The organism is Vibrio artabrorum (assembly GCF_024347295.1).
GTDB classification, from domain to species: Bacteria; Pseudomonadota; Gammaproteobacteria; order Enterobacterales; family Vibrionaceae; genus Vibrio; species Vibrio artabrorum.
On the sequence record NZ_AP025458.1, the window covers coordinates 57,672 to 115,342 of the forward strand.

Sequence of the window (57,671 nt, forward strand, 5' to 3'; positions counted from 1 at the left end):
ATTCCATACGCAGCAATTGTAGTGCCTATTATCGGTCTATTCTTCATCGCTAAAGCAAACCGCAATAGCGAAGCAGGAAATGAAAAACCTGCGACAGTCGTCAACTAATCCAATTAAGGCCCATTGATTGGGCCGTTAATTTAAGGCGAATTAAATGAATACTTTTGATAAGTTATTACGGCTGCTAACGATTATTACAGCTGTTGTTACTGTCTTCTTGTCAGTCCAAGCGCTACTCGATAACGGGCTAAGTGCCTGGGTGTTTATCTCTACAGCGGTATTTATCGCTGTTCTGATTATTTCACTTGTTGCTACGTACAAAAAAGGTAATGTTGAATTTTTTGGTCTAATTGGTTCAATGCTTGGTGGGTTGACGATTGGAAGATTGTTCTCAACCATGCACCTTGAAAAAATAGACCTTTCAACGTTGTCATCACTTGACCCACTTATGGTCGCGGAAACTGGGCCTGGCATACAAAGTATCGAGATTGCTAGCACATTACTTTTCGTTTTATTGGCTATTCAGATTGTAAAACAACCTTGGCTAAAAAGAACGTCAGAGCAAAGTCGAGTTGTCGGAAGTACGAATAGTTACGAATGGGGAATGACGCTAATAAGAATTTATGTTGGCATGATGTTCATTGCTCACTTCACTGGACACCTATTAGCGGGTGGAGCTCCATTCGCAGTCTTCAGCGATTACTTCGGGAGTATTGGTCTTCCATTCCCTCAAGCTTTCGTTGTGTTAGCTGGAGTTATCGAGGTAGCTCTTGCTGTTATGCTTTCATTTGGATTTATGACTCGATTAGCTGGTTTTGGATCGGCAGCCTATCTTTTCGTGTCGGTCGGTCTTGGTGGTCACTATGCTGTTGGGTATGTATGGGTACTCCCTACTGGCGGTTGGGAATTCCCAGCAATGTGGATATTTGTCTCTGGCATCTTTATGCTAGCGGGAGGCGGAAAATCATCCGTCGATAGTTGGTTAAAAGATAAATATAGATACAACCCAAGTAAGCTCAAAGCATTAATCTATTAATTAGAAAAAATGATACAGCGATGAACTCCGAAAAAAACACTGGTTATATAGATATGGCCAGTGTTTTTTTATTTTTCTATACTTTACAAATCTAAAGAGTAGATCTTCCAAATCATGAAGATCTACAGTTTAGTTTTCTAGACTTAGGTCTACATAGTAACAAACTCTTCTGAGCCTGTTGGGTGGATCGCCACAATAGAGTCGAAGTCTGCTTTGGTTGCGCCCATTTTCATCGCAACGCCGAAGCCTTGAATCATCTCATCAACCGTGAAACCAATACCGTGTAGGCCAACAACGGTCTCTTCATCTCCCGCACAGACTAGCTTCATCTTACAAGGTTGACGATGCTGAGTGACGGCGGTGTACATTGCAGTAAAACTAGATGTGTAAACTTTAATGTTGTCTTTGCCGTATCGCTCTTCAGCTTCTTGAGTCGTTAGACCAATTGTGCCGATAGGTGGGTGGCTGAATACAACAGTAGGCACTAGCTTGTAGTCCATTTTCGCGTTGGTTTTACCATTGAATAGGCGCTCAGAAAGTTGACGACCAGCTTTAACGGCAACAGGCGTTAGCTCGATACCGCCTTCCATGATGTCGCCAACACAGTAGATGCCAGGAACGTTGGTTGCTTGGAATTCGTCTACTTTGATGTAGCCACGGTCATTCGTTGCAACGCCAGTTGATGCTAGGTTAATCGCGTCCGTTGCTGGGTGGCGACCGATAGCCCAGATTAGGTGGTCAACGTTTTGAGTGTTGCCGTTCTCTAGGTGTAGAGTCAGTGTGCCGTCTGCTTCTTTCACTACTTCTTTCGGAACAGAGTGCGTGTGCAGTGTTGGACCTTCTGCTTCCATTACTTCAACCAATGTCTCGATGATCATTGGGTCGAAGCTACGTAGTGGAGACTCTTTACGACAGAACAGGTGCGTTTCTGTGCCAAGTGCGCTTAGTACGCCTGCGATTTCTACTGCGATGTAGCCTGCGCCGATAACAGCAACACGTTTAGGTTGTTCCATCAGGTCGAAGAAACCGTTTGAGTCGATACCGTGCTCTGCGCCTGGGATGTTTGGAATGGTTGGACGACCACCCACAGCGATCAGGATGTGATCCGCAGTGTAGTGCTCACCGTTAACTTCAACAGTCTTCTCATCGACAAACTTAGCAAAGCCTTTGATTACGTTTACTTTGTTGTTACCCAAAACGCGATCGTAAGATTGGTGGATACGGCCAATGTACGCTTGGCGGTTTTCTACCAGTTTGCTCCAGTTGAAGCCTTTTACGTCAACGTCGAAGCCGTAATCCTCAGAGTATAGGTTGATCGCTTCAGCAACTTGAGCGCCGTGCCACATTACCTTTTTAGGAACACAACCAACGTTTACACAAGTACCACCAAGGTCTTGAGCTTCGATAAGTGCAACCTTTGCACCGTGCATTGCTGCGCGGTTTGCTGATGCGATGCCGCCGCTGCCGCCGCCGATACAGATGTAATCAAAATGAGTCGCCATTACTTTCTCCATTTATTAAAGGCTGTGGGTACAGTGAGCGCACTGAACACCTACGTCCTATAGATTCTTAAATTGTCTAATTATTATATTGAGGGCAGATCGGTTGAACTCAATCTCCCTGTTTAAAATTTATTCGTGTAGGTCACAATCTGCTGAATATTCGTCAGAGCATGACGTTAAGCTCGAGATTACTCGGGTACGATCCACTCTACTTTGAAGTGACCGGTCGCCGGCGCAATTGCTTCCTTCAAGAATGGAAGAATCTCTTTCATTTGGCTTTCTAGCTTCCAGGGCGGGTTAATCACGATCATGCCTGATGCTGTCATACCACGCTCGTTGGTGTCTGGTGATACGCCAAGTTCGATTTGTAGAATCTTGTTGATGCCTAAGCCTTCGAGACCTTCGATCATATCTTCGATATCACAGCGATTGACTACCGGGTACCAAATTGCGTAGATACCGGTTGCCCAGCGCTTGTGGCTTTGAGCGATTGCAGTCACCACATCACGATACTCTTTTGCCAACTCGTAAGGTGGGTCGATCAGTACTAAACCACGGCGTTCTTTTGGTGGCAGGCTGCCCTTTAAGCGCTTAAAACCATCTTCTTTGTAGATAGATACCTGACGATCACGGTGGAACTCTTGTTCAAGCAGCGGGTGATCGGCTGGGTGAAGCTCAGTCAGTACCATGCGGTCTTGGTCACGTAGGTGTGCACGTGCAACACGTGGAGAACCCGGGTAGTAACGCAGTTTCTCGCCATTATTTAGAATGGAAATAGACTCAAGGTAGCTTTGAATGTCTTCAGGAAGTTCTGTTTGTGCCCAGACGCGTGCAATACCTTGTTTGTATTCGCCAGTTTTTTCAGACCATTCATGCGTTAAGTCGTAACGACCTACACCAGAGTGAGTGTCATGATAAACAAAAGGCTTATCTTTCTGTTTCAAAGAATTAAGAATAAGGCTCTGTACGATATGCTTTACTACGTCGGCATGGTTACCTGCGTGGAAGCTGTGGCGATAACTTAACAAATTAAACTCTCGTAACACTCTCGAATTAGAGTGTGGTTAGTGTAGGTGGGGTTAATCTAACTATTATAACCCTCAATGGACCATAAATTCTCGAACAATTCAGGAACAGTCGCTAGCAATATGCAGTTAGTTATTGGTTCTACTATTGAAATTTGCCTTGTTGGGCACTATTTAATAACTATTCGCAGGTGATTTTTTAGGGCGAACTTTAGCCTGATGACTGTAAGACGACCTCATTACAAAAAAGACGAAAGTCTCTAAAGCCAAAGGAATGTTTATATGTCTAATCCGCTATTAACCTTCACGGACTTACCTCCGTTTTCACAGATCAAGCCAGAGCACGTAAAGCCAGCCGTTGAGCAAGTGATTGAAGCGTGTCGCAACAAGATAGAACAAGTACTTGAAGGTAATACTTCACCAAGTTGGGACAACCTGGTGGCTCCAATTGAAGAAGTGGATGATCGTTTAAGTCGTATTTGGTCACCGGTAAGCCATATGAACTCTGTCGTGAACAGTGACGAACTGCGTGAAGCGTATGAAAGCTGTTTGCCTCTGTTGTCTGAGTACGGCACTTGGGTGGGTCAACACAAAGGTCTGTTTGAAGCGTACAAAGAGATCAAGGCGAGCGAGGCGTTCTCTGGATTAAATCGAGCTCAACAAAAAACCATTACAGATGCACTGCGTGATTTCGAATTGTCGGGGATTGGCTTACCTGCAGACGAACAGCACCGCTACGGCGAGATCAGCAAGCGTCAGTCGGAGCTAGGTTCTCAATTCTCAAATAACGTGCTTGATGCAACCATGGGTTGGAGCAAGCAGATCACAGATGTCGCTGAACTGGCAGGTATGCCTGAATCCGCATTGGCGGCAGCTCAAGCGGCGGCTGAGTCTAAAGAGCAACAAGGTTACCTATTGACTCTGGATATCCCATCATACCTACCTGTGATGACTTACTGTGATAACCAAGAGCTGCGTAAAGAGCTGTACGAAGCGTACGTAACGCGCGCTTCAGATCGCGGTCCAAACGCAGGTAAGTGGGACAACACTGAGATCATCACCGAGCAACTTAAGCTGCGCCACGAGATCGCACGCATGCTTGGCTTTAGCACTTACAGCGAAAAATCTTTGTCGACTAAGATGGCAGAAACGCCAGACCAAGTACTTGGTTTTCTTAACGACCTAGCAGTAAAAGCCAAACCGCAAGGTGAGCGCGAAGTAGAAGAGCTACGTCAGTTTGCTGAGAAAGAGTTTGGTGTTTCTGAATTGAATCTTTGGGACATCGCTTACTACAGCGAGAAACAAAAACAGAAGCTGTTCGAGATCTCTGATGAAGAGCTTCGCCCTTACTTCCCTGAATCTAATGTGGTTTCAGGTCTGTTTGAGGTGCTGAACCGCGTGTTTGGTATGTCGGTAACTGAGCGTGAAGGTGTAGACACTTGGCATGAGTCAGTGCGCTTCTTTGATATCTTTGATGCGACTGGAACACTGCGAGGTAGCTTCTACCTCGATCTATACGCACGTGAACACAAACGTGGTGGCGCTTGGATGGATGACTGTCGTGGTCGTCGCATTACACAATCTGGCGAGCTACAAACGCCAGTTGCTTATCTAACGTGTAACTTCAATAAGCCTATTGGTGATAAGCCTGCACTGTTTACTCACGATGAAGTGGTGACCTTATTCCACGAATTCGGCCACGGTATCCACCACATGCTGACGCAAGTAGAAGCGGGCGCAGTTGCGGGTATTAATGGCGTGCCTTGGGATGCGGTTGAATTGCCAAGTCAGTTCCTAGAGAACTGGTGTTGGGAAGAAAAAGCGCTGTCGTTCATCTCTGGTCACTTCGAAACGGGTGAAGCGTTACCCAAAGAGATGCTAGAGAAGATGCTGGCGGCGAAGAACTTCCAATCTGCGATGTTTATCCTGCGTCAGCTAGAGCTTGGTTTGTTCGATTTCACACTACACACAGAGTACGATCCAGAAGTCGGTGCTCGCGTATTAGAAACGCTAGCGGATGTTAAGTCTAAGGTATCGGTATTGCCAAGCCTAGATTGGAACCGTTTCTCACACAGCTTTGGTCACATCTTTGCTGGTGGCTACAGCGCCGGTTACTACAGCTACCTTTGGGCAGAAGTGCTATCGGCAGATGCGTTCTCGGCATTTGAAGAAGAGGGTATCTTCAACACTGAAACCGGTAATCGTTTCTTGAATAACATCCTTGAAATGGGTGGCAGTGAAGAGCCAATGGAGCTGTTCAAACGCTTCCGTGGTCGTGAGCCACAAATCGACGCAATGCTGCGCCACGCGGGAATCAACGTATAATCACGGTAACTATCTCGTTTATTGCGAGATAATTGTGAAAAGAGCCTCTGGTTAGAGGCTCTTTTTTTGTCTGTGCGTTATGTTATGCCAAGCAAGGCGAATCAATGTTATGGATTCACATTGCGGTTGATCGGGTTCTGCAGTGAAATCAGGGTTTCTGTCGACTGAACTTCATCGATCGCTTGCAGTTTATCGATCAATACAAATTGCAGCTCTTCTATCGACTTACACATCAGCTTTACAAAGATATTGTAAGCACCAGTGGTGTAATACGCCTCTACTACTTCATCTAACGCATTCAGTTTAGCGATCGCTGAGTGGTAATCTTTGGCTGCATTGAGGTTGATGCCAATAAAGCAGCATACGTCATAACCTAATTTCTTGGTGTTTACGACGACTTCAGTGCGCTCAATAATGTCTGCCGATCTCATTTTCTCAATTCGAACATGAATCGTCGCGGGGCTCACGTCGAATTGCTTAGCCATTTCAGCATAGGGCGTACGTGCGTCTGCCATTAAGGTTTTTAAAATAGCGCGGTCTAGGTCATCGAGGCGAGCTGGGGGTGTGGACATGCAGGATCCTTTAGATAGAACGAAATTATACCGGTTAGAGTACACATGATAGCCAAGGGTGATAATATTAGCAGCAACTATAGTGTTAGGGTGATTTTCGTGCGATTTTCGTTGTTATTAATTTTGATGTGCTGGAGCCTTTTTGCTTCCGCACAGACAAAAGATGTGTTGGTTGTTCACTCTTACCATCAAAGTTTTTTTTGGACGCATGATTTCCATAAAGGATTATCAGCAGAACTCGATGGTGCTGGTTTGTCTTATCGGGTTGTTTACCTTGATAGTAAACGCTTTCAAAGTGCAGAGTACCTAGAACGTCTTTATCAACTTTACCGCACTAAGCTGGCCCATGAATCGTTTTCTGCCATAGTGGTCAGTGATAACAACGCGCTGAATCTAATGAAGCGCCTCGCGCCAGAACTGAAAGGCACGCCAGTTATTTTTGGTGGTATAAACAATTATTCATCAGAGATGATAGAAGGCCTAAACGCGACCGGTATTACTGAAGACATTGATTTGGCGGGTAATGTCGATCTTATTAAGCGCCTTCAATCGACGGTGAAAAAAGTGTATGTGGTGACCGACCATTCGCTAACGGGACAGACGATTCGCGCCCAAATTGATCGATTTATTCAAACCCATCCGAGCTTTTCCGGTCTTGTCGAGCATTACGTTCCTGATTCCTATCAAGAGTTAATCGCATTTTCTCAGCATGCAGAGCCTGGGGAAAGCTTATTGTTTTGTGCGTATTACCGCGATGCTCATGGTCGCGCGAGTACTGATGAAGACTGGCGTCAATTGAACATCAAAGCGCAAATGCCATTGTATATCGTTCATGATTTGGGGCTTGGGTTTGGTGCGATTGGTGGTGTGATTCAAAGTGGTGAAAGCCAAGGTCGAGATGCTGGGCGAATGTTGCTAAAGGTGCTGGATAATCCGACAGGAGTACTTCCCTCTATCACCTCGGGAACCTCAAGGGTTACGCTTGATTACCAACAAATTTTGCGCTGGGATCTGGGGGAAGATAATGAAGCCTCCGTCACTTTCCTCAATAAGCCACAGCCATTCATGATGCGTTATCATGATGAAATACGAACCATAGGCTTGCTGTTTGTCACAATGTTATGTGTTATCGCTGCCTTGGTTTACTATTTGAATCGTCTTCAGAAAAGTGAAAAAGCCAGTCGTCAGAGTCAACGGCTTCTTGAATCGATATTCGATCAGAGTTTGCAATTTATCGGCATCCTCGACAAGGAGGGGGTGTTGTTGTTGAGTAACCGGAAATTGCATGAACTGCTTTATAATCAGGGCTACAAATTAGGTACACCTCTCCAACAACATCAACACTGGGAAGATTCTGCGCGCGACATACTCACCGAATATTTCATCGTAAAAAGTGCTCACTCAGCTTTACGATTTGAAGCTGAGGTGTGGTCTCGTGATTGTGGTGCAATGGTGCTAGATATTTCATTGAAGCCGATGCCGGGCAGTGAAGAAGACATTCAGTTTCTATTTGAAGCACGTGATGTGACCTCGCGTAAGCTCGCCGAGAATAAGTTGTTCCAACGCGAAGCAAACCTCAAACTGTATTACGAAAAACAGCCAGTAATGATGATTACACTCGATGGCAATAGTCGCATTCAGCAAGTGAATCAGTTTGCTGAAGAGCTTTTGGGTTACCGGTTAGAGAAGCTGTTGGGTCATCGCCCTAGAGAATTCTATGCTGATGAAAATGCGATGCTTCCACGTTATCTCTTGTTGCAACCACAGCATAAGATTCGTGGCGTATGGCGTCGTGATATCGAGTATCGTCATGCTGATGGCAGTACCATTTGGATTCGTGAAAACATTCGTCCATTGATTGAGTCTGACCAGTTGTTGATTGTGGGGGAAGATATCACTGAGGCCTATGAGCTTTCTGAACAATTAGAGCACCAAGCACGTCACGACTCATTGACCGATACCTTTAACCGCAACCACTTTGAACAAGAGCTGAAAAAGGCATTGAAAGAAGTCGAAAGCCATATGCGCACGCACGCGATGTTGTTTTTGGATTTAGACAAATTTAAGGTGTTGAACGATAGTGCCGGCCATGAAGCGGGTGATGCAGCGATTTTGTTTAGTGCAAAACTGTTAGAGGATGTGCTGCCGAGCAATACCGTATTGGCGCGTATGGGGGGCGATGAGTTTGCGGTGTTAATTAGGGATTGTTCCGAGCAAGATGCGATCAATGTTTGCTGCAATATTCTCTCTAGTATGAGTGAACATTCATTTTTGTGGGGGGACCTTTGCCTCAACCTGACCTGTTCTATTGGTATTCGATTGATTGATCATACAGCCGCTTCACCTCAGATGGTTCATGCTCAGGCCGATACTGCTTGCCATACTGCCAAAAAGGAGGGGCGCAATCGTTATTACCTCCATCATCAAGATGACGAAGACTTACAGTATCGCTTGTTTGCTCAAAGAAACGCCCAACTGACCTCGTGAAGAGAGAAGCTCGGTTTATTATGGTCAATAATTTGGCCCATGTGATGGTTCGCTCTATCAATGGTTGAGCGTTTTGCTTTCTTGTGAATACTTTTCTCCGTTAATATGTATTGTTGAGGCAATCAGGTAAACTGATTGCCTCCTTTGTTTTGAATATTACTGTCTGTTGGAGACGACCTTGCAACTACAACTGATTTGCGAAGATGCTACCCAAATCGATCATTTAAATGACTTAGCGACCCGTTGGAATTTATCCCATGATGAAAGCAGCGAGTTTGCCTTAGTACTGACAAACGAGCGACTTGAGTTGCGTAAAGTTGATGAACCTAAGCTTGGCGCTATCTTTGTTGATTTAGTAGGAGGCGCGGTTGGTCATCGGCGTAAGTTTGGTGGGGGCAAAGGTCAAGCGATTGCCAAAGCGGCAGGCTTAAACAAAGGCGCAATACCAACTATTCTTGATGGCACCGCCGGCTTAGGTCGTGACGCGTTTGTGTTGGCTTCTTTAGGGTGTAAGGTGCAAATGGTCGAGCGTCATCCAGTTGTGGCTGCACTGCTAGATGATGGCTTACAGCGAGCGCAACAAGACCCTGATATCGGTGGTTGGGTAAGTGAACGTATGACGTTGATTCACGCTTCCAGCCATGATGCATTAGACAAGCTCAGTAACGACCCGAACTTCGAACAGCCAGACGTTGTGTACTTAGATCCAATGTACCCACACCCTGAGAACAAAAAAAAATCGGCTTTGGTTAAAAAAGAGATGCGCGTATTTCAATCTTTGGTTGGTGCTGACCTGGATGCCGATGCGCTGTTACAGCCCGCTCTTACGCTCGCATCAAAACGAGTTGTAGTGAAAAGACCCGACTACGCGGCGTGGTTAAATGAGCGACAACCGAGCATGGCGATTGAAACTAAAAAGAACCGTTTTGATGTTTATGTCAAAGCATCGATGACTTAACAATATCAAAAAATATCCCGTCATGAGTACGATAAATTGTCATTTATACTTGCGATAGTTACGTTACGGATGTATGTCTAACTAAGAATTATTACTATTCTTATCTGGAGTTGTAGCATGGCTAAACGCTTGTGTAAGTTAAATCGTCGAGATATCACCGAACACCTAGGAGAGATCCACCGTTTGGTTACCCAACCTAAGTTTGTGTGCCAATCTTGTGCTCGTTCATCGGCAAATGAAGTCAATCTATGCAAGCCCATCGCAATTCCTCCTCTTGATGGTCAGGTGAAACCCGACGAAGAACAACTCGCGTGCGGACCATTTTCTGAAACCTTGTCCGTTTCTGAAAAGACTCTTAGCGAAGCGCTAAAGATCAATAAGCTATCGCTGAAAAATACTCCGTTAGATACGCCTGTGATTGATGTGAATAGCGATGAGAAAGCGGAACTTAAACGAGCGAAGAAAGCCGTTAAGAAACAAGAGAAGTACAATAAAAAGCTCGCGAAGATGATTAAGAAACAGCAAAAGCTGTTTAAGAAAAGCCAGGAATTGGAAAGTGAGCTTGAACACCTCAACGTACAGGTCGAGAGCGCTCTATATATCGAACCCCAATTCCAAGTCGCGAACCATCTTCATTAATCATGATGAGTGGCGTTCAGTGTAAAACAAAGAGCGACCTACGGTCGCTCTTTTGCTTTTTTAGACTTTAAGATCATCGACATCTTAATCAATTAGGCTCGGTTAGCGGCCTTTGTAACACGCTTTTTCACCCACGTCTCATTGACGAATAAGGACAGCAAAATAACACTCCCCCCAATGGCGAGACGAACCAAGTCGACATCTCTATTCCAAATCAGGATATTCACCACAAGGCCTGCGGGAACTAAGGCGTTGTTCATTACGGCCAGTGCGCCGGCATTCACCATGCATGCGCCTTTATTCCACATAAAGTAACCCAGCCCCGAGGCTATCAAGCCAAGGTAGATCAGGATTCCCCATTGAAGCGTGGTGGTGGGGAGTTTCTCTGGATTACCGAGCAGCATAAAAGCAACCGAAGCGACACAGAGCGCCCCTAAGTAGAAGTAACCAAATACCGTTCGTTGCGGCAACTCTGTCGACTCTTTTTCCATCACCACTTTATAGCCCACCTGACCGATAGCAAAGCACAGGTTTGCCCCCTGTACAACGAGGAAGCCGACTAAAAAGTTATCGTTGATGCCGGCAAACTTAATGAATACCGCGCCCAAAACCGCAATAGCCGCAGTGACTAAGTACCACGGAGAGAATTGCCCTTTGAGAAAGTCATAAATCAGCGTGACATAAATCGGCGTGAAAACGGTAAAGAGTAGAACTTCAGGAACGGATAGCAGCAAGAAAGATTGATAGTAGAAGCAGTACATCAGGCCAAGCTGGATACCACCAATTGCCATCAGTTTAGCGATCAGCTTACGAGATATGCCTCGGAATTTTAGGAAAGGAAGAAATACGACGCCAGCAAGGGCAACACGCATTAAAACAGAGAACCAAGAATCAACCTGACCCGCAAGGTAAACGCCGATCAGGCTAAAGGAGAAGGCCCAAAGGAGGGTAACACCAGCTAAATAGCTCATAGTAAAACTTCGTTAATAAGATATGAGCGGTATGTTACCTAACCTTAAATCATTAGTCTTCTGAATCTCTTAGAGGTACGACCAACATATCAACCGGAGACGCGTTGATCAGTTGTCGTGTTGAAGAGAGCAGTTTGCTCCAAAAATCTTGATGGTGACCGCAGACGACCAAATCCACATTGAACTCATTGATGGTGTCACACAGTTCATTACTTAAATCACCACTGCCCACGAGAGTATGAGCGATCGGGTATTGAGCGTGCTCCGCAAAATTTTGCAGCTGAATACGAGAGGCTTCCATTGCGTTGTGCTGGGTTTCGGCCATGTTGATATCAATCAGGCCAGTGTAGAGCTCTGCGTAGTTAATATCGATATGGATAAAAGAGACTTGGGCTTCCAATGGCTTAGCCAAGGCTACTGCTTTATCCACAAGTAATTTGCTGTCATCTGATAAATCGACCGCGACCAAAATATGTTTGTAACTCATATTGCTATCTCCTTAATCATTGCCTGATTAAAGATTAGCACCATGTGAGGTCTTTTTTTGCTGAAGTGATCTCATATCCACGGTCTTGCGTACTGCCTGTCCGACATATTGGTTAACTAATGGCCTGCGAGATATCCATTAAATAGTGGTATAGTAAAGAAAATTAGGGATGTAATTAGGAGTCTTAAATGCTGTCAAAAACTATGGTAGAGCAACTGAATGATCAAATTAATCTAGAATTTTTCTCATCCAATCTATACTTACAAATGAGTGCTTGGTGTGAAGATAAAGGATTTGAAGGTGCAGCACAGTTTCTGCGTGTTCATGCAGTAGAAGAAATGGAACACATGCAACGTCTTTTTACTTATGTAAGTGAAACCGGAGCAATGCCAATTCTGGGTGCGATTGAAGCACCAAAACATGAATTTGAAAGCCTTGGCGCAGTGTTTCGTGAAACCTATGAACATGAGCAGATGATCACTGAAAAGATCAACAAACTGGCTCACGTTGCTTTCAGCACACAAGATTACTCAACCTTTAATTTTCTTCAGTGGTATGTTGCGGAGCAGCATGAAGAAGAGAAGCTGTTTAAAGGCGTATTGGATAAGCTAGAGCTTGTTGGTGAAGACGGTAAAGCACTGTTCTTTATTGATAAAGACTTAGCGCAATTGGCAAAAGATGGTTCATCTTCAGTTATGGAAGCTCCTGCCGTTTAGGTAGTTTGAAAAAGACACTGATAATCTTTTTCTTTTGAGTTTTCCTATGAAGATGTAGGGAGGAAAGGATGATCAGCGGCGACACTATTCTATTTGCATTAATGGTTGTGACTTGTGTGAACTGGGCGCGTTATCTCACTGCGCTAAGAACACTTATTTACATCATGCGTGAAGCACATCCTCTACTTTATCAACAAGTAGATGGCGGTGGTTTCTTCACCACTCATGGCAATATGACCAAACAGGTTCGCTTGTTTAGTTACATCAAAAGTAAAGAGTACCATCATCATCACGACGAAATATTCACTTCGAAGTGTGATCGAGTGAGACAGTTGTTCATACTTTCTGTCGCTTTGTTAGGTGTAACGCTTCTGTCTTCTTTCATCGTGTAACCGATTGGTAAGTGATAGAAAGTAACCGTTGTGGGTTTGTAAGCCGTAAGGTGTGACTGCTGTTGTCTTCAATTTGGACAATTGAGCATCAATTGCAAAGTTGAAAATTGCCGTTAGAATAGCGAGCGATTAGTAAGGGTGTGCTGTTTATGCGCATCCTTTTTTATTGATGGTATTTCGAGAACAGGGTGTACTCGAGATGCAAAAGTGAAGAAAGCAGAGTCACAATGAGTGAAAAGTTTGATGTAATCGTAATTGGTGCGGGCGCCGCGGGCTTAATGTGTGCTGCGGAAGCGGGAAAACGTGGCCGACGAGTACTGGTGGTCGATCATGCGAAAAAGCCAGGCAGAAAAATTTTAATCTCAGGAGGTGGTCGCTGTAACTTTACCAACTATGATGTTTCAGCCAATAACTTTCTGTGTAGCAACCCTCACTTTGTTAAGTCAGCCTTATCTCAATACACCAACTGGGACTTCATCTCGATGGTGAGCAAGTACGGCATTGAGTTTGAAGAGCGCGATCATGGCCAGTTATTCTGTGTCAATGACCACACTGCAAAAGACATCGTGAGCATGTTGCTTGAAGAGTGTAAGCAAGCAAAAGTGGATCAACGTTACCGCTGTGACGTTCACGCCATCGAAAAGACGGACACTGGCTTCAAGATGCTCCTCAATACCGACGAAGTTGAGTGTGATTCATTGGTTGTCGCGACCGGCGGCCTATCGATGCCTAAGCTCGGTGCAACGCCGTTTGGCTACAAGATTGCTGAGCAGTTTGGTTTGTCTGTGATACCGACTACGGCGGGTTTGGTGCCATTCACCTTACATAAAGAAGACAAAGAAGATTTCGCTGAGCTTTCTGGTATCGCGATCCCTGCCGAAATCACCGCGCAAGACGGCACCTTGTTTAAAGAGGCACTGTTGTTTACTCACCGCGGTTTATCTGGCCCTTCGGTACTGCAAATATCGTCGTTTTGGAAAGCGGGACAGTCTGTGTCGATCAATCTTGTACCAGAGGTGGATGTGGCTGAACTGTTGACTAACTCTCGTGAGAAACACCCAAATCAGAGCCTGAAAAATACTTTGGCGAAAGCGCTACCAAAGCGTTTTGTTGAGGTGCTGATTGACCGTAAAGAGTTGGAAGATAAGCCACTCAAGCAGTTTAATGAAAAACAATTGAATGGCATCGTAGATCACCTAGAAAATTGGAAAATCGCCCCCAACGGCACCGAAGGTTACCGTACTGCCGAAGTAACGCTTGGCGGTGTGGATACAAACCATCTCTCTTCAAAAACCATGGAATGTAAGAGCGTTTCTGGCCTCTATTTCGTTGGTGAAGTGATGGACGTAACGGGCTGGCTTGGTGGCTATAACTTCCAATGGTGTTGGAGCTCTGGCTTCGCAGCAGGTCAGTGGGTTTAAGCTTTTAGCTTATCCATTAGATTTTAAATGACATAAAAATGGCGAGTCATACGACTCGCCATTTTTGTATCTAACATTGTGTTCTGGCTCTAGGTTCGACTTTATCGATAGCTTTTCGTGCTCAATCGAATCTTTTAGCGCTTATTTACGCAGCTTTGTTTTTTGAAAACTTGAGCTGTTGAATCACTAAGCCAGCGATGATCAGCATCAAGCCAAACAATGTCGTAGGGTGAATCTCTTCACCAATGATGGTTGAAAGTAGCATCAACGAGATAAACGGTGATGCGAAAATCAGGTTACTAATACGTGCCGTGTTGTTGGTGAGCTTCAATGCCGATAGCCACAAGACAAAGGTAATCCCCATCTCAAACAGGCCTACGTAAGTCACGGCCATCCAACCTTTCGCTGTGATCTGGCTAAAGCTCTCGCCTTCATAAAGGGTTAAACCAATCGCGAAGGGCAATGCCACCAAGAAACCAAGCAATACCCCCACCACAGGGTCGGCTTTATTTTTGGTATTAAGGATCCAGTACCCCGCCCAAAGTAGCGTTGAAAGCAGAGCTAAAGTCACACCGAGTGGGCTATCAAATTGCATCCCGAATACATTACCTTTAGTGGCAATGACGACCACACCGATATAGCTGAAGGTACAAGCTACCCAATCTTGTTTACGAATTTTTTGCCCCAGAAAAACCGCCGCCATTAAGGTTAGCGTGATCGCCCAGCTGTAGTTGATGGCTTGAGCTTGAGAAGCGGGCAGCAGGTCGTAGGCTTTGAATAGAATCAGGTAATAGGCCAATGGGTTAACCAAGCCGAGCAGTAGGTAATACCAAGGATTTGAAAGAAACGTAGTACTCAGTTGAGAGAGCTTGCCTTGAAACGCGCAAACGGCGATTAGTGCAATCGACGACACAATGCTGGCGATGGTCAGCATTTGAATGGGTGAAAACTCAGCAAGGGTCAGCTTAAAAGCAGTAGCGACCGTTGACCACAGCAGTACAGCGGAAAGGCCAAAGCCTAAGGCGCGACGTTCGTTCATGACAACTCATTTCTAATTTGATGGGACAGAATTCGGAGCGCCTAGTCTATCTGTCGAATTTCAACACGGCAAACTGGACATTTATCCAGTATCAAAATACCATTTAATGAGTTATTTCCAATTAGGCAAATCATGACCATGCAATGGATTATCGAACATCAGGCAACGCTTATTGCCGCAATGGCTGGCGCGCTCTTCAGCGGCGGTGTGGTGGGTTGGTGGGTCAAACAGAAGTGCTCTTTTCAGCAGCAACTTCTTGAACAGCAGATCGAGTCTGACCGTTTGCTGCATGAATCACAACAGTCACAACTCAAATCATCACTCGCAGAGGCGCAACAAGAACTCAATGAACTGGATGATGAGCGAGACAAAGCGGCATTTGAACTTAAGCAAGCGCATGGCAAGGTGATGGCTGCGATGGAAAAGCTTCGCTATTTTGAGGCGGTCAAGCAAGAGCGACAGCAGTACTCTGATGAGATCAATGTGCTTAAAGATCATAAGTCTGAGTTAGAGGCGGAGCTTCGAGAGCAAGAGGCGAGGCATGACCAAGAAAACCTCGCCAACAGTGAAAAATTACAATTGTTAGAGCAAGCGGAGTCTCGACTTAAGCAGCAGTTTGAGCTGTTAGCGAACCAATTGTTTGAAACCAAAACTGCTAAGGTCGATCAGCAGAATAAGCAGAGCCTAGAAGGCTTGTTGTCACCACTAAGAGAGCAGTTGGAAGGTTTCAAGAAGCAAGTGAATGACAGCTTCAGTCAAGAGGCCAAAGAGCGTCACACCTTGGTACATGAGCTGAAAAATCTGCAACGTCTCAATGAAAGCATGACGCGTGAGGCCGTTAACTTAACTCAAGCGTTAAAGGGCGATAATAAACAACAAGGTAACTGGGGCGAAGTGGTACTGGCCCGCGTGCTTGCGGAATCAGGGCTGCGCGAAGGCCATGAATACCAAACACAAGTGAACCTGCAAAACGATGCGGGCAAGCGTTATCAACCGGATGTGATTGTGCATTTGCCACAAGATAAGCAAGTGGTGGTCGATTCTAAAATGGCTTTGGTCGCGTTTGAGCGTTACTTCAATGCTGAAACGGATCAACAACGTGATACTGCACTGCGTGATCACTTGGTGTCACTGCGCGCACATATTAAGGGTTTAAGCCAAAAGGATTATCACCAACTCAAAGGCATTCAAAGTCTGGATTATGTGTTGATGTTTATTCCTGTTGAACCTGCGTTTCAAGTGGCGATTCAAGCGGATCCTAGCTTAGTCAAAGACGCGATGGAGCAAAATATTATCTTGGTTAGCCCAACCACCTTGCTGGTGGCACTGCGTACTATTGATAACCTATGGCGCAATGAAAGGCAGAACCAGAACGCTCAGGTCATCGCAGAACGCGCAAGTAAGCTTTATGACAAGCTGCGTCTATTTATTGATGATATGGAAGGCCTTGGCAGCTCACTCGATAGAGCCAACCAAAGCTACCAAGGCGCGATGAATAAACTAGTGACGGGACGAGGCAATGTGATTCGTCAGGCCGAAAGCTTCAAACAGCTTGGTGTTGAAGTTAAAAAATCGATCTCTCTTGGAGTTACCGAGATGGCTCAAAATGAGGCTTTTTCAGAAAATGCCTCCTTAGTAGAAAGACAACCCGCTGAGGATAAAGTAAACTGATCGGCCGCAGCACACTCTAATAAACAGTGGACTGTCGATAAGAACTTACCATGGTAGATAACAGCATTATGGACACAAGCGTGCAGACAAATTCAGCAGTAGAGTCAGAAACCACACACTTTGGTTTCGAAACCGTCGCAAAAGACGAAAAAGTCGCGAAAGTAGCAGAGGTATTTCACTCTGTAGCCGCTAAATACGACATCATGAATGACTTAATGTCGGGTGGTGTTCACCGTTTGTGGAAGCGATTCACGATTGATTGCAGTGGCGTTCGCCCGGGTCAACGTATCTTAGACTTAGGTGGTGGTACCGGTGATCTGACAGCGAAGTTCTCGCGTATCGTCGGCGAAAAAGGCCATGTGGTTCTCGCTGATATCAATAATTCAATGCTGAACGTTGGCCGCGATAAACTGCGTGATAGTGGTATTGTTGGCAATGTGCATTACGTGCAAGCGAACGCTGAAGAGCTGCCATTTCCAGATAACTACTTTGATTGCATTACGATCAGTTTTTGTCTGCGTAACGTAACCGATAAAGATCAAGCGCTGCGTTCAATGTACCGTGTGCTTAAGCCGGGTGGTCGTCTGCTGGTACTTGAATTTTCTAAGCCGGTGCTTGAGCCACTATCAAAGGTTTACGATGCCTACTCTTTCCATCTATTGCCAAAAATGGGTGAGTTGATTGCTAACGATGCAGACAGCTATCGTTACCTTGCTGAATCTATTCGTATGCACCCAGACCAAGATACCTTGGAAGGCATGATGCAAGAAGCGGGTTTTGAGAGTACGAAATATTTCAACCTAACGGGCGGTATTGTTGCGCTGCACCGAGGTTACAAGTTCTAGTTGAACTTGGCAGCAGGCTCGTTGAGTGTGCTAAACGTTAAAAATAAAGACAGAACGGATAGGTTAAGGCTTATCCGTTTTCAAAGGTAAGGACAGTCATGCCATTTGATCCATTGGTCACCGCGGTTATTGAAATCTCTTTAAATACTTTCGTGAACGATGATCCAGCCTTGGTTCGTCGTTTGTCTCGTTTAAAGGGGCAGATCATTCAAGTTCATTTGAAAGAGTTGAACAAAACCCTCACTTTCGTTTTCAGTCAACAAATTGATGTGTTGTCGGAATACGAAGGGCAACCGGATTGTTACCTATCTTTGAATCTATCAGTACTGCCGGAACTGCGTGAACAATCGAACATCACTAAACTGATCAAGCAAGATAAACTGATTTTAGACGGTGATATTCAGTTGGCTCAGAAATTTGCACAATTGATGACAGACTGCAAGCCTGACTTGGAAGAGTGGCTATCGCGTGTGACGGGTGATGTAATTGCTCATACTTTGGTACAAGGCGTTAAAAACGTCGGTGGTTTTGTGTCTCAGCAAGTAACTAAGCATCAACACCACCTTGCTCAGGTATTAACCGAAGAGTGGAAAATGGCACCAGCACCATTGGAAGTAGCACATTTTTGCGATCAAGTTGATGACGTAAAAAGCTCTGCTGCTCGCCTTGAAGCCAAATTGAACACGTTGTTGGAGAAAGCATGACCCCAACAGAACTGAAACGTCTTTATCATATTATCAAAGTGCAGTTGGAATACGGCCTTGATGAATTGATGCCGGAACACCAGTTGACTAAAGCCCCTTTGTTGGCGAGAAAGTCTCTGTTTTGGCTGAAGAATAAGCATCAAGATAAGGCGTTAGGTCAGCGTTTGCGTCTTGCTTTACAAGAGTTAGGGCCTGTGTGGGTCAAGTTTGGTCAGATGATGTCAACGCGTCGGGATCTGTTTCCTCCTCACATCGCCGATCAACTGGCGTTATTGCAAGACCAAGTGGCACAATTTGATGGTCAATTGGCTAAGCGAGATATGGAAAAAGCCCTCGGTGGTAGCCTCGATAATTGGTTTACCGACTTTGCTATTGAACCCCTGGCTTCGGCTTCTATTGCTCAGGTGCATACTGCGAAACTGAAAGAGAGCGGTCGTGAAATTGTCCTTAAGGTCATTCGCCCTGATATTCGTCCTGTGATTGATGCAGATCTAAAACTGATGCACCGAATGGCGCGTATAGTCGCTAAATCTCTTCCTGAAGCACGTCGTTTGAAACCCGTTGAAGTCGTTCATGAGTACGAAAAAACGTTACTTGATGAATTAGACCTACGCCGAGAGGCAGCAAACGCGATTCAATTGCGACGTAATTTTGAAGGCAGTGAAGAGTTGTATGTTCCAGAGGTTATCCCTGATTTAAGCTGTGAAACCCTGATGGTGTCGGAACGAATCTACGGTATTCAAGTCTCTGATATTGAAACGCTAAATGCCAACGGCACCAACATGAAATTACTGGCTGAGCGCGGTGTGACGGTATTTTTCACTCAGGTGTTTCGCGACAGCTTTTTTCACGCAGACATGCATCCAGGTAACGTATTCGTTAACCCAGAAACCCCAGAAAACCCTCAGTGGATTGGTTTGGATTGTGGCATTGTTGGCACGCTCAACAGCGAAGATAAGCGTTACTTAGCTGAGAACCTGTTGGCGTTCTTTAATCGAGATTATCGCAAAGTGGCTGAGCTTCACGTCGATTCGGGTTGGGTGCCACACGACACTAATGTCAACGATTTCGAATTCGCGATTCGTATGGTGTGTGAGCCGATTTTTGCAAAACCACTTGGTGAGATCTCATTTGGCCATGTGTTGCTAAACTTATTTAATACAGCAAGACGTTTTAACATGGAAGTTCAACCTCAGTTGGTGCTTCTGCAGAAAACGTTGTTGTATGTGGAAGGCCTTGGTCGTCAGTTGTATCCACAGCTGGATTTGTGGGCAACGGCTAAGCCTTTCCTTGAAACTTGGATGATGAATCAGGTGGGGCCGCAAGCTGTGATCAACGCAGTTAAAGAGCGTGCACCATTTTGGGCAGAAAAATTGCCCGAGCTGCCAGAGTTACTTTATGACAGTTTGCGCCAGGGTAAAGCGATGAACCAAAGAATGGATCAGCTATATCAAGGTTACCAAGATAACAAACGCCAACAAGCGACTGGAAAGTTTTTATTTGGTGTTGGAGCTACTTTAGTCGTATGCTCCGCAATATTAATTTCAAGCCCTTATGAGCAGCTATCTATGGGCGGTGGCATCGCAGGTGTCGCATTTTGGCTGCTAAGTTGGCGAGCTTACCGTCGATAGACCGTAGACTCTCCTAATATTTTTTATGTGTAGACAGACCCGAGGACAATGACAATGGGTGGTATCAGTATTTGGCAACTTCTAATCATTGCTGTAATTGTAATTTTGCTATTCGGTACTAAGAAACTACGTGGTATGGGTGGTGACTTAGGCTCAGCAGTGAAAGGCTTCAAAAAAGCGATGAGCGAAGACGATAAGCCTGCAGATAAGAAAGATGCAGACTTTGAACCTAAGAACATTGAACAGCAGAAAACAGCCGCGAACGCTGAGACAGCTGCTGAAACAAAGAAAGACAAAGAGCAGGCATAAGTCGTGTTTGATATCGGTTTTTGGGAACTGGTATTAATATCTGTCGTTGGGTTAGTGGTTTTAGGGCCTGAGCGTTTGCCGGTTGCGATTCGTAGTGTCTCCAAATTTATTGGGCAAGCGAAAAGCATGGCAAACAGTGTGAAAGATGAACTTTCTCACGAGCTTAAGGTACAAGAGCTGCAAGAAAACCTACGTAAGGCGGAAAAAATGGGAATGGAAGATTTATCTCCAGACCTAAAGGCATCGGTGGATGAACTCAAGCAGGCAGCTGCTGAGGTTCAACGTCCGTATGCTAAGCCTGAGTCTGATAAGCTAAGTGAAACTGAATCTAGTATCACCGAAACTGCGGAGCCTGAAGTTATTCAGGTCAACAGCGAAGCCTCAGCACCGTCAGATAAGAAAGCCGAATAGTTTCGCTATCAAGAGTCACCAGATACTTGTGTTGATGAGTATACCGGTGGCTCCTTTTCGATCTTCCTGTTTAAGAGGTTTGACATGTCTTCGACTGAGCAGACACAGCCTTTAATTAGCCATCTTTTGGAACTGCGTAATCGCTTATTGCGATCGATTGTCGCGGTTCTGGTTGTCTTTGTTGGGCTAATTTATTTTGCTAATGATATTTATGAGTTCGTCTCAGCCCCTTTGGTCGATCGCTTACCTGAAGGTGCGACGATGATCGCAACCGATGTTGCGTCACCATTTTTTACACCTTTAAAATTGACCTTGATCGCGGCTATTTTTCTCACGGTTCCGTTTATTTTGTATCAGGTGTGGGCCTTTGTTGCGCCGGGTTTATACAAACATGAAAAGCGCTTGATCATGCCATTATTGGCTTCAAGTTCATTGCTGTTTTACTGTGGTGTCGCGTTCGCTTACTTCATTGTATTCCCGTTAATATTTAGCTTTTTTACTGCCATATCATTGGGTGGCGTCGAGTTCGCAACAGATATATCAAGTTATCTTGATTTTGTACTCGCGTTATTCTTTGCCTTTGGTATCGCTTTTGAAGTGCCTGTCGCGATTATCTTGTTGTGTTGGACTGGGGCGACGACACCAAAAGCATTGGCTGAGAAGCGTCCATACATTGTGGTCGGGGCGTTTATTGTTGGTATGATGCTCACGCCACCTGACATGATCTCGCAAACACTGTTGGCTGTTCCAATGTGTATTCTGTTCGAGATTGGTCTGTTCTTCGCGCGTTTTTATGTACGCAAATCAGATGCTGATGAAGAAGAAGCGGAATCGTAATTCTACAGTGAGAGCATCGTCGTTAGTGCTCTTTAGCAACAATCACCCAATAAAAAAGCGACCTAGGATTCGGGTCGCTTTTTTACTTTTCTTCATTATCGACGTTGTCAGTGTTGTGAATGGTGACACATCCACATCACTTAGCTTTCTCAAATGAATTCAAAACACTTACAGATTAGTGAATGTTCACAATTTAAATAATCGCTTAGCGTTTGCGGTAGTTATGTTTTCGACTTCTTCAAGAGACATTCCACGTAATTCGGCGATGCGTTTTGCCACCAATTCTGTGTAGGCTGGCTCATTGCGTTTGCCGCGATTGGGTGTTGGTGCTAAGTAAGGGCAATCTGTCTCTAGGATGACGTAATTCATATCTAGGTGTGGGATTACCTTATCCATCCCCGAGTTCTTAAAAGTCGATACGCCGCCTAAACCTAAATGAAAGCCTAGCTCGTTGATCGCTTGAGCGTCCTCTAAGCGGCTGCCAAAACAATGGAACACGCCGCGTAAACTGCCATCTTGTTGTTTACGAAGTAGGGCCAGTGTCTCTTCAATGGAATCACGAGTGTGGATCACCACGGGTAGATCGAGCTCTTTTGCCCACTGCAGTTGAGTCACAAACGCCATCTCTTGTTCAGCCTTGTAGGTTTTATCCCAGTACAAGTCGATACCAATCTCACCCACCGCGATAAAGTCATGTTTATCGAACCAAGCGCGAATGGTTTTCAGAGTTTGCTCGATATTCGCATCCACATAACAAGGGTGTAAGCCCATCATTGAACGGCACACGTCAGGAAATTGAGCTTCCGTCGCTAACATGGGTTCGATAGATTCTAAATCGATGTTCGGCAATAGAATGGTATCAATCCCTTGAGCCAGTGCGCGCTGCACCACTTGTTCGCGGTCTTCATCAAATTCACTCGCGTAAATATGAGCGTGGGTGTCGATCATTGTTTTATCCTGAAAGCGGTCTTTACTGAGTTGCCATGAGTATACGGCAGTGTGAGGATAAGGTCATTTTTTGCTATTTATCGCTGTTTTTGAGTGGGTTTCATATTTTACTGCTAGCGTCCTGAGCCATCAGTGATATGCTTTTGCCTGTATTTAGCACTTTTCATATCTAAGTATTTCGGTACTTAGACTAGGCAAGGAGAATCTAGTGTCTGTTTCAATTCAAGGTCAATTTCCAGGTCGCCGTATGCGCCGCATGCGTAAGCACGACTTTAGCCGTCGCCTAATGGCAGAAAATCAATTGTCTGTGGATGATCTGATCTACCCAATGTTTATCCTAATGGGTAAAGACCGTCGCGAGTCTGTAGAGTCCATGCCGGGGGTTGAACGCCTGTCGATCGACCTTATGCTTGAGGAGGCAGATTACCTTTCTAAGCTGGGTGTTCCTGCGATCGCTCTATTTCCCGTTGTGAATCAAGATGCTAAAAGCTTGTGTGCGGCTGAAGCCCATAACTCTGAAGGTTTGGTACAACGTGCCGTACGGTCATTAAAAGAGCATGTGCCAAACATGGGTGTGATTACAGACGTCGCGCTAGACCCGTTTACGACACATGGCCAAGACGGCATCATTGATGAAAATGGCTACGTGATGAATGATGAGACGACGGAAGTCTTGATCAAGCAAGCATTATCACACGCTGAAGCCGGTGCGGATGTGGTTGCTCCGTCAGATATGATGGACGGTCGTATTGGTAAGATCCGTGAAGCGTTAGAAGAAGCGGGTCATATTCATACTCAGATTATGGCGTACTCTGCGAAATACGCATCGTGCTACTACGGCCCATTCCGCGACGCAGTCGGCAGTAGTTCGAACCTGAAAGGGGGTAACAAGAAGAACTACCAAATGGATCCTGCGAACAGCGATGAAGCGATTCACGAAGTTGCGATGGATCTTAATGAGGGTGCGGACATGGTGATGGTTAAGCCTGGCATGCCTTACCTAGATATCGTGCGCCGTGTGAAGCATGAACTGCAAGCGCCGACATTTGCATACCAAGTGTCTGGTGAGTATGCGATGCACAAAGCGGCGATTCAAAACGGTTGGCTTAAAGAGCGTGAAACCGTCATGGAGTCACTGCTGTGCTTTAAGCGCGCTGGTGCGGATGGCATTCTCACTTACTTTGCTAAAGATGTGGCTGAGTGGCTTGCAGAAGACCATGCACAAGCCGCAGAGCACTTAAAAGAAAAGTAACCGTGTAGATCTCACTTAAGTGATCAGTAAAAGGGTTGGCCATTGTGCCAGCCCTTTCGTTTATGAGGATGGATAAGATGTCAGTTGTCGTACGTGAAGGCTCATTAGAAGAGGTTGTTTCTGTTGTTGAACAGATCCCCGAGTTTGCCAAAAAAGAGAGTGTAACGTCTTTATCTGAGCGCTTAGCGGGTAAAAAAAGTTTGATCCTCGTTGCTGAAGAAGCTGGCGTGCTGCTTGGTTTTAAGATCGGCTATGAATTGGATCAAGATGCTTTTTACAGCTGGTTGGGTGGTGTGTCACCGCTCGCGAGGAAAAAAGGCGTTGCACAGGCACAATTAGATGCTCAGGAACAGTGGGCACAACAACAGGGTTACCAGCAGTTAAAAGTTAAATCTCGTAACCAGTTCCCCGCGATGTTGCGTCTGTTATTGAGAAACGGTTACCGAATCGAAAAACTTGAAGAAAAAGAAGATATTAATGACCATAGAATCCATTTTTTGAAGCAAATTTGAGCGCTGTCATTAACGGCGCATTAATTAAATGATATTTATTATCATTTAATTGTTGATTGTTAAGTGATAATCATTATTATTAACCTTGTCTTAGGGAGTGAAGGGATGTTCACAAGGATGTTAAGTAGTTAGGTCTCGACTTGGTGACTCAACAGAATTCTCGCGAACTTGCACTCAGTTCTTTTTGACACGACATTGCTCACATTGCTTCCAGTGTAATTTATAGCTTTTAGGTCAAGCTGCGGTATTCAATTTGAAGGGCTTTACCATTTTTTGCTAGGCGACATCTCCGGGTGTCGCTTTTTTTATGTCTCAATTTCAACAAGATGCATATTTAGTGGCACATATTTTTATGAATAAAACGTCATCAGTTTTCTTTTCCACAATCCAAGATCGTAAAAAGATCGTTGATCATCTGTTCGATCTATAAATTTATTATTTATTTTCAGTGGTTTAGTGGCATTTTGTTGTTTGTTATGCCTAGTTTTCAACAAGGTGGGTAAATAATATAAACAGAGTTATCCACAGAACGCTTGTGTCTAAGAACAAAAAATAACAATAAATCGATGATATCTAACACAACCGAGTCAACGGATGCGGATCGACAACGTAGAATCCAACCAACAGACGTGGCATTCTTAACAGATAATTTCTGTACTGACTGGATACACAAACATTATGGCTCGTATTCCTGATAATCCATTGATTCTGATCGATGGCTCTTCTTACCTATATCGCGCGTTCCATGCTTACCCTGGTACCATGAGCAATGGTGAGATCCCAACTAACGCTGTCTACGGTGTCGTTAACATGCTGCGCAGCATGATGCGTCAATTTGCTTCTGATCGTATTGCGGTGATTTTTGATGCGAAAGGAAAGACGTTCCGTGATGACATGTACCCAGAGTACAAGGCAAATCGTCCACCGATGCCAGATGATCTTCGTTGTCAGATTGAGCCTTTGCACAATGTGATTCGTGCAATGGGTTTGCCACTTATCTCTATTCCCGGCGTTGAAGCGGATGATGTGATCGGTACGCTGGCTTCTCAAGCTTCTGCGATGGGTATGCCTGTGCTGATTAGTACCGGCGATAAAGATATGGCGCAGCTTGTCGATGACAACGTTACTCTGATCAACACCATGACCAACGTAGTAATGGATCGTGAAGGCGTGATTGATAAGTTTGGTATCCCGCCAGAGCTGATTATCGACTACCTTGCGCTGATGGGCGATAAAGTCGATAACATCCCAGGTGTTCCGGGTGTCGGTGACAAGACTGCGACGGCTCTGCTACAAGGCATTGGTAGTATCGAAAAGTTGTATCAAAATCTTGATGATATTGCCGCTCTTGGCTTCCGTGGTTCGAAAACCATGGCTAAGAAGCTGATTGATAATAAAGCCAACGCTGAGATGTCTTATGAGCTTGCAACAATCAAACTGGATGTTGAGCTTGAAGAGACGCCTGAGTCACTCGTAAAAACTCAACCAAACACCGATGAGCTAATTAAGCTATACGGTCAACTGGTCTTCAAATCTTGGCTAAACGAGTTGCTTGAAGGCGGCAGCGGTGTGGTTGAAGCGGATGAAAGGACTGGTGCGGTGCGCAGCAATGCTTCTGCAACAACGTCTACAGCAGAGATGAATACGTCTGCCGTGACCATTGATCGCAGTAACTACGAAACGATTCTCGATGAAGCGTCATTCAATGTTTGGCTAGAGAAACTGAAAGCGGCTGAAGTGTTTGCTTTCGATACTGAGACAGACAGCCTAGATTACATGGTGGCGAACCTCGTTGGCCTGTCATTCGCGACCGAAGAAGGCGTTGCCGCTTACGTACCGGTTGCCCATGATTACCTAGATGCACCTCAGCAGCTGGATCGCGATTGGGTACTAGAACAGCTTAAGCCGATTCTTGAAGATGATGCACAAGCGAAAGTCGGTCAGAACCTGAAGTACGATATGAGCGTGCTAGCACGCTACGGTATCGAGATGAAAGGCATCAAACACGATACCATGTTAGCGTCTTACGTTTTCAATAGCGTAGGTGGTAAGCATGATATGGACAGCCTAGCGCTGCGTTTCCTACAGCACAGCTGCATTTCATTTGAGCAAATCGCAGGTAAAGGTAAGAAACAGCTGACTTTCAACCAGATTGAGCTGGGTGAAGCGTCGCCATACGCGGCAGAAGATGCGGACGTGACACTACGTCTTCATAACCGTTTGATGGAAAACATTGAACAAGATGAAAAGCTAAAAGCCATCTATGAAGACATTGAAGTGCCGCTGATCCCTGTTATGTCTCGCATTGAACGTACTGGCGTATTCATTGATGACATGTTGCTAGGTGCTCAATCGCAAGAGATTGCGGTTCGTCTGGATGAGCTAGAACAGAAAGCCTACGAGATTGCAGAGCAAGAGTTCAACATGAACTCGCCAAAACAGCTGCAAGCGATCCTATTTGAGAAAATGGGTCTGCCTGTTATCAAGAAAACGCCATCAGGTGCCCCTTCAACCAACGAAGAAGTGCTGCAAGAGCTGGCTCTTGATTACCCGCTACCTAAGCTGATCATTGAGTATCGTGGTCTTGCGAAACTCAAGTCTACCTACACAGATAAACTACCGAAGATGATCAATGCTGAAACGGGTCGTGTTCATACGTCTTATCACCAAGCGGTGACAGCAACGGGTCGTTTGTCTTCGACCGATCCAAACCTACAGAACATCCCAATTCGTAATGAAGAAGGTCGTCGTATCCGCCAAGCATTCGTTGCACAACATGGTTGGAAGATTCTAGCGGTCGATTACTCCCAAATTGAATTGCGTATCATGGCGCACCTTTCGGGTGATAAAGCGCTTCTGGAGGCATTCCAACAAGGTAAAGATATCCACGCGGCAACAGCGGCTGAGATCATTGGTGTTGATATTGAGCAGGTCACGACGGAGCAGCGTCGTCGTGCTAAAGCCGTTAACTTCGGTCTTATCTATGGCATGAGTGCCTTTGGCTTGGCTAAGCAACTGGGTATTCCTCGTGGCGAAGCACAGCACTACATGGATACTTACTTCGAGCGTTACCCTGGTGTAATGCAGTATATGGAAGACACACGCAGTGCAGCGTCAGAACAAGGCTTTGTAGAAACCATTTATGGTCGTCGCCTGCATCTTCCTGAAATTCAATCTCGTAATGGCATGCGTCGTAAGGCGGCTGAACGTGCGGCAATCAACGCGCCAATGCAAGGTACAGCGGCAGACATCATCAAGAAAGCAATGTTGTTGGTGGATGAGTGGATTCAAGCGGAAGGTGATGGTCGTGTGAAACTACTGATGCAAGTACACGATGAATTGGTCTTTGAAGTTCAAGAATCTTCTTTAGCCGAAATTGAAAGTAAAGTACAAGAATTGATGGAGTCAGCCGCGGATCTAGCCGTACCGTTAGTTGCGGAAGCGGGTCACGGTGACAATTGGGATCAAGCCCACTAATCAATTTTTGACCTTATTACCTGAATTAGTATGAGCCAGTGCACAAACACTGGCTTTTTTTTGTCTAAAATAAAGTTGGGCCAAAATAAGAATTTAGGTGTTTTAATAAAACATTCATGAAAAAAAACTACAAAAATTGTTTTCATTTCTGAGCAGTTGTTGTACATTAAATCTCGTAGGGTACAGAGGTAAGATGTTCTATCTTTCAGACCTTTTGTTTCACGTTATTGGATTAGGCTGATTCAGCCGCCCCAGCCAGCATTTGGCTGGGGCGTTTTTTCTTGTGCGAAAGAAAAATGTCCAAGCTATTCGTTTCCCCCCCATTATTCTGCCTTTTTAATGCCTTTGCTTGTTCTTTTTCAACACCTCAATTCACACTCAATTTATCCTAATTCTGGAATTCGATCAGGAATTAGTAATTTAAATCCACATTCAGACTGGTTGCTTTGAATTGTGAAATAACTTTTATGTTACAAGTGCATCATCAATCATTGATCAACAGCGTTTTCTTTATTTGTATATTGAGTCGGTGAATGCTCAATGTGATCCATTATTTGTTGTTGCTTCTCGGTGCTGTATTTCAGAGCTTCGGCGGTGATCTGGATGGATTGTGCCATCGAAGAGATATTGTTGGTCGCTTTCACTAAGGTTTGCTGCATGGGTTTCAGGATAAGTAGATAGATGGCGGTTAAAGCGATAACAATGACAGCGATGACGGCGGCCAATGCAATGATGATCTTGGTCTGGATATCATCCAACAGAACTTGACTGGTTTGTTTAAAGGCGTGTCGAGATTGGTCTATGGCTTGTGGTAGTTGATGGAGTGATGTCTTGGTAGAGGTCGCAAACTTGTTGATGCTTTCAATGGTTTGATTGAGGGCTTGTTGTTGGTCGCCACTTAGGTTGGGGTTGTTGACTATCGCTTGTAAAGATTGCGATATCACCTCAAGAGACTCACTCGCATCTTGGGCGTACTTTTCCATGCCATCTAAGTCTAAGGTCATATCGACATTGATCAGTGGGGCTTGTTCTTGTTCTGCTTCAGAGGCAAATCCTGTCAGTGAGACCAGCATAAGTGCAATGATGGCCAATGGTGTTTTCCACATGAGTATTCCTTTCTCATTGTTCTGATTATTTAGATGTGTCTTTTAGTATGGTTCACTTCTATTGGTTTTAGTGGCTAAATCCGATCTTTAACACTAAAAACTTAGGCTTAACTCACTAATTTTTGGGCAAAAAAATACCCCACCTATATAAGGAGGGGCATTGATAAGGCTAAATCACGTGTTGTCAGTGCTCTAACCTATAGCGATAAGTAGAGGAATTACTCTGAGTCGTTGTGTTCTTCGTCCGCTAACTCATCAATGATTTGATCAGCAAGTGCTGGGGCAAACCACTCATCCATCTTGGCACGCAGTTGGTCTACGCCGATGCCCTTCATTGAAGAGAAGACATCCACCGCAACATCACCACCGAAAGATTTTGCATCGTTACGGACCTTTAGGAGCTGTGCTTTACGGGCGCCACTCTTCAGTTTATCCGCTTTTGTTAACAACACCTGTACTGGAATGCGGCTATCGATAGCCCAGTAGATCATTTGTTGGTCAAGGTCCTTCATAGGATGACGGATATCCATCAACACCACTAAACCTTTTAGGCTTTCACGTCTTTGTAGGTATTCGCCTAGAGACTTCTGCCATTTTTTCTTCATCTCAAGCGGTACTTGAGCGAAACCATACCCAGGTAAATCGACGATATGACAGCCATCGGTAACCTTAAATAGGTTAATTAGCTGAGTTCGACCTGGGGTTTTACTGGTTTTCGCCAAACTTTTTTGGTTTGTCACGCGGTTTAGCGCGCTTGATTTACCAGCATTGGAGCGTCCTGCAAACGCAATTTCGATCCCTTCGTCTTCTGGTAAATGACGAATATCAGGTGCACTGGTAATGAAATGCGTGTTTTGATAATGAATTTTTACGCTCACTGTTAACTCCATCTCGACTTTGTGTAGTCGATTGATTACTTTTTTGTGAATTTGTGTAAAATAACTGTGCTCGGCATAAGGCCGCCTATTGTACCATGAGTGGCAACATAGAGTGGTATTGGAAGCTTGATAATTATAATGGAATGTCATGAAGAAATTAGCGCTAATTTTGAGTATTTTAGCCAGCTGCTCTGTATGGGCTCAAGGTAGTATTGAAGCTGGTAAAGCCAAATCACAAACCTGTGTTGCCTGCCACGCTGCTGACGGCAACAGTCTGATCACTCAGTATCCTAAGCTGGCAGGTCAACATGAGAAGTATCTAGATAAGCAATTAAAAGAGCTTAAGCTCGGTATGACGAGTGGTGGTAAGCAAGGTCGTTATGATCCCGTCATGAGTGCAATGGCGATGCCTTTGTCTGAAGAAGATATGGCAGACCTAGCGGCATACTATGCTTCTCTACCGATTTCGAGTAACTCTACACCTGAAAATGTTGTCGATGAAGGCAAGGTTCTTTACACAGCAGGTGACGCAGAACGCGGCTTAACGGCGTGTATTGCTTGTCACGGCCCACGTGGTAATGGTACCGAACTGTCTGGTTTTCCTAAAATTTCAGGCCAACACGCTGATTACATCAAGGCTCAACTTGAGAAATTCCGCGATGGTAACCGTAATAACGACATGAATGCGATGATGCGTGATGTTGCTAAAAAGTTAACAGATGCAGATATTGACACCTTATCGAAGTACGTTGGTGGTTTACACTAATTTGTCGGCCTCTTGCTCTTAGCCTGAGTTAAGGCATGTACGTTGGAGCGAGATTGAAGAGACGCCCCGATCAGTCATGGTCGGGGCGTTTTCATTTGTATTATTACGCATGCATTCTGTTTTTGTACTTCATCCACCAATGTACCAGCGATTGTTGTCGAAAGTGTGAAGTTGCGCTCTTGTCGTCTTTTTGTAACCGGGTAAAGTAACGGCCATCAGCTAGGAGCTGACTTAGATACGGATGGTCATCTAGTCTAACGGTATAGACAGAAACGGATCAGGCTAGGACAGCCCAGCAACAAGGTGTTAGAAAAGGATAGCCAAAACTCATCAGGACGATGAACAACAAACAAATTTGGCATGGAAAGCATCAATAACAAATGGAGATTTGTGTACCAAGTTGAGTATGCAAATTTTGGCCGATATAGGCAGATTTAGAGAGCGATAGGTTTTCCCATCGCTTTTTTTATTGATTTGATGAAAAAACACTCAATACCTCTCCACTATAAACTCAGTTTCTGGTATGTTTCGCATCCCTGTTTAAGGATGTGCTATGTATACTTGTCCCTTATGCCACCACCAAGGCGTGAATCACTATTTTGAAGACAAACGCAGAGCCTATCTGCAGTGTCAGCAATGTGAACTGGTATTTGTTAAACCTGAACAAAGGTTAGAAGCAAAAGAAGAAAAAGCACACTATGATCTCCATGAGAACGATCCTAGTGATGCAGGTTATCGCCGTTTTCTATCTCGCATCGCGGATCCACTAACAAACAAAATTTCATCTAACTCACACGGGTTGGATTTTGGTTGTGGCCCAGGCCCTACGCTATCTATTATGTTAGAAGAAGCCGGACACACCATGGAGTTGTACGATATCTATTACCAGCCAGAACCCTCTGTGTTGGAAAAAACGTATGACTTTATGACTGCCACGGAGGTGATAGAGCATCTTTATCACCCAGACAAAGTGTGGCAGCAATGGTTGAATTTAGTTAAACCCAAGGGCTGGATTGGTCTTATGACTAAGCTAGTAATAGACGTAGACGCGTTTGCTGGTTGGCACTACAAGAATGACCCGACACATGTCGTCTTCTTTAGTCGTCAAACATTCCAGTTTTTGGCAGAGCGGGATAAGCTCGAACTAGAATTTTTTGGAAATGATGTAATTTTACTGAGGAAAGTGCAGTAATGGGTCGTAGTAAGAAATCAAGAAAGCCGGGAGCACTTGGCGCTCCGGAACCTATGGTTACTCGTAACCGTAGTGAATCTGATGTTGAAGGTCGTGAACGTAAGCGGGTTAAAAAGCGTAAAGGCTTGAAGTCTGGCAGCCGTCACTCAGATGGTAGCGAAGCAAAACAGCGTAAAGCTGCACAAGCTCGTGACCCTCGTTTAGGCAGCAAGAAAAAGATCCCGCTTATCGTTGAACCGGCGAAGAAGCCGACGAAACAAGAGCGCAAGCTATCTAACGAACAAGAGTTAGAGATGCTTGAGAATGATGCTCAACTGAACATACTACTCGATCGTATCGAAAATGGTGAAAACCTAGGTGCCGGTCTGCAGAAGTTTGTTGATGAGAAACTTGATCGCATCGAACATCTAATGGGCCGTTTAGGTCTGCTAGAGCCAGAAGACGATGAAGAAGAGATGTTCGAAGAAGCACCGGTTGCCTCGAAGAAGAAAGCAAGCTCTGACGAAGACTTGCTATCTCAATTTGAAGATTTCGACTTAGACAGCTTTAAAGGTTAATAGCCAATGAACGTAACCTTATTAGCAATTGCTGGTGGAATTATCATTCTCGGCTTGGGCTCTTACGCAGGTTACCTTCTACTTCAAGTGAAGAAGCAGACGGAGTTGCAAAAGCAGCATCAAGCACTTGCTATTGAAAAACGTAACGCGAAGATTTACGAAAACGTAAATACTTTGTGCTTAGCGGGCATTCAAGGGCAATGTGACTTACCTGAGATCAGTATCCGAGTGTGTATCATTATGGATAATGTTCAGGGTGATGAGCGTGTTGATTTTGATTCTGAGTATCCTGCTCTTTCTGAGCTGTACCATATCGTAAAAGATATGGCTCGCGGAGAGGCAAGACAGGCACTGACGAAGAAAGCACGCATGCAGCAGAATCTCACTCGCCATAAGGCAGAGACTCGCTTGAATGATGCGGTTATCGAGGATTTGAAAAGGTTGCAGGAGAAGGTGAAACCTCTCAACAACCAAATCAACATTCAGATGATCTAGTCGCTGAGACTTTTAAATTTAGAGGCTTGTTTAATACACCTTACCCTTGTGGATAGGGTTAAATGAGCCTTCTTACCTTTTGCGCCTTTTTATTTCGGTGCATTGTTAGTGATCAAGCTAGCAGTTCTGAGCTTTTATCTGAAAAAAAAGATTTTGTCTTGAAACGGCCTAATCGGTCGTGTGGCAAAATAACCCGTCTATATTTTAATGTATGTAAAATGATTTGAGAGACCTTAGGTTCTCGCGGATCTTAATTGGAAGTACCGCTATGTCGAGCAAGCCATTAACAACGAATCAGCAAATCGTTTGGGATCAAGAGATCTTAAATAAGTACAACTATTCGGGACCTCGCTACACCTCATACCCAACGGCGTTGGAGTTTCATGAAGCGTTTACCGTCGCGGATTACGACATGGCGTGTGCGCAATACCCTGAGCGTCCACTCTCTCTTTATGTGCATATTCCGTTCTGTCATAAACTTTGTTACTACTGTGGCTGTAACAAAGTGATTACTCGTCACTCGCATAAAGCGGACGAATACTTAGATGTGATTGAGCACGAAATTCGTCAGCGAGCTTTTTTGTTAAATGGTCGTGAGGTGACGCAGCTGCATTTTGGTGGTGGTACTCCGACATTTTTAACCAAAGCGCAAATTACTCGCTTGATGATGATTCTGCGTGATGAATTTAATTTTACGGCTGATGCTGAAATCAGTATTGAAGTGGACCCTCGCGAGATAGAGTTAGACGTATTGGACCACTTGCGCAGCGAAGGCTTTAACCGTCTCAGCATTGGTGTTCAAGATTTCAATAAAGAAGTACAAAAGCTGGTTAACCGTGAGCAAGATGAAGCGTTTATTATTGCCATGGTTCAACGTGCGAAAGAGCTAGGGTTCCGTTCGACGAACCTAGATTTGATCTACGGATTGCCCAAACAAACTCAAGCACTGTTTGCTGAAACATTGAAGCAAGTACTTGAAATGAAACCGGGTCGCTTATCGGTCTTTAACTACGCACATATGCCACAGTTGTTTGCAGCTCAACGCAAAATCAAAGATGAAGATCTGCCAGAAGCGAAAGAGAAGATGGCGATCTTACAAGATACTATTGAGACGCTAACCGGTGCGGGCTACCAGTTCATCGGCATGGATCATTTCGCACTACCTGAAGATGAGCTAGCGGTTGCACAGCGTGAAGGCATTCTGCATCGGAACTTCCAAGGCTATACCACCCAAGGGGAAGCGGACCTCATTGGTTTCGGTGTTTCGGCTATCTCTATGGTGGGGGATGCTTACGCGCAAAACCAAAAAGAGTTGAAGAAGTATTATGCTCAGGTGAATGACCTACGACATGCACTTTGGAGAGGGGTTTCTCTTGATGGTGATGATCTATTACGTAGAGAAGTGATTAAACAGCTTATCTGTAACTTTAAGCTTGATAAAACCATGATTGAGTCTGAATTTTCGGTGAGCTTTAATGATTACTTCAAAGAGGATTTGGCACTACTGCAAACCTTCATTAACGATGAGTTGGTTGAAGTCGATGACAAAGCCATTCGCGTGACTTTGCGTGGCCGTTTGTTGATTCGTAATATCTGTATGTGTTTTGATAAATACCTACGAGCCAAAGCGCGCCAGCAACAATTCTCTCGTGTGATCTAATGGTTTGAGCGAAAATCGAGACATAAAAATGCCAGCATTCCGCTGGCATTTTTGTTTCTGGGCTTAGTGAATCCCATTATTTTCTTGAGTTCGACTGTGCTTTTTAGGTGTTTTTTTGGATATTTGTTAGATTGGCTGGCCATTGTTCAAATGGAACTGGTCGACCGTATAAGAAGCCTTGTGCTTGTGGACATTGTAGCTGCTTTAGCAATTCAGCCTGCTGTTGAGTTTCAACCCCTTCTGCAACTAGATTGACCTTAAAGCCCTTAGTTATGTTGGCGATTGCCGCAACGATAGAGCGGTCTATCCCCTCTTTATCCAGCTTGCTGACAAAGCTGCGATCAATTTTAAGACAATCAAATGGCAGTTTCTGCAAATAAGCCAACGAGGAATATCCGGTGCCAAAATCATCAATTGCAATCGAGATCCCCAGCGATTTTAGAGCCAGCATGTTGTCGATGATCATTGGATCATTATCGATGATGCGTGACTCGGTGATTTCCAATGTGAGATTTTTAGCGGGTAACTTGGTCTCATTCAATGTGCTTTTGACAAGCTCAACGAAGCCGCTCTCTGTGAGTTGGTCGACGGAAAGATTAACGTGAATCGAGAAGTCTTCACTCCATTTTCCTGACTCAATCGCGATTGCGGTATCGCGACAAGACTTATGCAGAATCTGCTGACCAATATCGTAGATGAGCCCGCTCTCTTCCGCGAGAGAAATAAATTCGATCGGTGAGATCACCCCTTTGTCTGTTATCCAGCGAGCTAATGCTTCAGCCCCTATGGTTGAGCCTGATTCAAGGTCAATAATCGGCTGATAAAAGGGTTCGAATTGTTGCAGCTCGATAGCGTTATTTATACGAGCAAGCATTTTGGTTCGGTGCTTAGAGGCTTTTCTCATTTCTGGGTCATAGATGCAGATGCTAGCTTTATCTTGTTTTGCGTTGCTTAACGCAATGCTGCTATTTCGCAGACATAATGTGATCTCTTGGTCGCTAGAGACGTTAACCACTCCAATAGAAATCTTGATGACAACACTCTCAGACTCCATAGCAAATGGAGAGGAAAACGTCTGAACTAATCGGTTGGCGAGTATCTGCACGTCAGCCTCTTGGATGATGTTCGGTGCGTAGATGGCGAACTCATCACCGCCAGTGCGGGCCAAGAGGTACTCTGAAGGTAGTGTTCCTCTCAAGCGTGCCGCAGCGATGATCAGCAGTTGGTCGCCATTTTGGTGGCCTAGGCTGTCATTAATATCGCGAAAACGATTAATACCCACTAAATACAGGGTACCTTTTTCGATTTTGGCTTTTTTCTTTGCGGCATCAATAAAGCCTTCACGACTGTATAGCGTGGTTAACGAGTCATAGGTAAGTTGAGATTGTAACTGTTGGAACGATGCTTTTAAGTTTTTGGCCATCTCATTGAAAGCTTCGACTAACATACTGGTTTCGTAGATATTGCTTGGCTTTGGCATGTTGCCGTCCCAATCTCCCTTAGCGAGGCGTTTCGCTGCGTCGGCTGTGGAAGTGATGGGCTGGATAATACGATTAAAGGCAATTAACCCTGCGACGATCCCAATACAACTCAGTAATAATCCAAGCAACCAGCTATTTCTTTGCTTATCTGGTAATTCACCGAGTAGGTTGCTTTCAGGGATCGACATCCCAATAAACCAAGTGAGACCGTATTTATCTTTATAAGGGGTGATCTGATTGAAATAGTGTTCACCATCCAGAGTAAAGTTGAAATGTTGTATTTCCATGTTTTCAAGTAAAGAGTTTCTATCTACGTAGCTGGCGCTCTTTTGTATTATTGGATTAGCACTCTCTATCGCTAATAAACGTTGCCCTTTATTGGTTCTACCTGTCCCCCAAGAGACAACACTGCCGCCTCCAGAATGTGCGATTAAACGTTGTTGTTGGTCAATAATATAGACAGAAGCATCAGTTTTACTTTTTAGGTTTCTTAAGAATGCATTAAAGGTATTGATCTTGATGTCACAGACAATCACGGCTTTAAACTCGTTGTTGTCATAGACAGGAGCGAGCGCTGATAGGGTGATCTCTTGACGTTCATCTGCATTGGCGTAAATCGGTGACCATGATGCTTTTTTTTCTGCGACAACAGGGGTGTACCACGGACGAACTCTTGGATCGTAATCTGAAATCACCGACCGAATGTCTTCACTAATTTTGCTGCCACGGTAAATGACCAACTGATCATTGGTGCGTTCGTCTTGCACCATCAAGGTGTAGCCTTTGTTGGCTTCTTTACGGAAACCGACGTAGTTACCATCTTCTGAACCAAAGCCAATCACATCCACTTGAGAAGTAGTCTGAAAGTGCTTGGAGAACTTATAAAGAATATAGTCTTGGACTTTGCTGAGGTTTCCCGCTTGATAAAGGTGATGGTAGCCTATGTTTTGGCTGAGCGAGAGATTGGCTTCAAACGGTTTTTCTAAAAACTCAGAGAGGCTTTGATTTACGTTGTTTGTGAGTGATATTAACCGGCGTGCGCCAATATCACTCACCATTTCTTTGTAACTCTGTTTTTGAGTGAAAACCATTACACCCATAGTGATTAGAAAAATCATCACGAAGGGCAGAACCACGGCGGTTCTCAGTGTGATTTGTGTTCTCAAAGACATCTTTAGTTACAATTTGGCCAGATACTGTACTGCAATTGTACCGACACTATGCTAGTCAAGCGAACCTTTTTTTTCTTAAAAATCAGATGCATTGAGAATCATATAAGGTCTAGTACAGTTCTTTAAGCTTGCGAGTTAGGGTATTTCTTCCCCATCCTAAAACTTTAGCGGCATCTTGTTTGTGTCCATTGGTATAGTCGAGCGCAGCCTCGAGCAGTATGCGTTCAAACTCAGGTAGAGCATAAGTCAGCAGCTCTTTCTCTCCAGAATCAAGCTCACATTTTGCCCAATTTGCAAGCTGTTGTTGCCAGGTCTCTCCCGAACCTGAAGCGGGCACGACTTTCTCTTCTAATAGCTCTGGTGGTAGATCCGAAGGCAGTATTTCACTGCCACTGGCCATAACGGTCAGCCAGCGGCAGATATTCTCGAGCTGACGCACGTTGCCTGGCCAATTTAGTTGATTCAGTTTTAGAATGGTATCGGGATGCAGTGTTTTCATTTCCACACCGAGTTCTTCAGCGGCAGAGGCGAGAAAGTGATGAGTCAGCTTTTCGATATCTTGTTTACGTTCACGCAGTGCCGGAATATGAATTCGAATGACATTGAGTCGGTGGAAAAGGTCTTCACGGAAGCCACCTTCCTGGACTAATCGTTCGAGATCTTGGTGGGTTGCTGCGACGATGCGAACATCGACCTTAACCGCAGAATGACCACCGACACGATAAAACTGACCGTCAGAAAGCACACGCAGAAGGCGTGTCTGAATATCGAGTGGCATATCGCCTATTTCATCAAGAAAGAGCGTGCCGCCATTGGCCTGCTCAAAGCGCCCTTGGCGAACGCTGTTAGCGCCAGTAAAGGCGCCTTTTTCATGACCAAACAGTTCAGATTCGATAAGGTCTTTGGGAATCGCGGCCATATTAAGGGCAATGAAGGGCTTTTTCGCTCTTGGGCTATGACGGTGCAGAGCGTGCGCCACTAACTCTTTACCGGTACCTGATTCACCGTTAATGAGAACGGAAATGGATGAGCGAGACAAACGGCCAATGGCTCGGAACACTTCCTGCATCGCTGGAGCTTCACCAATAATTTCTGGGGCGTTGCTGTCTTCGGCGACTTCGCTGGCTTGTTCGCGTTTCTGCTCATGACTATGCGCAATCGCTCGCTCGACCAAGGTCAATGTTTCATCGATATCGAATGGCTTTGGTAGGTATTCAAAGGCGCCTTTTTGATAAGCATTCACTGCCGCATCGAGATCAGAGTGCGCGGTCATAATGATCACGGGTAGCTCGGGGGATCGTTGATGAACCTGGTGAAGCAGTTCAATTCCGTCAATACCGGGCATTCTAATGTCAGAAACCAGTACATCAGGGGTTTCACGCTCAAGAGCAAGTAACACGCTCTCTGCGTCCGCAAATGTTTCGCACTTGATATCCGCAGATGAAAGTGTTTTTTCTACTACCCAGCGAATAGAGCTGTCGTCATCGACGACCCAAACGTATCCCTTACTCATAATTTTATTCCTTTGCAGCTAAATCTATGGTGATCATCATTGTTGTTTTTATTTTTCGGTCGTCGTTTTGGCTTATCAGGCTCGCTTTTCAATTAGGAAATGTAGCTTCAGTTATATTGGTAAATAAATCGTGAATGTGGTGTTACCGGGCCAACTCTCAACGTCAATTTTTCCATTGTGTTGATCGATCAGGTTTTGAGATATCGATAACCCTAATCCAGTGCCACCTTCTCGTCCGCTGACCATTGGGTAAAACAGCGTATCTTTTAATTCATCGGGGATGCCCGGGCCGTTATCGCTGATCTCAATTCGCGCGGCGAGCTTATGTCGCTGCCCATGAATGTTAGCTTGATGCACCGTTCTGGTGCGAATGGTGATTTTTCCTGAATCTTGAGCTTTCAGAATCTGCGCGGCATTACTCACAATATTGAGCATGGCTTGCTCTACCTGTGCAGAATCCATCAAAATTACGGGGAGGCTAGGATCGTAATCTCGTTCAATAACGAGTGTAGACTCCGATTCGAGCTCGACAAGCTGCCTGACTTTTTCAAGTATTTGGTGAAGGTTCTCTTCTGACTTGGTTCCTGGTTTTTGTGGGCCAAGCAAGCGGTCGACTAAGGCTCTTAAACGATCGGCTTGTTCAATGATTATCTGGGTATACTCATTGAGAGACTGATCGGGCAGCATTTTTCCAAGCAACTGCGCTGCACCTCTTAGGCCCCCGAGCGGATTTTTTATCTCATGTGCTAACCCGCGCACCAACAGCTTAGCCGCTTGTTGCTGAGCGTGTTGGTTGAGCTCTTGGCTGAGGCGTCTTTGCTGATCTATCTTGCGCATCTCAACCAATAGCAGTGTCTCTCGCTGCCAAGATATTGGGCTAACCGTAACTTCAAGCATCAGTGGGCGGTGATCAACAACGAAGGTCACGTCACTGTCGGTAATGCTCTGGCCGCTTTGGAGAGGCTGCGTTAGAAGCGCTAAATCCAATGAGGCGTGTTGGATAAGTTGGCTTAGTGGATGATCAACGATGCGTCGTGCGCTCTGTGAAAAGAGCTGTTCAGCTGCCGGATTGGCGTATCGGACATACAGTTGTTCATCGAGCATCAACGTCGAAGTCACCATATTATCGAGAATGGCGCTGGAAAGATGCTCTGTCTCTATGCTGTCACTTTTGGCTGATCGATTCACAATTTCGTCCTTGAACGGGGGTTTTCTCACTGCACCAAACTGGTGCGAAGCTAAGTTCAAGTATGGCGCATATCCATTCGAAGCTAAAGATAATTCATTAGAGTCACTGAAAGCGGCTTCGGTTAGATGAAAAGTAGAAGTCATTCAGTCTCTTTTGACACATTGGCCTACTTGAGCGTCGCCCGATGTAAATACACGGTGACTGGACTAGTAGATGCAATAAGCTTGCCGCTTCGATGAGCTTGAATTGCAATGGTGTGAGTGCCTCGATCGATGCCTTTTAATTCCCAATACGGTAGGGTCTGTGGGGCGCCATAGCGACGGCCATCAAACATCAATTGTAATAGTTCACCTATACCAAGTTTTCGGTTGAGCTCTACCTGAATCGGGATTAAGCCGCGGTTGCTACGAATGGTTTGTTCATGAACGGGAGTCAACATGGTGAGGGCTAATTGAGTGGGAACCTCACGCTCTGTGGCTTCTTTTTCTGGCTGGGTTTTAGCTGGCAGTTTAGTTGTAGAGGAACCTGCGGCGTCAACCGGAGTCGAGGCCTCAAATTTAGGAGCAGGTGCTGAAGCTTGCACATCTGGCAGGCGAAGAGCCTCGGCATCTTGAGCGCTAGGGTTATCACTGAAGTGGAGCACGCCATCTTGATCTACCCAGGTATACACCGTTTGAGCAGAGCATGAAAGGGCGACTGTTAACCCAATAAGGAACAGTATATTTTTCATATCTTTAGCCTCTTTTTCACCGTTAGGTGATTCCACGTTTGGCGTTGATTTTTTTATTGATTTTATTGTGTGTAGCGCGATAGCCTTTGAGGGCTTTTGTTTAAGGTATGTTACGAGGAAGTGAAGGTTGGAAGAATATAAAAAAGGCCCGCCTGCGAGGCGAGCCTAATATTTAGTCAGCGATTCTTACAAGGTTGCAGTAAGAACTGGCTTATCTCGACTGAAGATTAAACTGAGTAGTACAGTTCAAACTCAAGTGGGTGTGTCGCCATGTTCACACGTTGTACGTCGTCAGATTTCAGAGTGATGTAAGAATCGATGAAATCGTCAGAGAATACGCCGCCAGCTGTTAGGAACTCACGGTCTTCGTTAAGCGCTGCTAGCGCTTCTTGTAGAGATTCTGCAACGGTTGGGATTTCAGCTGCTTCTTCTGCAGGAAGGTCGTATAGATCTTTATCCATCGCTTCGCCTGGGTGAATCTTGTTCTTGATACCGTCAAGGCCAGCCATCAGCATTGCTGAGTAGCATAGGTATGGGTTAGCTGCTGGGTCACCAAAACGTAGCTCGATACGACGTGCTTTCGGGCTTGGTACTACTGGGATACGGATAGAAGCAGAACGGTTACGTGCTGAGTAAGCCAGCATTACCGGTGCTTCGAAACCAGGTACAAGACGCTTGTACGAGTTCGTTGATGGGTTAGCAAACGCGTTGATTGCACGAGCGTGCTTGATTACACCACCGATGTAGTAAAGTGCCAGTTCAGATAGGCCGCCGTACTTGTCACCAGCAAACAGGTTAACGCCGTCTTTTGCTAGAGATTGGTGAACGTGCATACCAGAACCGTTATCACCAACGAGTGGCTTAGGCATGAATGTCGCTGTTTTACCAAATGCGTGAGCAACGTTGTGTACAACGTACTTGTAGATTTGAGTCTCATCCGCTTTTGTTGTTAGCGTGTTGAAGCGAGTTGCGATTTCGTTTTGACCCGCAGTTGCTACTTCGTGGTGGTGAGCTTCAACAACTAGGCCCATTTCTTCCATTACTAGACACATTGCGCTGCGGATGTCTTGAGATGAATCGACAGGAGCGACTGGGAAGTAACCGCCTTTAACGCCAGGACGGTGACCTTTGTTACCGCCTTCGATGTTAGAACCTGTATTCCAAGCGGCTTCTACGTCATCAATCTTGAAGAAAGCACCAGACATGTCATTTGAGAATTTAACATCATCAAATAGGAAGAATTCTGGCTCAGGACCGACTAAAACTGTGTCAGCGATACCCGTAGAGCGTAGGTATTCTTCAGAACGCTTAGCGATTGAGCGAGGGTCACGGTCGTAGCCTTGCATTGTTGCAGGCTCAAGGATGTCACAACGGATGTTTAGCGTTGCGTCTTCTGTGAATGGGTCCAGTACAGCAGATGCTGCGTCTGGCATCATTACCATGTCAGATTCGTTAATGCCTTTCCAACCAGCTACTGAAGAGCCGTCAAACATTTTGCCTTCTTCGAAGAAGTCTGCATCAACTTGGTGAGAAGGAATAGAGATATGCTGCTCTTTACCTTTTGTATCAGTAAAACGTAAGTCGATAAATTTAACTTCGTTCTCTTGGATCAGGGATAGTACATTTTCTACTGACATCTTGGATAACCTCCAGTGTTATTAATTTTGTATTAGCTCGATTCGGTTGAAACTAGCATTGATTAATGTCTATAAGTGCATTAATCGATGCTGATTTACCTATAGCCAAAAACGTGCCAAAAAAATTATTCCATTAACTTCAATGATTTACTTATTTTTTGATTGGACCTAATCTGGTTTTTGCACCAAAATGATCTCTGACTGCACCTTGTTGGTGCAGGCGCTTGTCTGTGCACCAATGTGAGACATAAGCGAACACCATTCAGCAATGAATTGCCTAAGTTGTCAATCCACTTTTGTCATTTTGCGGGAGTTTTGCTTCGTTACTCGCGGGGGATGCTGTTTTAAAAGTCTGATTTTAGAGTCCGACGAATTTGTCTGCTCAACACGGTGCCTAATCAAAGTTAAGCGGATAGGCATTGCTAGTCAAAGAAAAAAGCTTTGGTTCAGATCACATATTTCTGGGTTTTTGTCTAGAATCTGGTATATTATTGACCGTTTTTTAAATCAAGCTAGCGGTTATTATCCAAACTTTTGAGATAAGTGACGGCTACTTTTATGAGTGAATCGAGAATCCATGTCTACTCCACAGATTGATAAGTTAAGAAATATCGCGATCATCGCGCACGTTGACCACGGTAAAACGACTTTGGTTGATAAACTACTACAACAGTCAGGCACTCTTGAGTCTCGTGGTGAAGCTGAAGAGCGTGTCATGGATTCGAATGACATCGAAAAAGAGCGTGGCATTACCATTCTTGCTAAGAACACAGCAATCAACTGGAATGATTACCGCATCAACATCGTAGATACTCCGGGACACGCGGACTTCGGTGGTGAAGTTGAGCGTATCATGTCTATGGTTGACTCTGTTCTGCTTATCGTTGACGCAGTTGATGGCCCAATGCCTCAAACTCGTTTCGTAACGCAAAAAGCATTCGCACACGGTCTTAAGCCAATCGTTGTAATCAACAAGATTGACCGCCCAGGTGCTCGTCCTGATTGGGTTATGGACCAAGTATTCGACCTTTTCGATAACCTAGGTGCGACTGATGAGCAACTAGACTTCACCGTTGTTTACGCTTCAGCTCTAAACGGTTGGGCAACAATGACTGAAGGCGAAACGGGCGAGAACATGGAACCATTGTTCCAAGCTGTTGTTGATACCGTAGAAGCACCGGCTGTTGACCTTGACGGTCCACTACAAATGCAAATTTCGCAACTTGATTACAGCTCTTACGTCGGTGTTATCGGTGTTGCTCGTGTTACTCGTGGTTCGGTTAAGCCAAACCAACAAGTCACTATCGTCAATGCTGAAGGCAAAAAACGTAACGGTAAAGTAGGTACAGTTCTTGGTTACCTAGGTCTTGACCGTCACGAAGTTGAGCAAGCTAACGCTGGCGACATCATTGCAATTACCGGTCTTGGTGAGCTGAAAATTTCAGACACTATCTGTGACGTAAACAATGTTGAAGCAATGACTCCGCTTTCTGTTGATGAACCGACAGTAACAATGACGTTCCAAGTAAACACTTCTCCGTTCGCGGGTAAAGAAGGTAAGTTCGTTACTTCACGTAACATCCTTGAGCGTCTAGAGAAAGAACTAGTACACAACGTTGCACTACGTGTTGAAGAAACTGATAACCCAGATCGTTTCCGTGTTTCAGGTCGTGGTGAACTTCACCTATCTATCCTGATCGAAAACATGCGTCGTGAAGGTTTCGAGCTAGCTGTATCTCGTCCAGAAGTTATCATCAAGAAAGACGAAGATGGCAACCTAACTGAACCGTTTGAAACGGTGACTATCGACGTGCTTGAAGAGCACCAAGGTGGCATCATGGAAAACATCGGTCTACGTAAAGGTGAGCTAACTGATATGTCTCCAGATGGCAAAGGCCGTGTTCGCATGGACTTCATGATGCCTTCTCGTGGTCTTATCGGTTTCCAAACTGAGTTCCTAACTCTAACGTCTGGTTCTGGTCTTCTTTACCACTCATTTGATCACTACGGTCCTCACAAAGGCGGCGTAATCGGTCAACGTAACAACGGTGTTCTAATCTCGAACGCAACTGGTAAAGCTCTGACTTACGCACTATTCAACCTACAAGAACGTGGTCGTCTATTTGCTGAGCACGCAGACGAAGTATACGAAGGTCAAATCATCGGTATTCATAACCGTTCAAACGACCTAACAGTAAACTGTCTGAAAGGTAAGCAGCTAACGAACGTTCGTGCATCTGGTACTGATGAAGCACAGGTTCTTTCGCCACCTATCCGTCACACTCTAGAGCAAGCTCTTGAGTTCATCGACGAAGACGAACTAGTAGAAGTAACGCCAGTAAGCATTCGTATCCGTAAGAAGCTTCTTACTGAAAACGAACGTAAGCGTGCAGCACGTCCAGCTAAGGCTTAATTGCCCGCTGACTCGCTTCTAGCCATAAGTAATACGTTTTAGAATAAGTAAGAAAGCCCCGAGTAGCCTAGCTGCTCGGGGCTTTTGTTTTATGTGCTATTGGAATAGATACGGGTAAACGTGATGCGAGATACGAAGAGCATTCAAGTATTCGTCATCCTCAAGAGGGAGGAACGACCGAGTTGGGGATCTAGCTTTTGATACCTAAGTACTGCTCAACGAATTGAACTCGCTCTTTCACCGACATAAAAGGTACTTCGACTGTCTCATACCCCAGCTCTTGGTAGACGGTTACTAACGCGTGGTGAATCTCTAGCGCCTCCTCAAACGGATAAGGTCTCACATCATCTTGCACATAGATTGAAGCTTCAGGACGACAGAACAAGACTTGTCGGTGATAGCCTTGGCTCGCTTCCCGGTAGGCTTCGTCAATCTCAAGGCGAGCCTGAGACAAATACCCACAGATATCGGGGATAGCGCGATCGAGAAGGGCAATTGGATGCTGATTGGCTTGGTCTTTTTGTTCGCTCATGACGGTTAAACATAGGCGAGCAAAGCCTGGAAGGTCTAACCAAGGTAAGATACCGTTCTCAAGTTGGCTCTGCTGTTCGATTAATTGGCGAGAAGATTCTGCGAAGATTGGAAAACCGATATCACCCAAGGCGTCAATGAGTGTTGTCTTTCCGGCTCCGGGGCCACCAGTAATAATGATAGGTTTCATAATGAGTGGGTACTTAAGTTGTCTTGGTTCGGCTCGATATTCATTCGACCCTCTACTACCGCTTACTTGATCGACACATCATCTTATGCTTATGGCTCCCTATATGACCATGGCTAAATAATTAAGCTGACGAGCATCCAGTAAGATTAAAAATAGAGGGGACTATAATCGCTAAATAAGGCATTCTAGCTTGCTATAGTTAAGTAGCGATCAATGAATTAGGACTATGAACGAGTTACTAGGGAGTTACAAGTTGAAGATAAAAAAAGTCGTCACGGGCAGTATCCTGTTTGCCCGCTATCTTCTCACACGGATGGCTCATGATAGGGTCAACGTGAATGCGGGTTACTTGGCGTACATTACTCTGCTCTCTATTGTGCCGATGTTAACGGTTTTGCTCTCGATCTTATCGTCGTTCTCAATCTTTGCTGATGTTGGTCTGGTGATTCAAAACTTTATCATAACCAACTTTGTTCCTGCATCAGGGGATGCCGTACATGGTGCGTTGTTAGAGTTTGTTGCTAATACCGGGAAAATGACAGCGGTCGGTAGTGTATTTCTGTTTGTAGCAGCACTGATGTTGATCTCTAATATTGATAAGAATCTAAACTACATTTGGCGAGTAAAGAAAAAACGGCGTCCTGTGTTGTCTTTCTCAATGTACTGGATGGTGCTTACTCTCGGGCCGATTTTAGTCGGTGCCAGTATTGCGGCGACCTCTTACGTGACGTCGTTGAACTTACTACAGAGTGAAGTGGTATCGAGTGCATTCAATACCGTTATTCGCAAACTGCCTCTGATTCTCTCTTTCTTTGCGTTTTTTGGTTTGTATTTGTTGGTTCCCAACAAGAAGGTACACTTTTCTCATGCTGTTGCCGGTTCTTTGGTTGCAGCTCTGCTGTTTGAATTGAGTAAGAAAGGCTTTGCCGCCTACATTACTCAATTTCCATCTTACCAATTGATTTACGGTGCGTTGGCAGCGATTCCGATTCTTTTTGTTTGGGTGTATTTATGCTGGTTAATCGTGTTAGTGGGTGCCGAAGTGACAGCCGCGCTTGGAGAGCACGAACAGTGGAGTGGTTCACAAGAAATGATACACTCAACCGATAACGATAAAATAACAGAACAAGGAAACAACAGTGATAGCCCTGATTCAAAGAGTAAGTGAAGCCGCCGTACGTGTTGATGGCCAAGTAGTGGGTGAGATTGAACAAGGCTTATTAGTTCTGTTAGGCGTAGAAAAAGGTGACGATGAAGCCAAAGCCAAGCGTTTGATGGAACGAGTGACCACTTATCGAGTCTTTAGCGATGAGGACGATAAAATGAATCTCAACGTGAAACAGGTAGAAGGGAAGGTATTGGTGGTGTCTCAGTTTACTCTGCCAGCCGATACCAAAAAAGGCACCCGAGCTGGGTTTTCTCGTGGTGCTCATCCAGAAGATGCTGAGCGTCTTTACAACTATTTCTCTGACCAATGCGAATCTGTGTTACCAACGGAACGTGGCCGATTCGCAGCCGACATGAAAGTGTCTTTGGTTAATGATGGCCCAGTGACATTCTGGCTGCAGGTTTAGGCTTAAAGGAATAAGCATGTTTAAACTCATAACACCGACCACCGAAAATCAACTGAATAAGTATTACCATTTTCGTTGGCAGATGCTGCGTGAGCCATGGCGTATGCCGGTAGGTTCAGAGCGTGATGAATATGATGCCATGAGTCATCATCGCATGATTGTGGATGGTCGAGGTCGTCCGATGGCGATTGGTCGTCTCTATATCACGCCAGACTTAGAAGGTCAGATCCGCTATATGGCAGTGAAGAACTCTCGCCGCAGCAAAGGCATGGGTTCTTTGATTTTAGTGGCGTTAGAGTCATTGGCGCGCCAAGAGGGTGCGAAACGTTTGGTATGTAATGCTCGGGAAGACGCGATTTCATTCTATGAGAAGAATGAATTTGAACGTCGCGGTGAGATCAACGACCAGCGGGGCCCTGTTCGTCATCAGCAGATGGTTAAACATCTCGACCCCATGGCTGATGTATTGCGCAAGCCTGAGTGGTGTAATGAGCTTCAGCAACGCTGGGAACATCAGATCCCGATCAGTGACAAAATGGGCATTAAGATTAACCAATACACGGGTTACCAGTTTGAGTGTGGCGCGCAGCTCAACCCTAACCTTAATCCTCACAATACGATGTTTGCAGGCTCCGCCTTTACCTTGGCAACCTTAACCGGTTGGGGGATGACTTGGTTATTGATGAAAGAGCGTGGATTGACCGGTGATATCGTGCTGGCGGACAGTAATATTCGTTATCGTCACCCGGTAGAGCAAAACCCGGTTGCCTCTACTTCATTGGATGGGATCAGTGGCGATTTGGATCGCCTCGCGTCAGGCAGAAAGGCACGTATTATCATTCACGTGACCATTCATAGTGGTGATGTTGAAGCGGTAGAATTTACCGGTACCTATATGCTGATCCCAGACTACAAAAAGGTCATCTCGACAGATACTAATGTGAGTAAATAGGTCATATTGCTAATGCTGCCGATATTGACGGAAAGCGCTACTCCTGAGGCGTAGCGTTTTTTGTTTGGCAGTCATGTCTCTCTGAATATTCCGCTTGAGTGAGTTTTCCTGAGATTTTATGGCATGGGTCGGATAGAGTAATAGAGAGGCTGTGTTGCTCGGTGTTGAGTAAATCGAGGGTTCCAGAAACCTCACCTTTGAGTGTTTGAACTCTTTGTGAACCTTTCTCTTTTGCCGACGCACCAATAATGTGCATCGGTTCAAGCGTGAAGCGCCCACGGTCAAAGCTCGCAGTCAGCTTCGGGACTTCAAACGCGTTATTGGTTGAGGTATCAGAAAGCGTATCGTTGAAGGTCATGACACCTTGGCGAACGCTGCCTGTGAGTTGACCTGTGGTCGAGTAACCGAGCATCAACGAATCGCCATATAAACCGGTAGCTTGAAGCTCGAATTCGCCATAACCGGTTGCATCGAGTGGTAATTTAAGCGGTTGCAATAAGGGGGCTATCGGTAATCCATCAACCGACATGTCTATACGCCATGGTTTACTGATGTGATTGAAGTCGAGTGTGGCCTCTGCTTCTATATAACCGTGCTTTAATGGCATAAACAGGCGTGTTAACGTCCATTTTCCTTGGTCACTGTTCATTTCAATGACAGGTTGAACGCTGAGAACATTTTGATAGCTTGCATCATTGGCGCTCATCATCAGTTTGCCTTGCCACAGTCCTAACTTTCTCTCTTGCAGCAGTTGAACCTGATACCCTTCGACATGTAACCCTGATACCTGCCAATAAGGCTTCTTGGCGAGCTGGATAAGTTGACTGCGTTCAATGTTTAATCGGTCAATTTTGACGTCCTGGAGTTGTGTCAACCAGGGCTGTAGACGAGAGGTTGAACGATGGTTGTCTTGGCTTTCATGTATCCACTTGATGCCTTGAATATCAAGTTGTGCTAAATCAATGGTACTCGGGGTGATCTTGCCGTTTAACTGAACCGTGCCCTGTAGGTATTGAGTATAGAAATCTTCAATTAGAATCTGGTTGGACTCTAGATTCAGTTTAACGCTTGGTTCAATGAGTTGAGTATCGTCTAAGGCGATACCTTCAGCTTGCAGAGAGAAAATCGCTTTCTGTTGTTTCCAGTGTTCAAAAGGCAGTGAGATGTTTTCTAGTGAGGCATCAAAGGCCGATAAGTGCCCATTTTTCCACTCTATGTCGCTATGGATAATATCTAAGCTGTTGATGTGGTTTATCTGAATACCTGCTACCTCCCACTCTTTGTTCAATAGGCTTTGGGTCTGTTTTTGATTGAGTCGCAAGCCATCAATGGTCACGTTAACCAATGACCAACTGTGTAAATATTGCTCGGCTTGCCCTGAAACCTTAGCACCACGCCAGTCGAATGAAGCGCCATAAAGGGTGCTGTCACTCGGCTTTAGGTCTAGGTCGATCAATAGGTTATCGAAGGCTTCGCCTTGCCAATACAACTGCGTGGTTGAGAGTTGGATTTTACCATAGGGCAACAATGCGTTGTTGTTCCAGATAGGGTCGGAGACTTGCAGGTCGATACCTCGTGCATGAAAGTTGGGTGTTGAAAAATCGAGGTTGTTTATCGCGAGTTGCTGGAGTTGGATGTCTTGCTTTATAAGTAAGGAGGCAAGTGCCTTTAATCCACTGGCATCCAGTTGTAGGCCATTGATAAGCACAGAATCGAACACCCATTTGGCTTCAATGATAGAGTGAGGATTGAGCCAGATATCGACCTTGTCGATGTACAGGGGGCGCTGCTTTTCCGGTTGGACTTGAGGCAGGGTCATGCCCATTAAGGTGACATGATAAGGCGCCTGATACTCAACGTCTTCAATGAGCAGAGGTTGTTCCATCGCATGTTTGATAAAAAAATTAGCCACATCCGCACGGTATTGGGTCTGCAGGCTTAATAGCAACGCTGCAAGAGCTGCAACGGCGATAGCCAACATTATGCCGAATACCATGAATACCTTTTTCATTCCCTGAAAACCTTAAATTTCACTAGTCTTAAAACAGAGTGGAACAAAAAGGGGCAAGCAGCAATAAAAAAGCCCCTCAAAAGAGGGGCTTGCTACAAAAATATCACTTTAAATTGGGCGTTCGCTTTTGGCTAGGCCCGAGCAGAGGATGGGTTAGTCCAGTTGAGGACCTGCCGCAACCAATGATTTCCCTTCAGCATTGTCAGTGTATTTATCAAAGTTATTGATGAAGCGTTCTGCAAGATCTTTTGCTTTGCTTTCCCATTGTAGAGGGTCGGTGTACGTATCTCGTGGGTCAAGAATCGTAGGGTCTACATCAGGCAGCGTTAGCGGAACTTCTAGGTTAAACATCGGGATAACCTTAGTCTCTGCATTGTCAATTGAGCCATCTAGAATAGCGTCGATGATGCCGCGAGTATCTTGAATAGAGATGCGTTTGCCAGTGCCGTTCCAGCCTGTGTTCACGAGGTAAGCTTCAGCGCCAGCGGCTTCCATACGCTTCACCAGTACTTCAGCGTACTGAGTTGGGTGAAGGGTTAGGAAAGCAGCTCCAAATGCCGCTGAGAACGTAGGTGTAGGTTCCGTAATCCCACGCTCTGTGCCTGCTAGCTTCGCGGTAAAACCTGATAAGAAGTGGTACTTCGTTTGCTCTGGAGTCAGTTTAGCAACAGGAGGGAGCACACCAAATGCATCAGCTGTCAGGAAGATGACTTTTTTAGCATGGCCGGCTTTTGATACTGGCTTAACGATGTTATCGATGTGGTCAATCGGGTAAGAAACACGGGTGTTTTCGGTTTTTGAACCGTCATCAAAATCAATAGAACCATCACCACGAACCGTGACATTTTCTAGCAGTGCATCACGTCGGATGGCGTTGTAGATTTCAGGTTCTGCTTCTTTAGATAAGCGAATGGTCTTCGCATAACAGCCGCCTTCAAAGTTGAAGATGCCATCGTCATCCCAACCATGCTCATCATCACCAATTAGCTTGCGCTTAGGATCGGTTGACAGCGTTGTTTTACCTGTACCGGATAGACCGAAGAAAATAGCGACATCCTCGTTTTCGCCCACATTAGCACTACAGTGCATTGAAGCGATACCTTGTAAAGGCAGTAGGTAGTTCATCATGGCGAACATGCCTTTTTTCATTTCGCCGCCGTACCAAGTACCGCCAATGATTTGAACACGTTCAGTTAGGTTGAAAGCAATGAAGTTCTCAGAGTTTAGCCCTTGTTTTTCCCAGTTAGGATTGGTTGTTTTCGCCCCGTTCATAACCACAAAATCAGGCTCGAATGTTGCGAGCTCTTCGTCGGTTGGACGAATGAACATGTTCTTAACGAAGTGCGCCTGCCATGCGACTTCAGTGATAATACGGACACTTAAACGTGTATCTGGGTTAGCACCACAATAACCGTCAATGACAAACAACCGCTTGCCTGATAACTGGGTTGTCACCAGCGCTTTCAGCTCGTGCCATACTTCCGTTGTAATCGGTTTGTTATCATTTTTGCCTTGATCTGACCACCACAGGGTATCGCGTGTTGTGTCATCTTTAACAATGTACTTATCTTTTGGTGAGCGACCAGTAAAGATACCAGTATCAACCGCAACAGCGCCGAGTTCCGTGACTACGCCTTTTTCGTAGCCTTTTAGGCCTAGCCGTGTTTCTTCAACGAATAGCTGTTCGTAGCTAGGATTACGAATAACGTCGGTAACGCCAGTCAGTCCGTGCTTAGTTAGATCAAGTTGTGCAACCTTAGTATGTTCCATAACGGTCATAGGTGCTCCTTATAGGATATTTTGTAGGGATTTTGTATTAATTTTTTATTGTTATCTGCTGACCATGCTAGCAACGAGGTTCTAGGGAAACAGGGATGTAGCTCAAAAAGTACCCATATAATACTAGTGCTTTTAAGCGTATCGTCACATATTGGCCCAACTAGTCTATCCTGTACGCAAACCTTTGCGCTAGGGGCGGCAATATTATTAATTGATTAAAATTAAGTGGTGATTTTATTACGAGATGTTGCGGTTTTTGCGCTATTTTGATCACAAAAAAGGCCAGCTAAGTGCTGACCTTTTTGGGGTAAATTACGTGTTTTTGAGCGGTCGTAAATTAATGAACCGTGTTGTCGCCTTTATCAGCTGCTTCGGCGTACAGTGCATCAACATCGCTCTTGTCGAACGAGTAGTTTGTGCCACAGTAATCGCAGTGTAGACCAACGCTTCCTTCCGTACTTAGGATGTCGTAGATCTCTTCTTGAGCAACGGTAATGATTGCTGCTGCGCTTCGATCGCGTGAACAGCCGCAGAAGAATTCAACCGGTTGTGGTGTGAATAGCTGTACTTTCTCTTGGTTGTATAAACGGTAAAGCAGCTCATTCGCTTCTAGAGTGAACAGTTCTTCGTTTTTCACAGTGTCAGTAAGCTGTTCTAGATGTTCGAAGTCGTTTGGCGTACCTGTGCCATCAGGCATCACTTGTAGCAACATACCGGCAGCATGTGCTTTGCCTTCATGCTCACCTGTGCGCAGCCATAGACGCGTTTTAAGCTGCTCAGAGTTAGCGAAGTAGCCTTCAAGAACATCGGCCAATGTGTCACCTTCAAGACCAACGATACCTTGGTAACGCTCACCTTTTTTAGGATCGATCGTGATCACTAGGTGGCCTTTACCCATTAGGTCGTGTAGGCCGGCATCATCAGCAATATCTCCGTTAAAACGCGCTACGCCACGGATTTTCTGATCGTGATCACCATTGATAACAACAAGGGAGACTGGGCCATCACCTTGCAGTTGCATCGTGATAGAGCCTTCAAACTTTAAGGTCGCCGTTAATAGCGTCGTTGAAACCAATAGTTCACCCAGTAATTTTTGAACGGGTGCTGGGTATTCCTTGCTAGAAATAATCTGTTGGTACGCTTCGTCTATTTGGACCAATTCACCACGTACTGATAGGTCTTCAAATAGGTAGCGATTTAAAACATTGTTTGCCATTTGGCTATTCCTTCTAGCTTATTGATTCTTGAACTTGATGATGTCACGACGTTGCTTTTTATCTGGGCGACGTTCGGGTGCTGGGCTGTGAGCATTCAGTTTACGTTGGCTGGCAAATGCTTCTCGTTTTGCCACGCTCTCGGTCGTTTCTTCATAGAGCGTTTGAGCGATAGGTGCTCCACCACGATGGGCCGAGATTTTCTCGATAGTCACCGTTTTTTCTTCATTACCTTGGCGCAATGTAATGATAGCGCCAAGTTCAACAATTTTACTTGGTTTGCTGCGCTGACCATTATAGTGGACTTTGCCACCATCGACCATGTTGCGTGCAATAGACCGGGTTTTGTAAAAACGAGCGGCCCACAACCATTTATCGAGTCTGACAGCTTCATTTTGTGTTTTCATAGGGCTGTGCCTTTTCAGTGAGAAATGAGTGCGGTTTAACGGTAATAAACAGCGCGCCAGCTATTTTTGATGATGTTTATCACTCTGAGTTGAAGCTTAAAGTGGAGGCGGTTAGCATTTTTTTCAAGTCATATTACAAAATAGCCATCTAATGACGATTTATAGATTGGCTATGATATAGTTTAAGGCCTTATGCTTTAAATAAGCTTGGTATCAAACGAATGAATAAAAAAGCTGAAAGCTTAATGATTTGCAGCATTTGTTGTCATGAAAAGGGACAAAGGAAGTGAACGTTTTAGAGCTCAAAAATCGCATGGGAAATTCACCTATATTGAGCCGCTTATTTGCTAACGGATGGGAAATTCAGAAGAAACTAAGCTTAGCCACTTGTTGCGTGTTAATTGCCGCTTCAGCCTGGATTTTAGGGCAGCTTGCATGGTTTATTGAACCGGTCGAGCAAACTTTAGTGCCTTGGCAGGCTGCGGCTTCCTCGTCTTCCTCTCCTCAGGCAATGCTCGATATCTCTTCTTTACAGCAGAGCAACCTTTTTGGTGCCTATAATCCAACGACACCGACGGTGGTTGAACAGCAAGTTATCCAAGATGCCCCTAAGACACGATTGAATTTGATTTTGGTTGGTGCCGTTGCCAGCTCGAATCCTAAATTAAGCTTAGCTGTGATAGCCAATCGCGGTACGCAAGCGACTTACGGGATTAATGAAGAAATTGACGGTACACGAGCTAAATTAAAAGCGGTATTCGTTGATCGCGTGATCATCAATAATTCAGGGCGAGACGAAACACTGATGCTCGAAGGTATTGAGTATAAGCGTTTAGCGGTATCCGCACCGGCGCCCCCGAGAGCTTCTTCTTCTGTTCGTGGTAACAACCCGGCTTCTGCCGAACAGAAGCTGGATCAAATCAAAGCAAAAATATTAAAAGATCCGCAACAAATCTTTCAATATGTTCGACTGTCTCAGGTGAAGCGTGACGATAAAGTGATGGGTTATCGTGTGAGCCCTGGCAAAGATTCAGAACTTTTTAACTCAGTTGGCCTCCAAAGCGGAGATATTGCGACTCAGTTAAACGGGCAAGACCTGACAGACCCAGCCGCTATGGGCAATATATTCCGTACCATTTCAGAACTGACAGAGCTCAACCTTACCGTCGAGAGGAATGGACAACAACATGAAGTGTTTATTGAATTTTAAAACTTTGCGTCCAAAGAGCGACGAAAGTGTAGGAGAAATACGTGAAGCATTGGTTTAAGAAAAGTGCATGGTTGTTGGCTGGAAGCTTAATCTGCACGCCTGCCGCCATCGCTAGTGATTTTAGTGCCAGTTTTAAGGGCACGGACATTCAAGAGTTTATTAATATTGTTGGCCGTAACCTAGAGAAGACGATCATCGTTGACCCATCCGTACGTGGAAAAATTGATGTGCGCAGTTATGACGTACTCAATGAAGAACAATATTACCGTTTCTTTCTCAATGTATTAGAAGTCTATGGTTATGCGGTTGTTGAAATGGATTCGGGTGTTCTTAAAATCATCAAAGCCAAAGACGCAAAAACCTCTGCGATTCCGGTTGTGGGAGAGGGTGATTCAGTTAAAGGCGACAGCGTTGTTACTCGTGTCGTAAGGGTTCGCAATGTCTCGGTGCGTGAATTGTCTCCTCTGCTTCGTCAATTGAATGACAATGCTGGCGCGGGTAACGTAGTGCACTATGACCCTGCCAATATCATCTTGATTACTGGCCGAGCAGCGGTGGTCAATCGTTTAGCTGAAATCATTAAGCGTGTTGACCAAGCGGGTGATAAAGAGATTGAAATCGTTGAGCTGAAAAATGCTTCAGCAGCCGAGATGGTGCGTATTGTTGATGCTCTGAGTAAAACCACAGACGCAAAAAACACCCCCGAATTTTTGCAACCTAAACTGGTGGCAGACGAGCGCACCAATTCGATTCTTATTTCTGGTGATCCTAAGGTACGCAGTCGTTTAAAAAAGCTGATTAAACAGCTTGATGTTGAAATGGCAACGAGAGGTAATAACCAAGTTGTCTACCTTAAATACGCGAAAGCAGAAGATCTTGTCGATGTGTTGAAAGGTGTGTCTGATAACTTGCAGTCAGAGAAGCAAACGTCAACCAAAGGCAGTCCATCGCAACGAAACCAAGTGATGATTTCGGCGCACAGTGATACCAATTCTCTGGTTATTTCTGCCCAGCCAGAGATCATGAGTGCACTGAAAGATGTCATTGCACAACTCGATATTCGTCGTGCTCAAGTATTGATTGAAGCCTTGATTGTTGAGATGTCAGAAGGTGATGGCGTTAACCTTGGTGTCCAGTGGGGCAACCTTGAAACCGGGGCTGTGGTCCAGTACGGCAACACCGGAGCGTCTATTGGCAATGTTATGGTCGGTTTAGAAGAAGCGAAAGATACGGAAAAGACCACCGCGGTTTACGATGAAAATGGTAAATTCCAGCGCAATGAAACGACGACTGAAAAGGGTGACTATTCAACGTTAGCTTCCGCTCTCTCTGGTGTTAATGGTGCGGCTGTGAGCTTGGCCATGGGCGATTGGACAGCGCTGATCAGTGCTGTGGCGACCGATTCAAACTCAAATATTCTCTCTTCACCAAGTATTACGGTTATGGATAATGGTGAAGCTTCGTTCATTGTTGGTGAAGAAGTGCCGGTTCTTACGGGCTCGACGGCAGGTTCAAGCAACGACAATCCATTCCAGACGGTTGAACGTAAAGAAGTCGGCATCAAACTTAAAGTGGTGCCACAAATTAATGAAGGTGACTCTGTTCAGCTGAAAATAGAACAAGAAGTCTCGAATGTATTAGGTGCAAACGGGGCTGTTGATGTTCGTTTTGCTAAGCGCCAGCTCAATACCTCGGTGATAGTTCAAGATGGTCAAATGCTCGTGCTAGGCGGTCTGATTGATGAGCGTGCATTGGAGAGTGAATCTAAAGTCCCATTTTTAGGTGATATTCCTATTTTGGGATACTTGTTTAAATCAACCAGTACTCAGGTCGAGAAAAAGAACTTAATGGTTTTCATCAAGCCAACCATTATTCGTGATGGGATGACGGCTGATGGTATCACTCAGCGTAAATACAACTTCATTCGAGCTGAGCAACTCTATAAAGCTGAGCAAGGGCTGAAATTGATGGCTGACGATAACATTCCGGTTTTACCTAAGTTTGGTGACAATATGGATCACCCAGCAGAAATCCAAGCTTTCCTTGATCAAATGGAAAAAGAATAATGACTGAATTGATCGGTTCGGCGCGTACTTACCAGCGCTTGCCGTTTAGCTTTGCGAATCGCTACAAAATGGTGCTTGAGTATCAGCATCCTGAGCGTGAGCCAGTACTTTATTACGTTGAACCATTGAAATCAGCGGCGATCATTGAAGTGAGCCGAGTGGTGAAGCGTGGCTTTATACCTCAAGTAATTACCGTGGATGAGTTTGATAAAAAACTGACTGATGCTTATCAGCGAGATTCATCGGAAGCGCGCCAGTTGATGGAAGATATTGGGGCAGACAGCGACGATTTTTTCTCATTAGCCGAAGAGTTACCACAAGATGAAGACCTGCTTGAATCGGAAGACGATGCCCCTATCATCAAGTTAATCAATGCCATGTTAGGTGAGGCGATTAAAGAAGGCGCTTCGGATATTCATATCGAGACGTTTGAGAAGTCACTCTCTATTCGTTTCCGAGTTGATGGTGTACTGCGTGATGTGTTAGCCCCGAGTCGTAAGCTTGCCCCTTTGCTCGTCTCTCGTGTAAAGGTCATGGCGAAGTTGGATATCGCTGAAAAACGCGTGCCACAAGATGGCCGCATTTCTTTGCGCATCGGTGGCCGAGCGGTGGATGTGCGCGTCTCCACCATGCCTTCCTCACATGGTGAGCGTGTGGTCATGCGTTTGTTGGATAAGAACGCCACTCGTCTAGACTTACACAGTTTAGGTATGACGGCCGAGAACCACGAAAATTTCCGTAAGCTGATTCAGCGTCCACACGGTATTATTTTGGTTACGGG

General features: G+C 45.1%; 50 protein-coding genes and 1 pseudogene (2 of these 51 cut by a window edge). 32 read left to right on the forward strand and 19 right to left on the reverse strand.

Annotated features, from left to right (window positions below; all coding sequences use genetic code 11):
- Positions 1-108, forward strand: the final stretch of a protein-coding gene (locus OCU36_RS00255; RefSeq protein WP_261838527.1) for an MFS transporter. It extends 1,080 nt beyond the left edge of the window; 108 of the gene's 1,188 nt are visible here — the last part of the coding sequence; the start codon falls outside the window, past its left edge; it ends in the stop codon at positions 106-108.
- A gap of 46 nt (positions 109-154) precedes the next feature.
- Positions 155-1,036, forward strand: a complete 882-nt coding sequence (locus OCU36_RS00260; RefSeq protein WP_261838528.1) for a DoxX family protein — start codon at positions 155-157, stop codon at positions 1,034-1,036.
- A gap of 149 nt (positions 1,037-1,185) precedes the next feature.
- Here OCU36_RS00260 and gorA read toward each other — a convergent pair whose 3' ends face one another.
- Entirely contained in the window at positions 1,186-2,538 is a 1,353-nt protein-coding gene (gene gorA, locus OCU36_RS00265; RefSeq protein ID WP_261838529.1) for a glutathione-disulfide reductase, read from the reverse strand.
- A gap of 188 nt (positions 2,539-2,726) precedes the next feature.
- Positions 2,727-3,566: a 23S rRNA (adenine(2030)-N(6))-methyltransferase RlmJ gene (locus OCU36_RS00270; protein ID WP_261838530.1), complete on the reverse strand. Its 840-nt coding sequence runs from the start codon at positions 3,564-3,566 to the stop codon at positions 2,727-2,729.
- 279 nt (positions 3,567-3,845) lie between these two features.
- On the opposite strand from OCU36_RS00270, the gene prlC reads away from it, so the two are divergent.
- The gene (gene prlC / locus OCU36_RS00275) at positions 3,846-5,888 is read left to right on the forward strand and encodes an oligopeptidase A (RefSeq protein ID WP_261838531.1); all 2,043 of its coding nucleotides are present in this window, start codon (positions 3,846-3,848) and stop codon (positions 5,886-5,888) included.
- A 107-nt stretch (positions 5,889-5,995) separates the two neighbouring features.
- On the opposite strand, the gene asnC is transcribed toward prlC, so the two are convergent.
- The gene (gene asnC, locus OCU36_RS00280; RefSeq protein WP_261838532.1) at positions 5,996-6,460 is read right to left on the reverse strand and encodes a transcriptional regulator AsnC; all 465 of its coding nucleotides are present in this window, start codon (positions 6,458-6,460) and stop codon (positions 5,996-5,998) included.
- A gap of 126 nt (positions 6,461-6,586) precedes the next feature.
- Between asnC and OCU36_RS00285 the strand changes: the two are divergent.
- From OCU36_RS00285 to OCU36_RS00295, 3 genes and pseudogenes are all read left to right on the forward strand, one after another.
- Positions 6,587-8,911: pseudogene (locus OCU36_RS00285) on the forward strand (diguanylate cyclase); the annotation flags it as partial.
- A 214-nt stretch (positions 8,912-9,125) separates the two neighbouring features.
- Complete coding sequence (locus OCU36_RS00290) at positions 9,126-9,905, forward strand: class I SAM-dependent methyltransferase (protein WP_261838533.1); 780 nt, start codon at positions 9,126-9,128, stop codon at positions 9,903-9,905.
- 117 nt (positions 9,906-10,022) lie between these two features.
- A complete protein-coding gene (locus tag OCU36_RS00295) occupies positions 10,023-10,544 on the forward strand; it encodes a DUF3450 domain-containing protein (protein ID WP_261838534.1) in 522 nt (173 codons plus the stop codon).
- Between the two features lie 92 nt (positions 10,545-10,636).
- Here OCU36_RS00295 and OCU36_RS00300 read toward each other — a convergent pair whose 3' ends face one another.
- Positions 10,637-11,515 (reverse strand): carboxylate/amino acid/amine transporter, encoded by an 879-nt coding sequence (locus tag OCU36_RS00300; protein ID WP_261838535.1) that lies wholly within the window; start codon positions 11,513-11,515, stop codon positions 10,637-10,639.
- A gap of 52 nt (positions 11,516-11,567) precedes the next feature.
- Entirely contained in the window at positions 11,568-12,002 is a 435-nt protein-coding gene (uspA, locus tag OCU36_RS00305) for a universal stress protein UspA (protein ID WP_261838536.1), read from the reverse strand.
- A 188-nt stretch (positions 12,003-12,190) separates the two neighbouring features.
- Between uspA and ftnA the strand changes: the two genes are divergently transcribed.
- The 3 genes from ftnA (at position 12,191) to OCU36_RS00320 (ending at position 14,531) form a co-directional block, all read left to right on the forward strand.
- The gene (ftnA, locus tag OCU36_RS00310) at positions 12,191-12,718 is read left to right on the forward strand and encodes a non-heme ferritin (protein ID WP_261838537.1); all 528 of its coding nucleotides are present in this window, start codon (positions 12,191-12,193) and stop codon (positions 12,716-12,718) included.
- A 68-nt stretch (positions 12,719-12,786) separates the two neighbouring features.
- On the forward strand, positions 12,787-13,110 hold the full coding sequence (gene uspB / locus OCU36_RS00315; RefSeq protein WP_261838538.1) for a universal stress protein UspB: 324 nt from the start codon (positions 12,787-12,789) through the stop codon (positions 13,108-13,110).
- A 227-nt stretch (positions 13,111-13,337) separates the two neighbouring features.
- Positions 13,338-14,531, forward strand: coding sequence for a BaiN/RdsA family NAD(P)/FAD-dependent oxidoreductase (locus OCU36_RS00320; protein ID WP_261838539.1), 1,194 nt, complete (start codon positions 13,338-13,340; stop codon positions 14,529-14,531).
- A gap of 145 nt (positions 14,532-14,676) precedes the next feature.
- Here the strand turns inward: OCU36_RS00320 and OCU36_RS00325 are convergent, their stop codons facing one another.
- Entirely contained in the window at positions 14,677-15,570 is an 894-nt protein-coding gene (locus OCU36_RS00325; protein ID WP_261838540.1) for a DMT family transporter, read from the reverse strand.
- A gap of 138 nt (positions 15,571-15,708) precedes the next feature.
- Here OCU36_RS00325 and rmuC point away from each other — a divergent pair, with 138 nt between their 5' ends.
- The 7 genes from rmuC (at position 15,709) to tatC (ending at position 21,978) form a co-directional block, all read left to right on the forward strand.
- Positions 15,709-17,241, forward strand: a complete 1,533-nt coding sequence (rmuC, locus tag OCU36_RS00330) for a DNA recombination protein RmuC (protein ID WP_261839660.1) — start codon at positions 15,709-15,711, stop codon at positions 17,239-17,241.
- Between the two features lie 65 nt (positions 17,242-17,306).
- Entirely contained in the window at positions 17,307-18,086 is a 780-nt protein-coding gene (gene ubiE, locus OCU36_RS00335) for a bifunctional demethylmenaquinone methyltransferase/2-methoxy-6-polyprenyl-1,4-benzoquinol methylase UbiE (protein ID WP_261839661.1), read from the forward strand.
- 98 nt (positions 18,087-18,184) lie between these two features.
- On the forward strand, positions 18,185-18,790 hold the full coding sequence (locus OCU36_RS00340) for a ubiquinone biosynthesis accessory factor UbiJ (RefSeq protein WP_261838541.1): 606 nt from the start codon (positions 18,185-18,187) through the stop codon (positions 18,788-18,790).
- On the forward strand, positions 18,787-20,421 hold the full coding sequence (gene ubiB, locus OCU36_RS00345; RefSeq protein WP_261838542.1) for a ubiquinone biosynthesis regulatory protein kinase UbiB: 1,635 nt from the start codon (positions 18,787-18,789) through the stop codon (positions 20,419-20,421). Before OCU36_RS00340 ends, ubiB begins: the two co-directional genes overlap by 4 nt.
- 54 nt (positions 20,422-20,475) lie before the next feature.
- On the forward strand, positions 20,476-20,730 hold the full coding sequence (tatA, locus tag OCU36_RS00350) for a Sec-independent protein translocase subunit TatA (protein WP_261838543.1): 255 nt from the start codon (positions 20,476-20,478) through the stop codon (positions 20,728-20,730).
- Positions 20,731-20,733: 3 nt separating this feature from the next.
- Positions 20,734-21,141: a Sec-independent protein translocase protein TatB gene (gene tatB, locus OCU36_RS00355; protein WP_261838544.1), complete on the forward strand. Its 408-nt coding sequence runs from the start codon at positions 20,734-20,736 to the stop codon at positions 21,139-21,141.
- An 84-nt stretch (positions 21,142-21,225) separates the two neighbouring features.
- Positions 21,226-21,978 (forward strand): twin-arginine translocase subunit TatC, encoded by a 753-nt coding sequence (gene tatC / locus OCU36_RS00360; protein ID WP_261838545.1) that lies wholly within the window; start codon positions 21,226-21,228, stop codon positions 21,976-21,978.
- Between the two features lie 186 nt (positions 21,979-22,164).
- On the opposite strand, the gene OCU36_RS00365 is transcribed toward tatC, so the two are convergent.
- On the reverse strand, positions 22,165-22,926 hold the full coding sequence (locus OCU36_RS00365; RefSeq protein ID WP_261838546.1) for a TatD family hydrolase: 762 nt from the start codon (positions 22,924-22,926) through the stop codon (positions 22,165-22,167).
- Between the two features lie 208 nt (positions 22,927-23,134).
- Between OCU36_RS00365 and hemB the strand changes: the two genes are divergently transcribed.
- The 4 genes from hemB to OCU36_RS20145 all read left to right on the forward strand — a co-directional run bounded on the left by hemB (position 23,135) and on the right by OCU36_RS20145 (position 28,408).
- Complete coding sequence (gene hemB, locus OCU36_RS00370; protein WP_261838547.1) at positions 23,135-24,178, forward strand: porphobilinogen synthase; 1,044 nt, start codon at positions 23,135-23,137, stop codon at positions 24,176-24,178.
- Positions 24,179-24,255: 77 nt separating this feature from the next.
- Entirely contained in the window at positions 24,256-24,690 is a 435-nt protein-coding gene (locus OCU36_RS00375; protein ID WP_261838548.1) for a GNAT family N-acetyltransferase, read from the forward strand.
- Between the two features lie 678 nt (positions 24,691-25,368).
- Positions 25,369-28,167 carry a DNA polymerase I gene (gene polA, locus OCU36_RS00380; RefSeq protein WP_261838549.1) on the forward strand — a complete coding sequence of 933 codons (2,799 nt, stop codon included), beginning with the start codon at positions 25,369-25,371 and terminating at the stop codon, positions 28,165-28,167.
- A 193-nt stretch (positions 28,168-28,360) separates the two neighbouring features.
- On the forward strand, positions 28,361-28,408 hold the full coding sequence (locus OCU36_RS20145) for a hypothetical protein (protein WP_438356636.1): 48 nt from the start codon (positions 28,361-28,363) through the stop codon (positions 28,406-28,408).
- Between the two features lie 247 nt (positions 28,409-28,655).
- On the opposite strand, the gene OCU36_RS00385 is transcribed toward OCU36_RS20145, so the two are convergent.
- Both OCU36_RS00385 and yihA read right to left on the reverse strand, forming a co-directional pair.
- Entirely contained in the window at positions 28,656-29,273 is a 618-nt protein-coding gene (locus OCU36_RS00385; RefSeq protein ID WP_261838550.1) for a GTP-binding protein, read from the reverse strand.
- 218 nt (positions 29,274-29,491) lie between these two features.
- Positions 29,492-30,151, reverse strand: coding sequence for a ribosome biogenesis GTP-binding protein YihA/YsxC (gene yihA / locus OCU36_RS00390; protein ID WP_261838551.1), 660 nt, complete (start codon positions 30,149-30,151; stop codon positions 29,492-29,494).
- A 148-nt stretch (positions 30,152-30,299) separates the two neighbouring features.
- Between yihA and OCU36_RS00395 the strand changes: the two genes are divergently transcribed.
- The 5 genes from OCU36_RS00395 to hemN all read left to right on the forward strand — a co-directional run bounded on the left by OCU36_RS00395 (position 30,300) and on the right by hemN (position 34,821).
- Positions 30,300-30,917, forward strand: coding sequence for a c-type cytochrome (locus tag OCU36_RS00395; RefSeq protein ID WP_261838552.1), 618 nt, complete (start codon positions 30,300-30,302; stop codon positions 30,915-30,917).
- A 553-nt stretch (positions 30,918-31,470) separates the two neighbouring features.
- A complete protein-coding gene (locus OCU36_RS00400; RefSeq protein WP_261838553.1) occupies positions 31,471-32,109 on the forward strand; it encodes a class I SAM-dependent methyltransferase in 639 nt (212 codons plus the stop codon).
- A complete protein-coding gene (yihI, locus tag OCU36_RS00405) occupies positions 32,109-32,666 on the forward strand; it encodes a Der GTPase-activating protein YihI (RefSeq protein WP_261838554.1) in 558 nt (185 codons plus the stop codon). The genes OCU36_RS00400 and yihI overlap by 1 nt, the downstream gene beginning before the upstream one ends.
- Before the next feature lie 6 nt (positions 32,667-32,672).
- A complete protein-coding gene (locus tag OCU36_RS00410) occupies positions 32,673-33,161 on the forward strand; it encodes a DUF2489 domain-containing protein (RefSeq protein ID WP_261838555.1) in 489 nt (162 codons plus the stop codon).
- Between the two features lie 268 nt (positions 33,162-33,429).
- Positions 33,430-34,821: an oxygen-independent coproporphyrinogen III oxidase gene (gene hemN / locus OCU36_RS00415; protein ID WP_261838556.1), complete on the forward strand. Its 1,392-nt coding sequence runs from the start codon at positions 33,430-33,432 to the stop codon at positions 34,819-34,821.
- Positions 34,822-34,924: 103 nt separating this feature from the next.
- On the opposite strand, the gene OCU36_RS00420 is transcribed toward hemN, so the two are convergent.
- The 5 genes from OCU36_RS00420 to glnA form a co-directional block, all read right to left on the reverse strand.
- Positions 34,925-37,474: a phosphodiesterase GepA gene (locus tag OCU36_RS00420; RefSeq protein WP_261838557.1), complete on the reverse strand. Its 2,550-nt coding sequence runs from the start codon at positions 37,472-37,474 to the stop codon at positions 34,925-34,927.
- 109 nt (positions 37,475-37,583) lie between these two features.
- Positions 37,584-38,987 (reverse strand): nitrogen regulation protein NR(I), encoded by a 1,404-nt coding sequence (glnG, locus tag OCU36_RS00425; RefSeq protein ID WP_261838558.1) that lies wholly within the window; start codon positions 38,985-38,987, stop codon positions 37,584-37,586.
- A 111-nt stretch (positions 38,988-39,098) separates the two neighbouring features.
- Positions 39,099-40,175 (reverse strand): nitrogen regulation protein NR(II), encoded by a 1,077-nt coding sequence (glnL, locus tag OCU36_RS00430; RefSeq protein ID WP_261839662.1) that lies wholly within the window; start codon positions 40,173-40,175, stop codon positions 39,099-39,101.
- Positions 40,176-40,342: 167 nt separating this feature from the next.
- Positions 40,343-40,906: a DUF4124 domain-containing protein gene (locus OCU36_RS00435; protein WP_261839663.1), complete on the reverse strand. Its 564-nt coding sequence runs from the start codon at positions 40,904-40,906 to the stop codon at positions 40,343-40,345.
- A 227-nt stretch (positions 40,907-41,133) separates the two neighbouring features.
- The gene (gene glnA, locus OCU36_RS00440; protein WP_261838559.1) at positions 41,134-42,543 is read right to left on the reverse strand and encodes a glutamate--ammonia ligase; all 1,410 of its coding nucleotides are present in this window, start codon (positions 42,541-42,543) and stop codon (positions 41,134-41,136) included.
- Positions 42,544-43,120: 577 nt separating this feature from the next.
- On the opposite strand from glnA, the gene typA reads away from it, so the two are divergent.
- Positions 43,121-44,956: a translational GTPase TypA gene (gene typA, locus OCU36_RS00445; protein ID WP_261838560.1), complete on the forward strand. Its 1,836-nt coding sequence runs from the start codon at positions 43,121-43,123 to the stop codon at positions 44,954-44,956.
- A 190-nt stretch (positions 44,957-45,146) separates the two neighbouring features.
- On the opposite strand, the gene OCU36_RS00450 is transcribed toward typA, so the two are convergent.
- Positions 45,147-45,677 carry an AAA family ATPase gene (locus OCU36_RS00450; protein WP_261838561.1) on the reverse strand — a complete coding sequence of 177 codons (531 nt, stop codon included), beginning with the start codon at positions 45,675-45,677 and terminating at the stop codon, positions 45,147-45,149.
- 226 nt (positions 45,678-45,903) lie between these two features.
- Between OCU36_RS00450 and OCU36_RS00455 the strand changes: the two genes are divergently transcribed.
- The 3 genes from OCU36_RS00455 to OCU36_RS00465 are packed head-to-tail and all read left to right on the forward strand — an operon-like array spanning position 45,904 to position 48,203.
- Positions 45,904-46,845, forward strand: coding sequence for a virulence factor BrkB family protein (locus tag OCU36_RS00455; RefSeq protein ID WP_261838562.1), 942 nt, complete (start codon positions 45,904-45,906; stop codon positions 46,843-46,845).
- The gene (gene dtd / locus OCU36_RS00460; RefSeq protein ID WP_261838563.1) at positions 46,817-47,251 is read left to right on the forward strand and encodes a D-aminoacyl-tRNA deacylase; all 435 of its coding nucleotides are present in this window, start codon (positions 46,817-46,819) and stop codon (positions 47,249-47,251) included. The genes OCU36_RS00455 and dtd overlap by 29 nt, the downstream gene beginning before the upstream one ends.
- A gap of 16 nt (positions 47,252-47,267) precedes the next feature.
- Positions 47,268-48,203, forward strand: a complete 936-nt coding sequence (locus OCU36_RS00465; protein WP_261838564.1) for a bifunctional GNAT family N-acetyltransferase/hotdog fold thioesterase — start codon at positions 47,268-47,270, stop codon at positions 48,201-48,203.
- Positions 48,204-48,240: 37 nt separating this feature from the next.
- Here the strand turns inward: OCU36_RS00465 and OCU36_RS00470 are convergent, their stop codons facing one another.
- From OCU36_RS00470 to hslR, 4 genes are all read right to left on the reverse strand, one after another.
- Complete coding sequence (locus OCU36_RS00470) at positions 48,241-50,214, reverse strand: AsmA family protein (RefSeq protein WP_261838565.1); 1,974 nt, start codon at positions 50,212-50,214, stop codon at positions 48,241-48,243.
- A 153-nt stretch (positions 50,215-50,367) separates the two neighbouring features.
- A complete protein-coding gene (gene pckA, locus OCU36_RS00475) occupies positions 50,368-51,993 on the reverse strand; it encodes a phosphoenolpyruvate carboxykinase (ATP) (RefSeq protein ID WP_261838566.1) in 1,626 nt (541 codons plus the stop codon).
- Between the two features lie 337 nt (positions 51,994-52,330).
- Entirely contained in the window at positions 52,331-53,209 is an 879-nt protein-coding gene (gene hslO, locus OCU36_RS00480; RefSeq protein ID WP_261838567.1) for an Hsp33 family molecular chaperone HslO, read from the reverse strand.
- A gap of 18 nt (positions 53,210-53,227) precedes the next feature.
- On the reverse strand, positions 53,228-53,614 hold the full coding sequence (hslR, locus tag OCU36_RS00485; protein WP_261838568.1) for a ribosome-associated heat shock protein Hsp15: 387 nt from the start codon (positions 53,612-53,614) through the stop codon (positions 53,228-53,230).
- A gap of 313 nt (positions 53,615-53,927) precedes the next feature.
- Here hslR and gspC point away from each other — a divergent pair, with 313 nt between their 5' ends.
- The 3 genes in view from gspC to gspE are tightly spaced (at most 41 nt apart) and all read left to right on the forward strand, a layout consistent with a single transcriptional unit that may run on beyond the window.
- Entirely contained in the window at positions 53,928-54,824 is an 897-nt protein-coding gene (gene gspC, locus OCU36_RS00490; protein WP_261839664.1) for a type II secretion system protein GspC, read from the forward strand.
- A 41-nt stretch (positions 54,825-54,865) separates the two neighbouring features.
- Positions 54,866-56,890 (forward strand): type II secretion system secretin GspD, encoded by a 2,025-nt coding sequence (gene gspD, locus OCU36_RS00495; RefSeq protein ID WP_261838569.1) that lies wholly within the window; start codon positions 54,866-54,868, stop codon positions 56,888-56,890.
- Positions 56,890-57,671, forward strand: the 5' portion of a protein-coding gene (gene gspE / locus OCU36_RS00500) for a type II secretion system ATPase GspE (protein ID WP_261838570.1). The gene runs 721 nt beyond the window's last position; only the first 782 of its 1,503 coding nucleotides appear in the window; the start codon lies at positions 56,890-56,892; the stop codon falls past the right edge of the window. Before gspD ends, gspE begins: the two co-directional genes overlap by 1 nt.

Coding starts and splice junctions, on each gene's coding strand:
- OCU36_RS00260 (WP_261838528.1), top strand. CDS start 155: ATGAATACTTTTGATAAGTTATTACGGCTGCTAACGATTATTACAGCT.
- gorA (WP_261838529.1), bottom strand. CDS start 2,538: ATGGCGACTCATTTTGATTACATCTGTATCGGCGGCGGCAGCGGCGGC.
- prlC (WP_261838531.1), top strand. CDS start 3,846: ATGTCTAATCCGCTATTAACCTTCACGGACTTACCTCCGTTTTCACAG.
- asnC (WP_261838532.1), bottom strand. CDS start 6,460: ATGTCCACACCCCCAGCTCGCCTCGATGACCTAGACCGCGCTATTTTA.
- OCU36_RS00295 (WP_261838534.1), top strand. CDS start 10,023: ATGGCTAAACGCTTGTGTAAGTTAAATCGTCGAGATATCACCGAACAC.
- OCU36_RS00300 (WP_261838535.1), bottom strand. CDS start 11,515: ATGAGCTATTTAGCTGGTGTTACCCTCCTTTGGGCCTTCTCCTTTAGC.
- uspA (WP_261838536.1), bottom strand. CDS start 12,002: ATGAGTTACAAACATATTTTGGTCGCGGTCGATTTATCAGATGACAGC.
- ftnA (WP_261838537.1), top strand. CDS start 12,191: ATGCTGTCAAAAACTATGGTAGAGCAACTGAATGATCAAATTAATCTA.
- uspB (WP_261838538.1), top strand. CDS start 12,787: ATGATCAGCGGCGACACTATTCTATTTGCATTAATGGTTGTGACTTGT.
- OCU36_RS00320 (WP_261838539.1), top strand. CDS start 13,338: ATGAGTGAAAAGTTTGATGTAATCGTAATTGGTGCGGGCGCCGCGGGC.
- OCU36_RS00325 (WP_261838540.1), bottom strand. CDS start 15,570: ATGAACGAACGTCGCGCCTTAGGCTTTGGCCTTTCCGCTGTACTGCTG.
- rmuC (WP_261839660.1), top strand. CDS start 15,709: ATGCAATGGATTATCGAACATCAGGCAACGCTTATTGCCGCAATGGCT.
- OCU36_RS00340 (WP_261838541.1), top strand. CDS start 18,185: ATGCCATTTGATCCATTGGTCACCGCGGTTATTGAAATCTCTTTAAAT.
- ubiB (WP_261838542.1), top strand. CDS start 18,787: ATGACCCCAACAGAACTGAAACGTCTTTATCATATTATCAAAGTGCAG.
- tatA (WP_261838543.1), top strand. CDS start 20,476: ATGGGTGGTATCAGTATTTGGCAACTTCTAATCATTGCTGTAATTGTA.
- tatC (WP_261838545.1), top strand. CDS start 21,226: ATGTCTTCGACTGAGCAGACACAGCCTTTAATTAGCCATCTTTTGGAA.
- OCU36_RS00365 (WP_261838546.1), bottom strand. CDS start 22,926: ATGATCGACACCCACGCTCATATTTACGCGAGTGAATTTGATGAAGAC.
- OCU36_RS00375 (WP_261838548.1), top strand. CDS start 24,256: ATGTCAGTTGTCGTACGTGAAGGCTCATTAGAAGAGGTTGTTTCTGTT.
- polA (WP_261838549.1), top strand. CDS start 25,369: ATGGCTCGTATTCCTGATAATCCATTGATTCTGATCGATGGCTCTTCT.
- OCU36_RS00385 (WP_261838550.1), bottom strand. CDS start 29,273: ATGTGGAAAACACCATTGGCCATCATTGCACTTATGCTGGTCTCACTG.
- OCU36_RS00395 (WP_261838552.1), top strand. CDS start 30,300: ATGAAGAAATTAGCGCTAATTTTGAGTATTTTAGCCAGCTGCTCTGTA.
- OCU36_RS00400 (WP_261838553.1), top strand. CDS start 31,471: ATGTATACTTGTCCCTTATGCCACCACCAAGGCGTGAATCACTATTTT.
- yihI (WP_261838554.1), top strand. CDS start 32,109: ATGGGTCGTAGTAAGAAATCAAGAAAGCCGGGAGCACTTGGCGCTCCG.
- OCU36_RS00410 (WP_261838555.1), top strand. CDS start 32,673: ATGAACGTAACCTTATTAGCAATTGCTGGTGGAATTATCATTCTCGGC.
- hemN (WP_261838556.1), top strand. CDS start 33,430: ATGTCGAGCAAGCCATTAACAACGAATCAGCAAATCGTTTGGGATCAA.
- OCU36_RS00420 (WP_261838557.1), bottom strand. CDS start 37,474: ATGTCTTTGAGAACACAAATCACACTGAGAACCGCCGTGGTTCTGCCC.
- glnG (WP_261838558.1), bottom strand. CDS start 38,987: ATGAGTAAGGGATACGTTTGGGTCGTCGATGACGACAGCTCTATTCGC.
- OCU36_RS00435 (WP_261839663.1), bottom strand. CDS start 40,906: ATGAAAAATATACTGTTCCTTATTGGGTTAACAGTCGCCCTTTCATGC.
- glnA (WP_261838559.1), bottom strand. CDS start 42,543: ATGTCAGTAGAAAATGTACTATCCCTGATCCAAGAGAACGAAGTTAAA.
- typA (WP_261838560.1), top strand. CDS start 43,121: ATGTCTACTCCACAGATTGATAAGTTAAGAAATATCGCGATCATCGCG.
- OCU36_RS00450 (WP_261838561.1), bottom strand. CDS start 45,677: ATGAAACCTATCATTATTACTGGTGGCCCCGGAGCCGGAAAGACAACA.
- OCU36_RS00455 (WP_261838562.1), top strand. CDS start 45,904: ATGAACGAGTTACTAGGGAGTTACAAGTTGAAGATAAAAAAAGTCGTC.
- OCU36_RS00465 (WP_261838564.1), top strand. CDS start 47,268: ATGTTTAAACTCATAACACCGACCACCGAAAATCAACTGAATAAGTAT.
- OCU36_RS00470 (WP_261838565.1), bottom strand. CDS start 50,214: ATGAAAAAGGTATTCATGGTATTCGGCATAATGTTGGCTATCGCCGTT.
- pckA (WP_261838566.1), bottom strand. CDS start 51,993: ATGACCGTTATGGAACATACTAAGGTTGCACAACTTGATCTAACTAAG.
- hslO (WP_261838567.1), bottom strand. CDS start 53,209: ATGGCAAACAATGTTTTAAATCGCTACCTATTTGAAGACCTATCAGTA.
- hslR (WP_261838568.1), bottom strand. CDS start 53,614: ATGAAAACACAAAATGAAGCTGTCAGACTCGATAAATGGTTGTGGGCC.
- gspC (WP_261839664.1), top strand. CDS start 53,928: ATGGGAAATTCACCTATATTGAGCCGCTTATTTGCTAACGGATGGGAA.